65 protein-coding genes (2 of these 65 cut by a window edge) are annotated in these 55,146 nt (G+C 51.9%); 52 read left to right on the forward strand and 13 right to left on the reverse strand.

Features of this window, described 5'->3' with window-relative positions; genetic code table 11:
* Nucleotides 1–541, reverse strand: partial view of a spore photoproduct lyase gene (gene splB / locus L1N82_RS02240; RefSeq protein WP_235285705.1) — the 5' portion only. The gene continues 521 nt to the left of window position 1, outside the view; only the first 541 of its 1,062 coding nucleotides appear in the window; its start codon is at nucleotides 539–541; its stop codon lies beyond the left edge, outside the window.
* A 197-nt stretch (nucleotides 542–738) separates the two neighbouring features.
* Between splB and mntR the strand changes: the two genes are divergently transcribed.
* Together mntR and L1N82_RS02250 are read left to right on the forward strand one after the other, a co-directional pair.
* A complete protein-coding gene (mntR, locus tag L1N82_RS02245; RefSeq protein ID WP_235285706.1) occupies nucleotides 739–1,161 on the forward strand; it encodes a transcriptional regulator MntR in 423 nt (140 codons plus the stop codon).
* Between the two features lie 136 nt (nucleotides 1,162–1,297).
* Complete coding sequence (locus tag L1N82_RS02250) at nucleotides 1,298–2,242, forward strand: patatin-like phospholipase family protein (RefSeq protein WP_235285707.1); 945 nt, start codon at nucleotides 1,298–1,300, stop codon at nucleotides 2,240–2,242.
* Here the strand turns inward: L1N82_RS02250 and L1N82_RS02255 are convergent.
* Both L1N82_RS02255 and L1N82_RS02260 read right to left on the reverse strand, forming a co-directional pair.
* A complete protein-coding gene (locus L1N82_RS02255; protein WP_235285708.1) occupies nucleotides 2,239–2,529 on the reverse strand; it encodes a hypothetical protein in 291 nt (96 codons plus the stop codon). The two genes, L1N82_RS02250 and L1N82_RS02255, sit on opposite strands and share 4 nt — an antisense overlap.
* A gap of 59 nt (nucleotides 2,530–2,588) precedes the next feature.
* Complete coding sequence (locus tag L1N82_RS02260) at nucleotides 2,589–3,500, reverse strand: DUF1385 domain-containing protein (RefSeq protein WP_407946678.1); 912 nt, start codon at nucleotides 3,498–3,500, stop codon at nucleotides 2,589–2,591.
* Between the two features lie 243 nt (nucleotides 3,501–3,743).
* Between L1N82_RS02260 and L1N82_RS02265 the strand changes: the two genes are divergently transcribed.
* The 5 genes from L1N82_RS02265 (at nucleotide 3,744) to L1N82_RS02285 (ending at nucleotide 7,877) form a co-directional block, all read left to right on the forward strand.
* Nucleotides 3,744–4,250, forward strand: a complete 507-nt coding sequence (locus tag L1N82_RS02265) for a YqhR family membrane protein (RefSeq protein WP_235285710.1) — start codon at nucleotides 3,744–3,746, stop codon at nucleotides 4,248–4,250.
* Between the two features lie 89 nt (nucleotides 4,251–4,339).
* Complete coding sequence (aroQ, locus tag L1N82_RS02270; RefSeq protein WP_235285711.1) at nucleotides 4,340–4,777, forward strand: type II 3-dehydroquinate dehydratase; 438 nt, start codon at nucleotides 4,340–4,342, stop codon at nucleotides 4,775–4,777.
* A 47-nt stretch (nucleotides 4,778–4,824) separates the two neighbouring features.
* Entirely contained in the window at nucleotides 4,825–5,895 is a 1,071-nt protein-coding gene (locus tag L1N82_RS02275; RefSeq protein WP_235285712.1) for a M24 family metallopeptidase, read from the forward strand.
* Between the two features lie 36 nt (nucleotides 5,896–5,931).
* Nucleotides 5,932–6,489, forward strand: coding sequence for an elongation factor P (efp, locus tag L1N82_RS02280; protein WP_111149093.1), 558 nt, complete (start codon nucleotides 5,932–5,934; stop codon nucleotides 6,487–6,489).
* Between the two features lie 134 nt (nucleotides 6,490–6,623).
* Nucleotides 6,624–7,877 carry an aspartate kinase gene (locus L1N82_RS02285; protein WP_235285713.1) on the forward strand — a complete coding sequence of 418 codons (1,254 nt, stop codon included), beginning with the start codon at nucleotides 6,624–6,626 and terminating at the stop codon, nucleotides 7,875–7,877.
* Between the two features lie 86 nt (nucleotides 7,878–7,963).
* Here L1N82_RS02285 and L1N82_RS02290 read toward each other — a convergent pair whose 3' ends face one another.
* The 3 genes from L1N82_RS02290 to comA form a co-directional block, all read right to left on the reverse strand.
* A complete protein-coding gene (locus tag L1N82_RS02290) occupies nucleotides 7,964–8,428 on the reverse strand; it encodes a DUF441 domain-containing protein (protein ID WP_235285714.1) in 465 nt (154 codons plus the stop codon).
* A 117-nt stretch (nucleotides 8,429–8,545) separates the two neighbouring features.
* The gene (locus tag L1N82_RS02295) at nucleotides 8,546–9,259 is read right to left on the reverse strand and encodes a 2-phosphosulfolactate phosphatase (protein ID WP_328284414.1); all 714 of its coding nucleotides are present in this window, start codon (nucleotides 9,257–9,259) and stop codon (nucleotides 8,546–8,548) included.
* A 27-nt stretch (nucleotides 9,260–9,286) separates the two neighbouring features.
* Nucleotides 9,287–10,135: a phosphosulfolactate synthase gene (comA, locus tag L1N82_RS02300; RefSeq protein ID WP_235285715.1), complete on the reverse strand. Its 849-nt coding sequence runs from the start codon at nucleotides 10,133–10,135 to the stop codon at nucleotides 9,287–9,289.
* A gap of 148 nt (nucleotides 10,136–10,283) precedes the next feature.
* On the opposite strand from comA, the gene L1N82_RS02305 reads away from it, so the two are divergent.
* The 26 genes from L1N82_RS02305 (at nucleotide 10,284) to spo0A (ending at nucleotide 32,043) form a co-directional block, all read left to right on the forward strand.
* On the forward strand, nucleotides 10,284–10,550 hold the full coding sequence (locus tag L1N82_RS02305; RefSeq protein ID WP_235285716.1) for a YqhV family protein: 267 nt from the start codon (nucleotides 10,284–10,286) through the stop codon (nucleotides 10,548–10,550).
* A gap of 101 nt (nucleotides 10,551–10,651) precedes the next feature.
* Nucleotides 10,652–11,710 carry a stage III sporulation protein AA gene (gene spoIIIAA / locus L1N82_RS02310; RefSeq protein WP_235285717.1) on the forward strand — a complete coding sequence of 353 codons (1,059 nt, stop codon included), beginning with the start codon at nucleotides 10,652–10,654 and terminating at the stop codon, nucleotides 11,708–11,710.
* A complete protein-coding gene (gene spoIIIAB, locus L1N82_RS02315; RefSeq protein WP_235285718.1) occupies nucleotides 11,707–12,225 on the forward strand; it encodes a stage III sporulation protein SpoIIIAB in 519 nt (172 codons plus the stop codon). The genes spoIIIAA and spoIIIAB overlap by 4 nt, the downstream gene beginning before the upstream one ends.
* Before the next feature lie 14 nt (nucleotides 12,226–12,239).
* A complete protein-coding gene (gene spoIIIAC, locus L1N82_RS02320) occupies nucleotides 12,240–12,443 on the forward strand; it encodes a stage III sporulation protein AC (protein WP_111149099.1) in 204 nt (67 codons plus the stop codon).
* A gap of 23 nt (nucleotides 12,444–12,466) precedes the next feature.
* The gene (gene spoIIIAD / locus L1N82_RS02325; RefSeq protein WP_235286143.1) at nucleotides 12,467–12,862 is read left to right on the forward strand and encodes a stage III sporulation protein AD; all 396 of its coding nucleotides are present in this window, start codon (nucleotides 12,467–12,469) and stop codon (nucleotides 12,860–12,862) included.
* A gap of 2 nt (nucleotides 12,863–12,864) precedes the next feature.
* Nucleotides 12,865–14,112 (forward strand): stage III sporulation protein AE, encoded by a 1,248-nt coding sequence (gene spoIIIAE / locus L1N82_RS02330; protein WP_235285719.1) that lies wholly within the window; start codon nucleotides 12,865–12,867, stop codon nucleotides 14,110–14,112.
* A gap of 17 nt (nucleotides 14,113–14,129) precedes the next feature.
* Entirely contained in the window at nucleotides 14,130–14,900 is a 771-nt protein-coding gene (spoIIIAF, locus tag L1N82_RS02335) for a stage III sporulation protein AF (RefSeq protein ID WP_235285720.1), read from the forward strand.
* Between the two features lie 37 nt (nucleotides 14,901–14,937).
* The gene (gene spoIIIAG, locus L1N82_RS02340) at nucleotides 14,938–15,573 is read left to right on the forward strand and encodes a stage III sporulation protein AG (RefSeq protein WP_235285721.1); all 636 of its coding nucleotides are present in this window, start codon (nucleotides 14,938–14,940) and stop codon (nucleotides 15,571–15,573) included.
* A 70-nt stretch (nucleotides 15,574–15,643) separates the two neighbouring features.
* A complete protein-coding gene (locus L1N82_RS02345; RefSeq protein WP_235285722.1) occupies nucleotides 15,644–16,270 on the forward strand; it encodes a SpoIIIAH-like family protein in 627 nt (208 codons plus the stop codon).
* Nucleotides 16,271–16,439: 169 nt separating this feature from the next.
* Nucleotides 16,440–16,916 carry an acetyl-CoA carboxylase biotin carboxyl carrier protein gene (accB, locus tag L1N82_RS02350; protein ID WP_235285723.1) on the forward strand — a complete coding sequence of 159 codons (477 nt, stop codon included), beginning with the start codon at nucleotides 16,440–16,442 and terminating at the stop codon, nucleotides 16,914–16,916.
* Nucleotides 16,917–16,954: 38 nt separating this feature from the next.
* Nucleotides 16,955–18,307 (forward strand): acetyl-CoA carboxylase biotin carboxylase subunit, encoded by a 1,353-nt coding sequence (accC, locus tag L1N82_RS02355; RefSeq protein ID WP_235285724.1) that lies wholly within the window; start codon nucleotides 16,955–16,957, stop codon nucleotides 18,305–18,307.
* Nucleotides 18,308–18,459: 152 nt separating this feature from the next.
* The gene (locus tag L1N82_RS02360; RefSeq protein WP_235286144.1) at nucleotides 18,460–18,867 is read left to right on the forward strand and encodes an Asp23/Gls24 family envelope stress response protein; all 408 of its coding nucleotides are present in this window, start codon (nucleotides 18,460–18,462) and stop codon (nucleotides 18,865–18,867) included.
* A 118-nt stretch (nucleotides 18,868–18,985) separates the two neighbouring features.
* The gene (gene amaP, locus L1N82_RS02365; RefSeq protein ID WP_235285725.1) at nucleotides 18,986–19,546 is read left to right on the forward strand and encodes an alkaline shock response membrane anchor protein AmaP; all 561 of its coding nucleotides are present in this window, start codon (nucleotides 18,986–18,988) and stop codon (nucleotides 19,544–19,546) included.
* 15 nt (nucleotides 19,547–19,561) lie between these two features.
* Nucleotides 19,562–19,792: a DUF2273 domain-containing protein gene (locus tag L1N82_RS02370; protein WP_235285726.1), complete on the forward strand. Its 231-nt coding sequence runs from the start codon at nucleotides 19,562–19,564 to the stop codon at nucleotides 19,790–19,792.
* A 112-nt stretch (nucleotides 19,793–19,904) separates the two neighbouring features.
* Nucleotides 19,905–20,363 carry a transcription antitermination factor NusB gene (gene nusB, locus L1N82_RS02375; RefSeq protein ID WP_235285727.1) on the forward strand — a complete coding sequence of 153 codons (459 nt, stop codon included), beginning with the start codon at nucleotides 19,905–19,907 and terminating at the stop codon, nucleotides 20,361–20,363.
* A 30-nt stretch (nucleotides 20,364–20,393) separates the two neighbouring features.
* Nucleotides 20,394–21,254, forward strand: coding sequence for a bifunctional methylenetetrahydrofolate dehydrogenase/methenyltetrahydrofolate cyclohydrolase FolD (gene folD / locus L1N82_RS02380; RefSeq protein ID WP_235285728.1), 861 nt, complete (start codon nucleotides 20,394–20,396; stop codon nucleotides 21,252–21,254).
* A gap of 8 nt (nucleotides 21,255–21,262) precedes the next feature.
* Nucleotides 21,263–22,651, forward strand: coding sequence for an exodeoxyribonuclease VII large subunit (xseA, locus tag L1N82_RS02385; protein WP_235285729.1), 1,389 nt, complete (start codon nucleotides 21,263–21,265; stop codon nucleotides 22,649–22,651).
* 7 nt (nucleotides 22,652–22,658) lie between these two features.
* On the forward strand, nucleotides 22,659–22,871 hold the full coding sequence (gene xseB, locus L1N82_RS02390; protein WP_235286145.1) for an exodeoxyribonuclease VII small subunit: 213 nt from the start codon (nucleotides 22,659–22,661) through the stop codon (nucleotides 22,869–22,871).
* A 4-nt stretch (nucleotides 22,872–22,875) separates the two neighbouring features.
* Nucleotides 22,876–23,784, forward strand: a complete 909-nt coding sequence (locus L1N82_RS02395; RefSeq protein WP_235285730.1) for a polyprenyl synthetase family protein — start codon at nucleotides 22,876–22,878, stop codon at nucleotides 23,782–23,784.
* 117 nt (nucleotides 23,785–23,901) lie between these two features.
* Nucleotides 23,902–25,797: a 1-deoxy-D-xylulose-5-phosphate synthase gene (gene dxs / locus L1N82_RS02400; RefSeq protein ID WP_235285731.1), complete on the forward strand. Its 1,896-nt coding sequence runs from the start codon at nucleotides 23,902–23,904 to the stop codon at nucleotides 25,795–25,797.
* Between the two features lie 27 nt (nucleotides 25,798–25,824).
* Nucleotides 25,825–26,643, forward strand: coding sequence for a TlyA family RNA methyltransferase (locus tag L1N82_RS02405; protein ID WP_235285732.1), 819 nt, complete (start codon nucleotides 25,825–25,827; stop codon nucleotides 26,641–26,643).
* 195 nt (nucleotides 26,644–26,838) lie between these two features.
* A complete protein-coding gene (locus L1N82_RS02410; protein WP_235285733.1) occupies nucleotides 26,839–27,309 on the forward strand; it encodes a hypothetical protein in 471 nt (156 codons plus the stop codon).
* A 13-nt stretch (nucleotides 27,310–27,322) separates the two neighbouring features.
* Nucleotides 27,323–27,772 carry a transcriptional regulator AhrC/ArgR gene (gene ahrC, locus L1N82_RS02415; RefSeq protein WP_235285734.1) on the forward strand — a complete coding sequence of 150 codons (450 nt, stop codon included), beginning with the start codon at nucleotides 27,323–27,325 and terminating at the stop codon, nucleotides 27,770–27,772.
* A gap of 87 nt (nucleotides 27,773–27,859) precedes the next feature.
* Nucleotides 27,860–29,563, forward strand: coding sequence for a DNA repair protein RecN (gene recN, locus L1N82_RS02420; protein ID WP_235285735.1), 1,704 nt, complete (start codon nucleotides 27,860–27,862; stop codon nucleotides 29,561–29,563).
* A gap of 122 nt (nucleotides 29,564–29,685) precedes the next feature.
* Nucleotides 29,686–31,017: a SpoIVB peptidase gene (gene spoIVB, locus L1N82_RS02425; RefSeq protein ID WP_235285736.1), complete on the forward strand. Its 1,332-nt coding sequence runs from the start codon at nucleotides 29,686–29,688 to the stop codon at nucleotides 31,015–31,017.
* 219 nt (nucleotides 31,018–31,236) lie between these two features.
* A complete protein-coding gene (gene spo0A, locus L1N82_RS02430) occupies nucleotides 31,237–32,043 on the forward strand; it encodes a sporulation transcription factor Spo0A (RefSeq protein WP_235285737.1) in 807 nt (268 codons plus the stop codon).
* A gap of 152 nt (nucleotides 32,044–32,195) precedes the next feature.
* Here the strand turns inward: spo0A and L1N82_RS02435 are convergent, their stop codons facing one another.
* Nucleotides 32,196–32,492: a DUF2627 domain-containing protein gene (locus L1N82_RS02435; protein ID WP_235285738.1), complete on the reverse strand. Its 297-nt coding sequence runs from the start codon at nucleotides 32,490–32,492 to the stop codon at nucleotides 32,196–32,198.
* Between the two features lie 162 nt (nucleotides 32,493–32,654).
* Between L1N82_RS02435 and lpdA the strand changes: the two genes are divergently transcribed.
* From lpdA to lipB, 5 genes are all read left to right on the forward strand, one after another.
* Complete coding sequence (gene lpdA / locus L1N82_RS02440) at nucleotides 32,655–34,079, forward strand: dihydrolipoyl dehydrogenase (protein WP_235285739.1); 1,425 nt, start codon at nucleotides 32,655–32,657, stop codon at nucleotides 34,077–34,079.
* Between the two features lie 156 nt (nucleotides 34,080–34,235).
* Nucleotides 34,236–35,258, forward strand: coding sequence for a thiamine pyrophosphate-dependent dehydrogenase E1 component subunit alpha (locus L1N82_RS02445; protein ID WP_235285740.1), 1,023 nt, complete (start codon nucleotides 34,236–34,238; stop codon nucleotides 35,256–35,258).
* 2 nt (nucleotides 35,259–35,260) lie between these two features.
* A complete protein-coding gene (locus tag L1N82_RS02450; protein ID WP_235285741.1) occupies nucleotides 35,261–36,244 on the forward strand; it encodes an alpha-ketoacid dehydrogenase subunit beta in 984 nt (327 codons plus the stop codon).
* Between the two features lie 22 nt (nucleotides 36,245–36,266).
* Nucleotides 36,267–37,601: a dihydrolipoamide acetyltransferase family protein gene (locus L1N82_RS02455; RefSeq protein ID WP_407946679.1), complete on the forward strand. Its 1,335-nt coding sequence runs from the start codon at nucleotides 36,267–36,269 to the stop codon at nucleotides 37,599–37,601.
* A gap of 24 nt (nucleotides 37,602–37,625) precedes the next feature.
* A complete protein-coding gene (lipB, locus tag L1N82_RS02460; protein WP_235285743.1) occupies nucleotides 37,626–38,348 on the forward strand; it encodes a lipoyl(octanoyl) transferase LipB in 723 nt (240 codons plus the stop codon).
* On the opposite strand, the gene prli42 is transcribed toward lipB, so the two are convergent.
* Nucleotides 38,304–38,402 (reverse strand): stressosome-associated protein Prli42, encoded by a 99-nt coding sequence (prli42, locus tag L1N82_RS23530; protein WP_181438830.1) that lies wholly within the window; start codon nucleotides 38,400–38,402, stop codon nucleotides 38,304–38,306. The genes lipB and prli42 overlap by 45 nt on opposite strands.
* 72 nt (nucleotides 38,403–38,474) lie before the next feature.
* Between prli42 and L1N82_RS02465 the strand changes: the two genes are divergently transcribed.
* Nucleotides 38,475–39,605, forward strand: coding sequence for a M20/M25/M40 family metallo-hydrolase (locus L1N82_RS02465; RefSeq protein WP_235285744.1), 1,131 nt, complete (start codon nucleotides 38,475–38,477; stop codon nucleotides 39,603–39,605).
* A 148-nt stretch (nucleotides 39,606–39,753) separates the two neighbouring features.
* Here the strand turns inward: L1N82_RS02465 and L1N82_RS02470 are convergent, their stop codons facing one another.
* Genes L1N82_RS02470 through L1N82_RS02480 form a run of 3 tightly spaced genes read right to left on the reverse strand, consistent with a single transcriptional unit; the run spans nucleotide 39,754 to nucleotide 42,982 of the window.
* Nucleotides 39,754–40,749 carry an ABC transporter permease gene (locus tag L1N82_RS02470; RefSeq protein WP_407946680.1) on the reverse strand — a complete coding sequence of 332 codons (996 nt, stop codon included), beginning with the start codon at nucleotides 40,747–40,749 and terminating at the stop codon, nucleotides 39,754–39,756.
* 52 nt (nucleotides 40,750–40,801) lie between these two features.
* Nucleotides 40,802–41,809: an ABC transporter ATP-binding protein gene (locus L1N82_RS02475; RefSeq protein ID WP_235285746.1), complete on the reverse strand. Its 1,008-nt coding sequence runs from the start codon at nucleotides 41,807–41,809 to the stop codon at nucleotides 40,802–40,804.
* Nucleotides 41,810–41,812: 3 nt separating this feature from the next.
* Nucleotides 41,813–42,982, reverse strand: coding sequence for a COG1470 family protein (locus tag L1N82_RS02480; RefSeq protein WP_235285747.1), 1,170 nt, complete (start codon nucleotides 42,980–42,982; stop codon nucleotides 41,813–41,815).
* Between the two features lie 177 nt (nucleotides 42,983–43,159).
* Between L1N82_RS02480 and L1N82_RS02485 the strand changes: the two genes are divergently transcribed.
* Nucleotides 43,160–43,783, forward strand: a complete 624-nt coding sequence (locus L1N82_RS02485) for an RNA polymerase sigma factor (RefSeq protein WP_235285748.1) — start codon at nucleotides 43,160–43,162, stop codon at nucleotides 43,781–43,783.
* A 20-nt stretch (nucleotides 43,784–43,803) separates the two neighbouring features.
* The gene (locus L1N82_RS02490) at nucleotides 43,804–44,535 is read left to right on the forward strand and encodes an anti-sigma factor (protein WP_235285749.1); all 732 of its coding nucleotides are present in this window, start codon (nucleotides 43,804–43,806) and stop codon (nucleotides 44,533–44,535) included.
* Here L1N82_RS02490 and mciZ read toward each other — a convergent pair.
* Complete coding sequence (gene mciZ, locus L1N82_RS02495; RefSeq protein ID WP_235285750.1) at nucleotides 44,532–44,684, reverse strand: Z-ring formation inhibitor MciZ; 153 nt, start codon at nucleotides 44,682–44,684, stop codon at nucleotides 44,532–44,534. The genes L1N82_RS02490 and mciZ overlap by 4 nt on opposite strands.
* Before the next feature lie 168 nt (nucleotides 44,685–44,852).
* Here mciZ and L1N82_RS02500 point away from each other — a divergent pair, with 168 nt between their 5' ends.
* The 4 genes from L1N82_RS02500 (at nucleotide 44,853) to fur (ending at nucleotide 47,937) form a co-directional block, all read left to right on the forward strand.
* Nucleotides 44,853–45,422 (forward strand): NUDIX domain-containing protein, encoded by a 570-nt coding sequence (locus L1N82_RS02500; RefSeq protein WP_235285751.1) that lies wholly within the window; start codon nucleotides 44,853–44,855, stop codon nucleotides 45,420–45,422.
* 1 nt (nucleotide 45,423) lies between these two features.
* Entirely contained in the window at nucleotides 45,424–46,638 is a 1,215-nt protein-coding gene (locus L1N82_RS02505; protein WP_235285752.1) for an endonuclease Q family protein, read from the forward strand.
* A gap of 102 nt (nucleotides 46,639–46,740) precedes the next feature.
* Nucleotides 46,741–47,367: a stage II sporulation protein M gene (spoIIM, locus tag L1N82_RS02510; RefSeq protein WP_235285753.1), complete on the forward strand. Its 627-nt coding sequence runs from the start codon at nucleotides 46,741–46,743 to the stop codon at nucleotides 47,365–47,367.
* A 111-nt stretch (nucleotides 47,368–47,478) separates the two neighbouring features.
* Nucleotides 47,479–47,937, forward strand: a complete 459-nt coding sequence (gene fur / locus L1N82_RS02515) for a ferric iron uptake transcriptional regulator (RefSeq protein ID WP_235285754.1) — start codon at nucleotides 47,479–47,481, stop codon at nucleotides 47,935–47,937.
* Between the two features lie 100 nt (nucleotides 47,938–48,037).
* Here the strand turns inward: fur and L1N82_RS02520 are convergent, their stop codons facing one another.
* Entirely contained in the window at nucleotides 48,038–49,303 is a 1,266-nt protein-coding gene (locus tag L1N82_RS02520; RefSeq protein ID WP_235285755.1) for a S8 family peptidase, read from the reverse strand.
* Nucleotides 49,304–49,460: 157 nt separating this feature from the next.
* On the opposite strand from L1N82_RS02520, the gene ald reads away from it, so the two are divergent.
* From ald to L1N82_RS02555, 7 genes are all read left to right on the forward strand, one after another.
* Complete coding sequence (gene ald / locus L1N82_RS02525) at nucleotides 49,461–50,594, forward strand: alanine dehydrogenase (protein WP_235285756.1); 1,134 nt, start codon at nucleotides 49,461–49,463, stop codon at nucleotides 50,592–50,594.
* A 136-nt stretch (nucleotides 50,595–50,730) separates the two neighbouring features.
* Nucleotides 50,731–50,964, forward strand: a complete 234-nt coding sequence (locus L1N82_RS02530) for a DUF4227 family protein (protein ID WP_235285757.1) — start codon at nucleotides 50,731–50,733, stop codon at nucleotides 50,962–50,964.
* 101 nt (nucleotides 50,965–51,065) lie between these two features.
* Nucleotides 51,066–51,959 carry a site-specific tyrosine recombinase XerD gene (xerD, locus tag L1N82_RS02535; protein ID WP_235285758.1) on the forward strand — a complete coding sequence of 298 codons (894 nt, stop codon included), beginning with the start codon at nucleotides 51,066–51,068 and terminating at the stop codon, nucleotides 51,957–51,959.
* Nucleotides 51,960–51,991: 32 nt separating this feature from the next.
* Complete coding sequence (locus L1N82_RS02540; protein WP_235285759.1) at nucleotides 51,992–53,161, forward strand: phosphopentomutase; 1,170 nt, start codon at nucleotides 51,992–51,994, stop codon at nucleotides 53,159–53,161.
* Nucleotides 53,162–53,280: 119 nt separating this feature from the next.
* A complete protein-coding gene (locus L1N82_RS02545) occupies nucleotides 53,281–54,108 on the forward strand; it encodes a purine-nucleoside phosphorylase (RefSeq protein WP_235285760.1) in 828 nt (275 codons plus the stop codon).
* Nucleotides 54,109–54,248: 140 nt separating this feature from the next.
* On the forward strand, nucleotides 54,249–54,404 hold the full coding sequence (locus L1N82_RS02550; RefSeq protein ID WP_235285761.1) for an aspartyl-phosphate phosphatase Spo0E family protein: 156 nt from the start codon (nucleotides 54,249–54,251) through the stop codon (nucleotides 54,402–54,404).
* Between the two features lie 13 nt (nucleotides 54,405–54,417).
* Nucleotides 54,418–55,146, forward strand: the 5' portion of a protein-coding gene (locus L1N82_RS02555) for a pyrimidine-nucleoside phosphorylase (protein WP_235285762.1). The gene runs 618 nt beyond the window's last position; the window shows 729 of its 1,347 coding nt (coding positions 1–729); the start codon lies at nucleotides 54,418–54,420; the stop codon falls past the right edge of the window.

The raw sequence follows: 55,146 nt of genomic DNA on the forward strand, positions 1-55,146 counted from the left end.
GCCGGCCCAACGGCTGCTCAGCCATAAATTCAATCAGCTCAGCGAGACTGCCGGTGATTGGTTCAAGTCCTACGGGATCTGATGTACATGCGGCTTCGAACCGGGTGATCTCGGGAGCCCGTTCCTCGATATACCCCTTGGCTGCTTCCATGATATCGTCCGTATTTACGTATACGCGGATATACGGCTTGGCACCGAGAGTTGTCTGCAGGTAGCAGTAGTGGCAGTGTCCCATACAGCCTGTTGCGATTGGAATGGCGTACTCGGCCGATGGCTTGGAGGTATCGAACTTCAGGGTTTTGCGAATACCGACAACCAGCGTCCTTTTGGCAATTTTGTATTGTTCAAGCTCTGACTCGCCAGGCAGGTTGGTAATCCGGTTATGGGAGGTCGTCATACGATACGGAATACCGGTTTCCTTGACCCAGTCAAATATTCGCTGTCCTTTGGGGTAATCAAGGGCATTAGGTTCAAAATAAACGAGCTCCGGCACAAAGGATCCCTTCGTGCGGGCAGGGCGTTCCATGGTTGTTGTGCTCATTGGCGGCACCTCCGGGTGGTGTGAATTTGTGAGTGGTCCAGCTTATTCGATAAAGGTTAGTCTATGGAATCAGACGCCTGTTCATCACAGGTAAGATCATGCTCGTCTGAGTTAATGGTGGCGATTCAGGACAGGGTATGGTACAATGAATACTTGTTCAACGAGAGCCGTATCGGTTAATCAAGGGGGATCTTTCAATGCCGACACCGAGCATGGAAGACTATCTGGAGCGAATATATAAGCTGATCGACGAGAAGGGCTATGCGCGTGTGTCCGATATCGCCGAAGGCTTGGAGGTTCACCCGTCTTCGGTTACGAAGATGATCCAGAAGCTCGACAAGGATAACTACCTGATTTACGAAAAATATAGAGGACTTGTACTAACCAGTAAAGGGAAGAAGATGGGCAAACGCCTCGTAGACCGCCATCAGCTGCTGGAGTCCTTTCTCGAAATGATTGGTGTTCCTGAGGAGACGATCTACAAGGATGTAGAAGGTATTGAACATCACCTGAGCTGGGATTCGATTACCTGCATTGAAACACTAGTGGAGTATTTTAACCGTGACAAGACAAGGCTGGAGGTATTGGCAGCCATCCGCAAGGAGCTTGAAAGTGAATAAAGACCGGGTACGCAAACGAGCGTGCCCGGTTTTCTTTATTATAAATTCTTACATATCGTCCTGGCTTCTCTGCATATCGTGAACCGATGCCTAATCTCTTAATACAGGTTCAGCGGATCGGAGAGACATAGCTGACATGAAAATTAATGCAGTATTTGAGGGCGGGGGAGTCAAGGGCATCGCCTTGGCCGGGGCCGTGTATGCTGCTGAGCAGAGAGGGATTGCCTTCAACAGGATGGCGGGCACCTCGTCGGGCTCCATTGTGGCTTCGTTACTGGCTGCCGGGTATAATGCGGTCGAACTTAAGACAATCATCGGACAGACGCCTTACCGCCAATTTCTGAAGCGGAGCCGACTGAGCAGCGTCAAATATATCGGGCCGGCAATGAGGCTGCTGGTAAGGAAAGGGCTCTACTCGGGTGAGGCGCTGGAATCCTGGATGAGGAGGCTGCTTCTTGAACGGGGAGTTAGGACCTTTGAGGACCTGCCTAAGGGCAAGCTGACCATTGTCGCCTCGGATATATCCAATGGGCGAATTCTTGTCCTGCCGGATGACATGGTGATGTACGGGGGAAATCCCATGAAGATGGAGATTGCGCGTGCGGTAAGGATGAGTACGAGCATACCCTTTTTCTTTGATCCGGTCATCCTTCGGTTGAAGCTGCCGTTACAGAAGCCGGTAAGAGGAGAGCTGTCCTTCAAGCACCGATTCGCTTACATTGTTGACGGAGGCCTGCTCAGCAACTTTCCGCTGTGGCTGTTCGAGGGGACGGAGGATGGCAAGCTTGCAGCAGGCGGAGGGGTAGTTACGATCGGATTTCAACTGGTTGGCAAAAATGAAAACGAACCGCGGGAAATCCGCGGTCCGATATCCATGTTCCAAGCGATATTCGAGACAATGATGCAGGCGCATGACGAGCGCTACATCGAGAAGCAGTACCGAAGCCGAACGGTGAAGATACCTACTCTTGGCGTTCGGTCCACCCAATTTGATCTTAACAAGGAGTTAAGCGAGAAGCTGTTTAACGCGGGTTTCAGTCAAGCAGATACCTTCTTTGACCGATATTTCCCGCTTAACTAATGGTATTTCGGCAAATTGTCGTCGTCCTTGCCGCCTTCAATAACGCGGAAGGGGACTGGCTTGCGGCTGCGGGTGCTGCTCTTGGACCGGCTGCTGGCAGATGTTTTGCGTACAGCCGGTTTCCCGCGCCGGGCGCCTCCTGGCGGGAATTTGTAGAGCAGGAAGACGGTGCCGAAGATGAGCAGCGGGATCAACAGCTGAATCGGATTATAAGTTAAATCTTCAATTAGCCCGATGATGATTAACGCAAGCAGTACAATCATCAACGGATTCCATTTTCTACGCAAGGCGATCCATCCTTTCCAAATGGAACTTCAGCTGCTCTAAAATCTGCAAGAAACGAAAGTTAAACCACCTTGACGGCAGCAGACTGTCCGTCCAGCTCGCGCATGCGGTTGAAGGAGGCGATCGATACAGCGACCTGATCGTCTGTCGGCTCCTTAGTGGTTAGCAGCTGGAGCCAGAGCCCCGGATAGCCCAGATAACGCAGCACGGGTGTATCGCGAAGGGCATTGGTGAAACGAAGCACTTCATACGAAAGCCCAAGCACGAGAGGCAGGAGCAGCAGCCGGATGTACACTCTTTCCCATAAACTGTCCCAAGTAAAGAAGGAGTATACGATGACCCCGACAATGACCGATAAAATGATGAAGCTGCTGCCGCAGCGGTAATGAAGACGCGTGAACTTTTGCACGTTGCTGACCGTCAATTCTACACCGGCCTCATACGCGCTGATGACCTTATGTTCAGCTCCATGATACTGAAACAGCCGCTTGATCAGCGGGGTCATAGAAATAACATACAGATAGGTGAGCAGGAACAATATTTTTATTGCGCCTTCAATAAAGTTATGCACAATGACATTTTCAAATGCTTTGCCGAACAGCAGCTCCTCCACGATGGCCGGGACTGCCGTGAATACGACCTTGCCGACTACGAAGGAAATGATGCCTGCGATGGCAACCCCGAAGAGCATCGATAAGCTCCAGCCGGATTTAGGTTCACCGCTCGCCGCCTGCTTGCTATCCTTTGCCGCTCCTTCCTCTCCCGCTTCATCCTCCGCATAAGCCTCTATGGAAAAATTAAGATGCTGCGACCCTTTGGCACTCGACTCGGCGATGCCCACAACCCCGCGAATCAGCGGGATCTTCTTGAGTGAGCGGACCCAGTTGGCAGAAGTCTTGGGCACCTCATAAAAAACAATTTCGTCGTTCTTCCGCCTTACGGCGGTTACGTTAACGTTCTTGCCTGCGAACATGACGCCTTCGATTACTGCTTGTCCGCCATAGATGTTTCTTGCTTCTTGAGACAACTCGTGCTCCACCTTCCTTGTTCGGTCTGATTGTCCTGCGCCAGGAAACGGCGCCTATCATTATTTTACTTGATTTAGCAGTGGATTGCTACCGCCAGCCGAGCCGCTTTAGCCGCTGTTTGAAGGAAAGACCTCCTGCATATACTAAAGCCCGTAAACTTACCCTTAAGCTGGAGGATGATGTGACGGATGTCCAAGTTATTGATGCAGGTTCGCAAGAAAAAACAGGCGGAGCGTACCAACCCTTGGCTGTATTGTCTTGAGATAGGCTTTTTTGCCGGTCTGATTTGGGGATTGCTGCACTGGCTGCTATACTCGTTGTCATTTACCAAAGTGATACCGGGTTATCTCGCCGAGCCGTTTTTCCGCAGAACCTTTCTGGTCACGTACTGGGGTCATGCGATGGGAATTATGATGTATATCGGATTCTCCGTTGCTGCTGCCCTGCTGTATTACCTGCTGCTGGGACGGTTTAAGGGTCCTTGGCCGGGTCTTATCTACGGAGGCGCCTGGTATGGCGGGGTCATTATTATCGGCGCTCCGGCTCTTAAGATTATTGGGCCGCCAAATGTAATCGGATGGAACACATTGTTCACGATGCTCAGCATTTACCTGCTGTGGGGACTGTTCATTGGTTTTTCTATCGCATTTGAATATCATAGCGAAGCCGGCCGGGAACCGATGACCATTCATTAAGAGCTCTTCTCAAGGTGCAGCAGATTATGGTAAAATGTCATGTAATCTTTTTACGTAATCGCTATTAATCGCCGACCGGAGGTGGCCTTATGGCCAGGGTGCTCGTTATAAACGGACCGAACTTGAATATGCTTGGCGTTCGCGAGCCAGGTGTATATGGCAGCCGGACGCTGTCAGACATTGAGAACATGCTGAGGGAACAGGCGGCCGGGTTGAAGCTGGAGCTGGAGTTTTGCCAATCCAACCATGAGGGTGTGCTAATTGACCGGATTCATGCCGCCTATGGAACGATGGACGGAATCCTGATTAACCCGGGCGCTTTGACACACTACAGCTATGCGCTTAGAGATGCACTCAGCTCGGTGGGGCTGCCGGTTGTAGAAGTTCATATGTCCAATATACATAAGCGGGAGCCTTTTCGGCACGTGTCCGTCATTGCTCCGGTTGCGGCTGGACAGATTGCAGGCTTTGGGGCAAACAGCTACACGCTTGGTCTCCAGGCGCTGGTTGACGTAATCAGGCAGTAACGCGGCAATAGCCAGCATAACCTGCATATTTAGAGGAGGGAAGAGCAATGAAACAACGGATCGACAAGCTGAGAGCCAAGCTGGAAAATCTCGGACTTGACGCGATACTGGTTGCATCGGATGTCAACCGAGCCTACTTGAGCGGATTTACCGGATCAGCAGGCATGCTGCTCATAACCGGGACGAGCAGCTACCTGCTGACCGATTTCCGGTATATGACGCAAGCGCCCGAACAGGCGAAGGATTATAAGGTTGTGGAGCATGCGCAGAACTGGCTGGATACGGTTAAGGAGCTGGCTGGGAATGAGCAGATCACTAAGCTCGGTTTTGAAGAAAATCATGTCGTGCATGCGGATTACCTGGCTTGGTCTGAAGCGCTTGCACCGGTTACACTCCATCCGACAGGCGGGGTAGTTGAAGATCTGCGTATAATCAAGGAGCCGGGTGAGATTGTGATTATGCAGGAAGCCTGCGAACTGGCAGACGCAGCATTCAAGCATATCCTTGGTTTTATTGAAACCGGGCGTACCGAGCTTGAGCTTTCCCTGGAGCTGGAGTGGTTTATGAGGCGCAACGGCGCTTCCGCCGTATCGTTCACAACAATCGTCGCCTCGGGTGAGCGTTCCGCATTGCCTCATGGGGTAGCGAGCAGCCGGAAAATCGGGCGAGATGAGTTTATCAAGTTTGATTTCGGCGCGTTGTACAAGGGATATTGTTCGGATATTACCCGCACAGTAGTTTACGGGACGCCATCAGACAAGCATAAGGAAATTTATAATATCGTCCTGGAGGCCCAGCTGTATGCGCTGGAGCATATTAAGCCGGGAATGACAGGCAGGGAAGCGGATGCCTTGACGAGGGATATCATAACACGGTATGGTTATGGAGAGTTTTTTGGACACGGCACAGGCCATGGTCTAGGCATGGAGATTCATGAAGCTCCGCGGCTATCCCTGAAGAGCGATACGATTTTAACACCCGGCATGACGGTTACGGTCGAACCAGGCATCTACATACCGCAGTTCGGCGGCGTCAGGATCGAGGACGACATTGTCATTACCGATACCGGGATTAAAATATTAACCTCATCCCCGAAAGAGCTGACCGTTCTGGGTTAAGGTCCATGATGCAGATTTATTAGGAGGGAATTTTCAGTGATTTCAGTTAACGATTTCAAAACAGGCCTGACCGTTGAGGTGGACGGCGACATTTTTACGGTTGTTGATTTTCAGCACGTTAAGCCGGGTAAAGGTGCGGCATTTGTGCGCTCCAAGCTCAAGAACCTCCGCAACGGCAACCTGGTTGAGAAAACATTCCGTGCAGGTGAAAATATCGGACGCGCCATTATCGAGAACCGCGAAGTGCAATACTTGTACAATTCCGGCAATGAATATACATTCATGGATAATGAAACGTACGACCAATTCAATCTGGACAAGAGCCAGCTTGAATGGGAGCTTAACTTCCTGAAAGAAAATATGAATGTTAACATCGCAAGCTATAAAGGTGAAATTATCGGTATCACGATGCAGAACAGTGTAGAGCTTAAGGTTATTGAGACAGAGCCAGGCATCAAGGGCAATACGGCGACTGGCGCAACGAAAAATGCGAAAGTTGAAACCGGCCTTAATGTTCAGGTTCCTCTGTTCATTAACGAAGGCGATGTTCTGCTCATCGATACGCGGGAAGGCAAATATATTTCCCGTGCCTAGCAGTTCTACCCGTCCGGCGAAATCCGGACGGGTTCTTTTATATATTATATATATTTTAAGTCCTATTCGCGCTTTTATCTTTTTGCTATAATAATTACTTGTATGCGAATGACATGGTGAGGAGTTGAACGACATTGTCATTGATAGTGATGAAATTCGGCGGCAGTTCCGTAGGTTCGCCTGAGCGAATGCAGCGGGTTGCAAGCCGGATTATCGAGAGACAGCAAGAGGGTAACAAGATCGTTGTTGTCGTATCGGCTATGGGGGACACAACGGATGATCTGATTGATCAATCGAAGCTGCTGAATCCGAATCCTCCAGCACGCGAGATGGATATGCTGCTCACAACCGGCGAGCAAATTTCGATTGCGCTGTTGTCGATGACCATTCAGGCACAAGGCGGCAAGGCCGTATCGTTTACAGGCTGGCAGGCCGGTATCCGTACGGAGTCCGTTCATGCGAAAGCCAAGATCACCGATATCAGACCGGAACGGATTTTCAAAGAGCTGGATCAGGATCAAGTTGTTATCGTAGCAGGCTTCCAAGGAATGTCGGAAGAGGGCGATATCACGACACTTGGACGCGGCGGTTCCGATACAACGGCCGTTGCGCTGGCAGCTGCCATTAAAGCTGACTTATGTGAAATTTATACGGATGTGGACGGTGTTTACTCAACAGACCCGCGTGTCGTCAAGAATGCCCGTAAGCTGGATGAGATCTCGTATGACGAGATGCTTGAGCTTGCACACCTTGGTGCAGCTGTGCTGCATCCGCGCGCTGTTGAATATGCGAAGCATTACAATGTATGTCTTGTAGTACGGTCAAGCTTCACGAAGAACGAGGGCACGTATGTAAAGGAGGAAGCGGTTATGGAGCAGGGGATAGCCGTCCGCGGTATCGCCTTTGACAAGAATGTCGCAAGGATTACAATTCTGGGCGTTGAAGACGAGCCGGGCGTACTGGCCCATGTATTCGGGGCATTGGCGGAAGTCGGTATTGATGTAGATATTATCGTACAGAGCGGTGTACTGGATGGCAAGGCTGATTTCTCCTTCACCGTATCGGGTGAAGATAAAGCTAAAGCGATTGAAGTCATAGAGAGCATCAGAACGCGGGTTCCGTATCGTGAGACATCTTCCGAGGACGGGCTGGTTAAGGTCTCTATCGTTGGTGCTGGCATGGTCAGCAACCCTGGTGTTGCCGCCACAATGTTTGAAGCAATCTCAAGCCTGGGCGTCAGCATCAAGATGGTCAGCACATCAGAAATCAAGTGTTCCTGTGTAATCTCAGGTGATCAATTGAACGAAGTGGTAAGATCGCTTCATACCGCTTTTGGTCTTGATACGGCAGAGCATGCCTTTGTTGGCGGGCCTCAGGAGCGACGGTAGTCGTAGGTAATTATAGCATGAAGAAGGACTGAGCTTTCCCTGACAGGGGAACTCAGTCCTTTCTTTGTATTGCAATGCAGCGTTCGTCATGAAATTCTGTCGGAGAGCAGGGAAAGCAGCTTATAGAGGATAGCTGTAATACCGGCTGCCATCAAGGGGCCGACTGGAATGCCGCGGAAGAATACAATACCGAGTATGGAACCTATGACCAGACCGACAATGAGCTGCGGATCGAACTTCAGCATCTCAAGACCTTTTCCGTTGACATAAGTGGCAATTGCGCCGCCAATCAATGCTATCCAGCCGGGCCAGGATGTGAGTGCGCCGATAATTTCCTTGGTTTGAATCCGTCCGGATGCAAAGGGAACAAGAACACTAAAGGTAAGACACAGCAGCCCGATTTCCAGTCCCCTGCGCTCAATAGCGGGCAGAAACCGATCGAGTGATATCAGTTTGACGATCAGCAAAATGCATGCAGCCGTCGATATGATGGGCGATCTGCCGATAAGTCCGATAATGATCAAAACGACAAGTATAACTTCACCGCTCATGCCGATTCTCCCAGCCTGACAGATTAACCTAAAGATCAGGTTTCAATCCATTGTATGTCCAAGCCGGGGAATTATGACAAGCTGTGAAATGGATTCAAACGTCATCGCTGTACTCAGCTATACGATTGTCATGGTGTCGCCAGAGAGTCTTGGAACAGCATCAAACAGATTGACCTGGGAACAGAAGGTAACATCCTGGGCATAACCCAGCTTTGTCAGTCTCTTACCAGAAGCCGAGCGAAGCAGTGCTTCCGCGATGCTGTCCTCGTTGCTGCGGTAGAAGCCGAGCATAGCAAGACCGAGATCATCCGTCTCGGTCTCTTCGCCGGCTATCTTAAGCAGCCGGTCAATTAATAGACCGGCACAGAGACCGTCTTCAAAAGCAAACTCGTCATGCGTACCGGCACAGAACATGACAATATCCCTGCGAAGCAGGGCGGCTGCGGATGCGCAGGCCTCGGCGTTGAGCAGAGAGCCCGCTAGCACATGATCGCTTCGGCCGGCTTTGTGAATAGCTCTGGTGCCGTTCGTTGTAGTGAGCAGTATCCTCCGGCCGTAAATGGCACCGGATTGATAATCGGACGGTGAATTACCCAGATCAAATCCGGCAATTTTGCGGCAGAACCGCTCTCCTCCGAGTAAATCTCCCTGCCTGTGCAGGGTTTTGGCTTCCATAACCGTTTCAACTGGCAGAACACCGCTGGCTCCTTCCGCAAGCGCGGTGACGATCGTGCTGGTTGCACGGAGCACGTCGATAACGATCGTCGTCTTGTGCAGGAACTGATCCGTCCTTGCTTCGCCAGTATTGGGGATGACCTGAATTCTCATCATAGTAGGATACCTCCGGCCTTACCCTTATTAAATCATATACGCGGACGGCTTATTGGATACCGCAAACGTATCATTACGCAGGCCGCGCCTCATAGCCTCCAGCGCCATCACATCAGCAGGTGGAATATTCCCCAGATGCACATCTGCCCCGATTGCCTTGATAAGGAATACCTGCTGCTCCTTGAGAGGAGCTTCCCACAATAGGCTCTCAGGCTTCTGCACAGTATTCAGGATCTTAGAGAAAGTATCCTGACGGCAGCTCCCTTCCTTATCGAACAGCCCAACATCCATTCCGGATTCCCTGGCTTCTATTGTGACCAGATCCGCTCCTGCCTGCCAGTCAGTTTCTGCTGTACGTGCAAGCTCCTCCGGGTCAATAACAGATCCGGCTTCCTTCTTTCCATACTCTGTACAGACTGTCAAACCTCTTGAGACACCTTCGCGGATTAATGCAGTCCGATGCTCACGCGTGAGCTCGATTGTGCCATCCGAAACCTCAATCCCGTCAAAGCCAAGCCGGCACACGGAATTGAAGAACGAATCCTCCACTCCCATGTGAACAGCTGCTTCGAGCAGTGTTCCTCCCGGCATGATGACAATGCCGTGCAGCTTGGCATAGCTGATTTTACGCAGAAGCAGCTCGGTCGGATATAGAGGAGCAGTTCCGAATCCAAGCTTTATGAAGTCAATGTAAGTCCCTGCTGTGTCAATCAGGTCGGTAAAGCTGTTCAAGCCCAGCCCTTTATCAAGCACCATGGTTCTGCCGCCGCTTAGAGCCTTGCGCCCGGCACCGCTGCCAGTCAGACGGCTCGCGTCACGCTGGCCGCCCGGATTGCACAGAAGGGGGTGCCATACCTTTCTCGGGGTTACCTCCATAGTCGAATGTCTCCTTACTTCACAGTTTCGGTTGCTTGTAACAACCATGCAGCAATATATGCAGCGGCAAGAGGGCAGGTGCCCGGCATGAGGAATGACAAGCCCGCATAGGTTGTACTAAAGGCATGTCAAAAGGAGGCAATCAAAGGTGATTAATAAAGTCGTTCTGGCCATGGGGATGCTGCGGATTCTATCAGGAAGTATTGAAATATTGGCCGCGCTTCTCATTCTGCGGCTCAACTCGATTGAGAAGGGGCTTGTTGTCAATTCATCCTTGGCGCTTGTCGGTCCTCTTATTCTCATAACGACAACGACAATCGGACTAATCGGTATTTCCGACAAGCTGTCGCTTGGGAAATTTGCCTGGGTGCTTGCAGGAATTACCTGCCTGCTCATAGGCATTCTCAAAAAATAGCAGACTTCTCTCGTAAAACATTAAACTGCCTGTCATAATTCGCGAGCAGCCAAGCATAGGCTAGGAACGAACAAGCAATCCACACCGGGAGGCGGTACAGGATGTTGAACCAGGTAAAGCATCTTCTGCCGGCGGAAATATACCAGATGCTGGGCAAGCTGCCTGCAGAGGTACTGGAGAGTCTGGAAGAGATTCGAATCAGGGAAGGCAGGCCTCTAGAGATCGGATTCGCGGGCGGATACGGCTTTACGGGGGAGAGCGGATGGATGGGTACCAACCCTCGAGAAGCGTACAAGCCATCGGCAGAGGCCTGCAGGAAGCTGCTTGAACGAATTACGAATCATTCCTTATACGCAATGGAGGAGGAGCTTCGCAGAGGATATATTACGGTTGCTGGAGGGCATCGCATTGGTCTTGCAGGCAGAACGGTACTGGAAGACGGGTTGGTTAGAGGGCTGCGGGATGTCAGCGGGTTTAATATACGGATAGCGAGAGATCTGAAAGGGGTCGCCGACCAATTAATGCCAAAGCTGCTGGACCCGATTAAGGGCAATCTGCTGTCAGCTCTTATAATCGCGCCTCCGATGCAGGGCAAGACAACCATGATCCGTGATATTGCCCGGTCAGTCAGCTACGGCAGGTGGGGGCGGAGCGCTGGACGAGAATGGCCGGCCCGCAAGGTTGGTATCGTGGACGAGCGTTCGGAGATCGCAGCCTGTGTCAGAGGTGTACCGACCTTTGATGTCGGCCCGCGAACCGATGTCATAGACGCGTGCCCGAAGGCGGAAGGAATGATGATGATGCTGCGTTCCCTGTCGCCCGAGCTGCTAATCGCTGATGAGATCGGCCGAATGGAGGATGGGGCTGCGATTCGTGAAGCTGCCCATGCAGGGGTCGCCGTAATGGCTACTGCCCATGCGGCAAATTTTGAAGATGCGGCGAGGAGACCGGTGCTGTACAGTCTGCTGGAAGACAGTGCTTTTGATTTATTAATTGAGCTGAGGCGCACAGCGGCAGGGACGGCCCACAGGGTGATTCCGGTCAAGGGCGGAAGGGGCCAACCAGGAGCGAGATCACCAACACTGCCGGCAGATTGGAGCTCAGCTGCTGCACAAATCCCCGCGGCGGCTGTGAAGATCGGAAGGGGGGCAAGCCCATGATCAGTACCCTCGGTATGGTGCTGATTATGTTTGCTGGTACGATGTTCGGGTTTCAGCAGGCGGCCAGGTATACAGACAGGACTGCACAGCTTCGTCAGCTGATTCACGCATTGCAGCGGCTGGAGACGGAAATCGGGTACGGACAAACTCCGCTTCCCGAAGCGCTCGAGCGCTCGGCAGGACATATACCGGGCCCTGTGCCGGAGCTCTTTCGCAATGCTGCTAGCCGCCTTGTATCTGAGAATGGCTTATCGTTTCGTGAATGCTGGGAAGGAACGCTCGAAGCAGGATGGGGAAGAACGGCTATGCGGCAGTCGGAAAAGTCATCGCTCAGCAGGCTGGGCGCCGCTCTTGGCATCAGCGACAGGGAAGATCAGTTGAAACATCTGCGGCTCGCGATGCTGCAGATTCAGACGGAGGAAGAGACGGCTCGCGAGGAGCAGGCCCGCTATAGCAAGATGTGGAAGAGCCTTGGTGTTCTGGCTGCCGCTTTAGTCGTCATTCTTATCGTGTAGCGGGGGGCCGGAAGATGAATATTGACGTCAGCGCCATTTTCCAGATTGCGGGCATCGGCATCATCATCGCGATGATCCATACCGTACTGAAGCAGATGGGCAAAGAGGATATGGCACATTGGGTGACCGTTATCGGATTCGTAGTTGTGTTGTTTATGGTTGTCAGGCTGCTGAATGACCTGTTTCAGGAAATCAAGACGATCTTTCTGTTCCAGTAAACACGGACAAGTAGGTGACTGCAGTGGAAATTATTCAGATCGTCGGTCTTGGACTGATTGCAACGGTGCTGATTCTAGTCATCAAGGAGCACAAGCCGATGTTCGCCTTTTTGCTGGCAGCATTTACGGGGATTTACGTGTTTCTGTTTCTGATCGGGAAGATCGACGCGGTCATACAGGTACTGAAGGAGCTGGCGGAACGATCCGGTATACCCAGTGTTTACCTGCAGACCATACTGAAAATTATCGGAATCGCTTATATTGCCGAGTTCGGTGCGCAGATTGTCAGGGATGCGGGACAGGAGAGCATTGCCACGAAGATTGAATTTGCGGGGAAGGTGCTCATCCTGGTGATGGGCGTGCCCATTATCGGAGTCATCATCGAGACTGTCCTCGGCCTTATGCCGGGAGGTGGATAAGAATGATCGGTGCTGCAGGGCGAATCGCGTATACCAGAAAGCTCATTGCAGCGGCTCTGCTCTGCCAGCTGCTGCTGCTTATCTACACGCCCATGCTCTCAGCTTCCGCCCCTTCTCCGGCAGAAGGAGGCAGTCAGACGGCCGAAGCTGGAGCGGTAACCGGGGCAGTTACGGAACAAGGGCTCGAGGGTCTCGATACCCAGCCGATTGAGCGCTACTGGGATAAGCTGATGAAAGATTACGGCGGGTTGTTTCCGGACCGGCATATGCCGAGCTTTATGGAGATGATTATTCCGGGGGGCGAAGGGCTGGACTTCAAGACCGTCCTGCAGGGGTTGCTCCGATTCGTTCTCTTCGAGGTCTTATACAGCGGGAAACTGCTTGTTACGATCGTTCTGCTGGCCGTTTTTTGTATGATATTGGAAACCTTGCAGAATGCCTTCGAGCGCAATGCGGTAAGCAAGGTGGGATACGCAATTGCCTACATGGTGCTGCTGGTGCTCGCTGTCAACAGCTTTAACTCGGCAATCGGCTACGCCAAAGACGCGATTGCCGGCATGATACAGTTCATGATGGCGATGATTCCGCTGCTGCTTACGCTGCTTGCATCAATGGGCAGTGTCGTGACGGTTACCGTCGTCCATCCCCTTATCGTCTTTATGATTCATACGGTAGGAACCCTGGTATATGCGCTTGTGTTTCCGCTGCTTTTCTTCTCGGCGGTACTGCACATTGCTAGCGCCCTCTCGGACAGGTTCAAGGTGACACAACTGGCAAACCTTCTGCGGACGATCGGGGTCGGTCTTCTGGGGCTTCTTCTGACCATATTCCTAGGTGTTATTTCGGTACAGGGGGCAACGGGCTCAGTTGCGGATGGGGTAACGATCCGGACAGCGAAATTCGTAACCGGAAATTTTGTTCCGGTCGTAGGCCGGATGTTCTCGGATGCTGCGGATACAGTCGTATCTGCTTCACTGCTGGTCAAAAATGCTATCGGTATTGCAGGCGTAGTCATCCTACTGTTCCTGTGCGCGTTTCCTGCCATCAAAATTCTGGTCCTTGCCTTTATTTACCGGATGTCCGCAGCGATTATGCAGCCGCTTGGTAACAGTCCGATTGCAGTTTGCCTGGAAACAATCGGCAAGACGATGATCTTTGTCTTCGCATCGCTCGCGGCAGTCGGAATGATGTTTTTTCTGGCAGTGACCATTATTATTACAGCCGGAAACGCTGCGATTATGATCAGGTAAGCAGGAGGGGGATCCGTATGATGGTATGGCTGAGCGAATGGCTGAGACAGATATTGGGGATAGTTCTGCTGGCCGCCGTCATTGATTTGCTTATTCCCGGCAAGGCATACCACCGGTATGTCAGACTCGTGCTCGGACTTCTTATTCTGCTTGCCATGCTGTCACCGATTTTGTCCCTGGTAAAGGGAAACGCGGACGAGCTGCTTGAGGCAGGGCTAAGAAGCTGGGAGCAAGCATCAGACAGGGAGATACCCAGGATGCCGAGCCTGGAGGACATCGAGCAGCGTGCGGAAGAGCTCCGTGATAAACGCAATAAGCGGGCGGCTGAAATCGCGGCGAGGACGCTAGGGGGGGAAATTAGGGTGGTGGCCGAGGAAGCGGTTGGCGGTGAAATAACAGATGTCTCAGTAGAATTACAGGTTGATGAGGCAAGCGGACCCATCCTGAGGTCTGTCACGATTACAATGGCCGATCCTCTTGATAACAAGGCACCAGTAAATAGTACCGGGCGTGCAGAGCAAGCCTCAGAGCCTCCTGCGTCTGCAGGATCTGGCGATGCGTCTGATCAAGAGGGGGAAGATCTCCCGATTACAATAGAACTCGAGGCCGTAAGACCGGTTCAGGTTGAACCCGAGTCTTCTGGTTCTCAGGAGGACCTTCATATATGGGCCAGTAGTGAGCAGAAGTGGGTTGAGGCCGATACGGAGGCTGCCCGCATGGTCAGGGCACTTGTATACCAGCGCTGGGGGGTGAAGCCGGAACAGGTAGTCATCAGGATGCCGGCCTAGGAGCCGGTCTAGGAGTTGATGGAGGGAGAGAGGGAAGTTGGCAAAGTGGCTGGATGGTCTGGAGTCTGCGGTCGGAGGCGGGCCTGGGGGGCCTAAGCGGGTCCGGTCCCTAAGATGGCTGCTGCTAATCGGCTGCCTGGGAATCGGTCTGGTTATTGTGAATTCGTTTTTGACCATGCAGGAAGTTGAGCCGGCTGCGGACACGGAAAAACAGCCGCCAGCCGACCAGGAAGCTTTTGCGGGACGGCAGTCTGGTGAAGGCTCCGCTTTTGAAGGAATCGAAGGCCCGCTGGAGACTCGCCTTAAAGATATACTGGAGAAAATCGTGGGGGTCGGCACAGTTGATGTTCTTGTGACGGTGGATGCTACAGAAGAGATCGTTTATGAGAAGAACGGGAAGACAGCCGAGCAGGTCACAGAGGAGACGGACGGAAAGGGCGGCAGACGCCATATTACATCCGAAACCGAGGAAGGCCAGGTAGTGGTCTACGAGGTTTCCGGAGACGGTGTTCCCGTCGTAATCAAAAGGATTCAGCCGCGTGTGAGGGGAATTCTGGTGGTGGCCAAAGGGGCCGAGAATGCAACGGTTAGAAAACTGATTGAGGACGCAGTACAGCGAGGCGTGAATATCGCGTCCCACCGCATCTCCGTTGTGCCGAGGAAGCAGGGGTAAGCAGCCCGATGTTCTTCGGCAAAAGACAGATTATCTTTAATAGCCTATATCCAGGAAGGAAGAGGAGAATATGAATACGAAGAGACAAACGGTTTGGTTGGTTTCCATGCTGAGCTTGATGGTCATACTGTCAGCGTATTACCTGTTTACAGAAGACTTGGACAGCGGATCGGGAAGTCTGACGGCGGATACAGTCCAGCAAAGCGGAACGCAGGATACTGTCGAGGTCAGTGAAGGCCCTGCGGGGGCTGAGTGGCTTGCCGAGTCCGAAGTGCAGACCGGAACAGGAACCGGTGCACTGACAGACGAAGAGGTACTGAAGGGACTTGAGACGATGGGGGCGGAAACAGGCGGGGATGAGTTCGAGAAGTACCTGTACGCTCGGAATGAAGAGTTCCAGAAGGAAATGGACCGGCTGATGGGAATTGTCTCGGATACCAAGCATGACGATACGGAAGCGACGGCTGCTCTGGAAGAGCTTGATAAGCTAGAACAGATGGAGGAGAAGCTCACATCCATCGAAATGGAGCTACAAAACACATTCAGCAAGGTGGCGATTGCTGAAGAGAATGGGACGTACAGGGTGCTGGTGGAGAGTGAGCAGCTCGAACGCTCGCAGGCTGCGGATATCATTAACATGGTGACCGAAACCATGGAAGTTCCGGCCAGCAGCGTATCCGTTCAGTATATTCCTTGAACAGCCAAAGACCATCCGTACCCCGCCGCGACTTAAGCGAGCGGGGTACAGTTTATTTGCCGGCAAAAAAATGGGTTCGTGTTCCGATCTGTTTATGCTATAATACAAACGTTATGTGAAAGCTTGGTTTAAATAGCCAGTGTTACAAAGTCTAAGGAGTGAAGCGTCCATGTTCAAGCTCAGCGAGATCAAAGAGTTGGTCAAGCTCATCGACTCAACCTCGGTGCAAGAACTCGAAATCGAGAATGAAGGCAGCCGCCTGCTTATCCGCAAACCGGGAAAGACAGAAGTGATCCAGTCGGCACCTGTCACGCATACATATACACCGGTTACGGAACCGGTACAAGCCGCACAGGAAGCACAAGCACCAGCGGCACAGAAGCCTGAAGCTGCTGCACAGAGCAATCTGCACCCGATCACCTCTCCAATGGTCGGCACATTTTATCGCTCGCCGTCTCCAGAGGCGGGACCGTTCGTTAATGTTGGCGACCGGGTAACCGAGAAGACGGTCGTCTGCATACTGGAAGCCATGAAGCTGATGAACGAGCTTGAGGCAGAAGTACGCGGAGAGATTGTAGAAGTGCTTGTAGAGAATGGACAGCTTGTTGAATTTGGTCAACCGCTCTTCCTGGTGAAGCCGGAGTAAATGCGGGATGTACCTCAAAGCTGAAAGGGGTTTAAGCATTGAAATTTCATAAAATCCTGATCGCCAACCGCGGTGAGATCGCTGTGCGGATTATCCGCGCGTGCCGCGAGCTCGGCATTCAGTCGGTTGCCGTCTATTCAGAGGCAGACCGCAATTCACTGCATGTCCGGCTTGCGGATGAAGCGTACTGCATTGGCCCGACATTATCGAAAGACAGTTATTTACACCTGACTAATATTATGAGCGTTGCCACACTAACCGGCTGTGACGCGATTCACCCCGGATATGGTTTTCTTGCCGAGAATGCTGACTTTGCTGAAATTGTGGAGTCCTGCAATATGACATTTATCGGCCCGTCACCGCAGGCTATCTCCCGTATGGGCGATAAGGCAGTCGCCAAGCAGACTATGAAGGAAGCGAATGTTCCGGTTATCCCCGGCTCGGACGGTCTTGTGGAAGATCTCGATCAGGCGATAATAATCGCGAGGGAGATCGGTTATCCCGTGATCATTAAAGCGACTGCCGGCGGCGGAGGGAAGGGCATCCGCATCGCGGACAATGAAGAGTCTCTGATCCAGCAGATCACGACTGCCCAGCAGGAAGCTCAGAAGGCATTTGGTAATGCCGGCGTATACCTTGAGAAATATCTGACCGGCATGAAGCATGTTGAGATTCAGATTATGGCAGACAAGCACGGTAACGCGGTGCACCTGTTTGAGCGGGACTGCTCCGTTCAGCGCCGCAGGCAGAAGCTTGTTGAGGAAGCTCCATGTCCGGTAATGACGCCTGAGCTCCGTGACCGTATGGGACAGGCAGCTGTACGGGCCGCGCTTGCGGTGGAGTATGCCGGCGCCGGCACGCTAGAGTTCCTGCTCGGACCTGACGGTAATTTCTATTTTATGGAGATGAACACCCGGATTCAGGTCGAGCATCCCGTAACTGAGATGATAACTGGTATCGATTTGATTAAAGAAATGATCTCGGTAGCTGAAGGGAATCCACTGTCTTTCCGCCAGGATGAGCTGGTCATTGACGGCTGGGCTATTGAATGCCGGATCAATGCCGAGGACCCGGACCGGAATTTCATGCCAGCTGCAGGCCAGATTGAGTTCTACCTGCCTCCGGGCGGATTCGGTGTCCGTGTGGACAGCGCGGCATACCCTGGCTACGTTATTTCGCCGCATTATGATTCCATGATAGCTAAGCTGATTGTCTGGGGTAAGACCAGAGAAGAAGCGGTCAGCAGGATGAAGAGGGCTCTTTCCGAATTTGCCGTTGAAGGCATCCGGACAACGATTCCGTTCCATCTGAAGCTGCTCAATCATCCGAAGTTTGCAGAGGGAGATTTTGATATTAAGTTCCTTGAGGAATACGATATTAACACACCTTAAATGCAAGCGTGGCGCGGCTTTGTGACATTTCCACAGGTTTGTCATAAATCACGTCAAATGTTATAGTATAGTAATAAGATTGCGGGATAAGCTGTTCAGCATGAGTGCTAGAGTCAGATGTTCCGCAACTTTTCGGGAGGTGTAACATGGAGATCAATACGATAGCCGCCGATTACGAGAAAACCGAAATGGGCAGCATCCAGATTGCGCCTGAAGTCATCGAGGTCATAGCAGGTCTTGCAACCGTTGAGGTTGAAGGCGTGGCGGGAATGAGCGGCGGGTTTGCAGGCGGTATTGCTGAGCTTCTCGGACGCAAGAATTTATCTAAGGGCGTTAAGGTTGAAGTCGGACAGCGAGAGGCTGCAGTGGATGTGTCCATCATTATCGAATACGGCAACCGCATTCCCGAGATTGCAGCAGAAATTCAGCGTAACGTTAAGCGCTCAATCGAAATGATGACAGGCCTTACCGTTGTCGAAGTGAACGTTCATATTCATGACGTCCACTTCAAGAACGCTGATAAACCGGCAGAGGAAGATGCGGTTTACAGAGTAAAGTAATTGGAACGATCGCTTGGGTTATCTCCCCCTCGTGGACGGCATGCCGCTCGCCTGTAGGGGGATTATTTTCTTATATGCCCAATTCAAGCGGTCATTTCTACATAAGGGGGTAAGAACGTTGGCCAAAATTATGGACCGGCTGCTGCTGCTTGTATACAGTATCATCGGCTTTGCCGTCAGTGTTGTGGCACTTCTTCTGGTCAGCAGGATCATTCCCGAGAGGGAAGCGTTAGACTGGGTGGAATCCTTATATGGAACGGACCGGCTGCTGCAAGGAATAGTTATTACCGTTTCTGTGGTTATTTTGTTAATCAGCCTGCGTTTTCTGTATGTGGCTTTGCGCCGAGGAAACGCATCTTCTCCTTCCATCGACCAGCGCACTGAGTTTGGGGATATCCGCATTTCTGTGGAAACGGTTGAAAATCTGGCACTTAAAGCCGCTGCCAAACAGCGCGGAGTGAAGGATTTACGCGCACGCATCCGGATTGTAGAATCAGGCCTGGATATTATGCTGCGTACGGTTGTAGACGGGGAAAGCTCCCTTCCGCTTGTTACAGAGGAAATCCAGCGTGCCGTTAAGGAACATGTGGAGGAAATAACGGGAATACCGGTATCAAGCGTTTCAGTATTTGTAGCCAACATCGTACAAACGCAGACGTTCAAGAGCCGCGTCGAATAAAGGAGGTCATCGGCGATGTGGAGGGAGATCCTGTCAACGTACGGAGGCCGGATCGCCGGCGTGGCGGCCGGTGTGTTCTTCGGGTGCATTTACTTGATTGCCGGCTTCTGGGACATGCTCTTTTTTGCTTTACTAACGTTTATCGGCTATTATGTTGGAAGACTGAAGGACGAGCGAACCGGACCGGTCTTTCCATGGGAGCGTTTAACCGGTTGGTTAAACGAGCGGTGGAGATGGTTCAAATAGCCCTGTGATTTCCTCCGTACGCCGGACGTCGGCTTACAGTCCGTTCGGGGCAGGGAGGAGATCATAGGTTTTTTTCGTTGTTCCCATAACAATTATGCTGCCAGGAGGACATATGAAGCGGAGATTAGCGCGTGAGATTGCGGTACAGAGCTTGTACCAGATGGAAATGAATGAAGTATCGGCCGAGGAAGCAGTGGCCATGATTGTCGAAGAAGCGGGACAGGAGGACAGTGAAGTGGAAGCTGGCGGGAGCGGGCTGCAGGCGCTTAGCCGGTTCGCATACGAGATGGTTGCAGGTGTAAAGGATCATCTGGCTGAAATCGATGATATGCTCCAGCAGTATTTAACAGGCTGGCAGGTGGACAGGCTTTCACGGGTTGACCGACAAATTCTTAGGCTTGCTTACTATGAGCTGGTCTATCGTGAGGATGTGCCGCCGAAGGCCGCAGTGAATGAAGCCATAGAACTCGCTAAGCACTTCGGAACGGATGAATCCGGTAAATTTGTTAACGGCGTGCTGGGCAGATTGCTAAAGGCTGTAGAAGAGTTAAAGGCAAAGGACAAGCAGTAAGCGAACAAACGAACGGAGAGTGGGGATATCATGTCAGCACAGCGAATTGAAGGTAAGGCGATTTCAGATCAAATCCGTGAAGAACTAAAGAGGGAGACAGCGGAACTGGCAGCCGAGGGCATTAAACCGGGCTTGGCAGTTGTGCTTGTGGGTGAAGACGACGCTTCGCAGGTTTATGTCGGCAACAAGGAGAAGGCCTGTCAGCAGATGGGGTTTCATTCCGAGGTACACCGTCTTCCGGCCTCGACAACGCAGCAGGAGCTGCTTGATCTCGTCGCTTCTCTTAACGCGTCTTCGGCGGTCCATGGAATACTAGTACAGCTGCCGCTGCCTTCTCATATCGACGAAAAGGCGGTTATTGATGCCATTAACGCTGAGAAGGATGTGGACGGCTTTCATCCAGTCAATACCGGCAATCTGGTCATCGGTGATGATAGCCTGCTGCCTTGTACGCCAGCCGGATGTATCGAGCTGATCAAACGTTCGGGTGTATCTATAGCAGGTAAACATGCTGTTGTGATTGGCCGCAGCAATATTGTAGGAAAACCGGTTGCCATGCTGCTTCTGCGCGAACACGCAACCGTGACAATCTGTCACTCCCGTACCGAAGGAATGGCCGAGATCGCTAAGCAGGCGGATATACTAGTCGTAGCAATCGGTAAAGCCAAGGCGATTGACTCGCGTTACATCAAGCCGGGCGCAGTTGTGATTGACGTAGGCATCAACCGTCTGGAAGATGGCAAGCTTGCAGGTGATGTGGACTATGCGGACGCAGTTCAGACAGCCGGATACATTACACCTGTACCAGGTGGAGTAGGCCCTATGACAATTACTATGCTGCTCAAGAATACATTGAAAGCGGCTAAACGGATACACGGCATCGGGGAGTGATGATGTCTATGGCTAAACAGCCCCGCATTTATTCCATAAAGGAAATTACACGTTATATACGGATGAAGCTCGAGTCGGACAATCTCCTTGGAGATGTTTGGCTCCGCGGCGAAATCTCTAATTTCACGCATCATTCAAGCGGGCATATGTATTTTACGCTGAAGGACAGCGACAGCCGCTTGAAATGCATCATGTTTGCCTCTCATAACCAGCGTCTTCCTTTCATGCCAAGAGAGGGCGCCAAGGTAATGGCAAGGGGCAATTTCTCTGTTTACGAGCGCGACGGCAACTATCAGTTTTACGTGACCCAGATGCAGCCTGACGGTATTGGCAGCCTGTATCTCGCTTTTGAGCAGCTTAAGAAGAAACTGGAGGCTGAAGGGCTGTTTGATCCGGCCCGAAAAAGGCCCATACCGAGGCTTCCCAAAGCGATTGGTGTGGTCACCTCTCCGACGGGAGCGGCTGTGCGGGATGTGCTTATCACGCTTGAACGCCGGTTTCCGAATGTTCATGTGAGTCTTGTTCCCGTGCTTGTCCAAGGCCCGCAGGCGGCTCCTGCTATTGTAAAGGCTATTGAGCTTCTTAATCGGGAACGGCAGGTAGACGTGCTGATTGTGGGGCGGGGCGGCGGTTCGCTTGAGGAGCTATGGGCATTCAATGAGGAATCAGTAGCAAGAGCGATCGCGGGCTCGCTCATCCCGGTCATATCAGCTGTAGGCCATGAGACGGATTACACGATTGCCGATTTTGCTGCGGATTTGCGTGCTGCTACGCCTACCGCTGCTGCAGAGCTAGCAGTTCCTAACATGCTGGAGCTAAGGCAGCAGGTTGACCAGGCCTCACGGAGGCTCGCAAAGGCTCTTAGACATACGGTACAGGTAAGGAAGGAACGTCTGGCACGTGTGAAGCGTTCACCGTTATTCATGCATCCGCGCAGATACCTGCTTGAGCCTGCACAACGTCTTGATCGCTTAAAGGAGCAAATGCGTACTCGTTTTGTGCGCCGTGCGGAGCGCAGCAGAGAGCGTCTGATCCGTCTTCAGGGAACACTTCAGCGGTCTCATCCCGGGACGCGGGCGGAAGCTGCTGCGGTGAAGCTTACCGATCTGCAGAAGCAGCTTGAAAGCGTTATGCGCCTTAAAATAAGAGAGAGGCGATCGTTGCTTGGCTCTGCGGTAAGGCAACTCGATGCCCTTAGTCCGCTTAAGGTAATGGCCAGAGGATACGGCCTTGTATATGACGAGAAGGAAGAACGATTGGTGAAATCGATCCAAGATGTCCAGCCTGGTGATCTGGTTCACGTCCGTCTGGCGGACGGAAGTTTAGACTGCCATGTTTGGGGAATGAAAGGAGAGGGTAAAAGCGGTGGAACAGAAGGAAAAGACACAGACATTTGAAGAAGCGATGGAGCAGCTTGAGGAAATCGTGACAAAGCTTGAAAACGGCGATGTACCGCTCGAAACAGCCATTGAGCTGTTTCAAGAGGGAATGAGGCTGTCCCAGCTCTGCGGCAGCAAACTCGAGCATGTGGAACGCAAGATCGAAATGCTGATTGAAACGGAAGACGGAGTCCAGCGCAAACCGTTTGCTCCAGGCCAAGAGGATCGAGGGGAATAACTAGATGCAGATTAGCACAGCTGACTATATAGCAGAGAAAGCCGCAGCCGTACAGGATGCTCTCCACCAGGCGCTACCGCAGGAATGGGATGTGCCTGAGCGCCTCCGTGAGGCGATGATGTACTCTTTAAACGCAGGAGGCAAGCGTCTTCGCCCCGTGCTTGTGTTTGCGGCTGCCGAGGCAGTACATGGTGAGGCGGAGGCGGCAGATGCGGCAATGCCGATTGCTTGTGCGATTGAGATGGTACATACGTATTCGCTTATTCATGACGACCTGCCTGCTATGGATGATGATGATTTCCGCCGCGGTAAGCCTACCAATCACAAGGTTTTCGGGGAGGCGGTTGCAATCCTGGCTGGTGACGCCCTGCTGACACATGCTTTTTATTGCGTTGCTCAGGCAGCAAAGACGGGCCGTGTATCTGCGGAGGCGACATTGGCTATTGTAGAGGAGCTCGCTCGTCTTGCCGGTGCCCCGGGCATGGTTGGAGGACAGACAGCCGATTTGCTTGGTGAACAGGGGATTACCACGATCGAGGAGCTCAATTACATACATCTTCACAAGACCAGTGACTTGATTGCGTTCTCAGTGCAGGCAGGGGGACGGGCAGCAGGGGCTAGCCCCCGACAGCTTGAGGCGCTTGGTGTATTCGGCAGAAAGCTGGGTCTGGCGTTCCAAATTCAAGATGATATTCTGGATTTGGTTGGTGATGAGGTCAAACTCGGCAAAAAAACGAACAGTGATGTGGAGCAAAGCAAGGTTACCTATCCTTACCTGCTCGGTATGGATAAGAGCCGTGCAGAAGTCGAAAGGCTCACTGCAGAAGCGAAGCAGGCTGTGGAAGAAGCCGGTTTTGCTATTACAGACAGGCTGCTGGGTATAGCGGATTACCTGATGAAGAGAGATCATTAACGCCAAGCCGGAATGCGCAGGCATTGGGATGAAATGGCGACATGTGATATAATAGACGACAACGTTGGACATTCTTTGGACAACAGTGTTTTCAGTCCAAGAAAGCGAGGAAAACACATGCTGCTCGAACATATCCAGTGCCCTGAAGACCTCAAGCGTCTATCAGCGGAGCAGCTGGAGCAGTTGGCGGTAGAAATCCGCCAATTCCTTATTGAAAAGCTGTCGGTTACAGGCGGGCATCTTGCCCCTAACCTGGGCATTGTCGAGCTTACGATTGTGATGCATTACTTATTTGACAGCCCGCGAGATAAATTTATCTATGATGTTGGACATCAGGCTTATGTACACAAGATGCTGACAGGGCGAATGGGGCGCTTCGACACGCTGCGCAAGTACAAAGGATTGTGCGGTTTTGTCAAACGTGCGGAAAGTGAGCATGATGTATGGGAAGCGGGTCACAGCAGTACTTCGCTGTCTGCAGCTATGGGCATGGCTCTTGCAAGAGATCTTCAGGGCGGTAACAACAAGGTGGTGGCCGTCATTGGAGACGGAGCCCTGACAGGCGGCATGGCTCTGGAGGCGCTGAATCATATCGGCCATGAGAAGAAGAACCTGATCGTTGTACTCAATGACAACGAGATGTCGATCGCTCCGAATGTTGGGGCCCTCCACAACTACCTGGGCAAAATCCGATCCGACAAGCATTATATTAAAGCCAAGGATGATCTGCAGCATTTTCTTGGCCGAATACCGGCAATTGGCGGGAAGCTGGCCAAGACGGCGGAACGGCTCAAGGACAGTGTAAAATATATGATGGTGCCCGGCATGTGGTTCGAAGAGCTGGGGTACACATACTTAGGGCCGGTCGACGGGCATGATATCGATAAACTGCTGGAAACCTTCCAACAGGCTGCTAATGTTGAAGGTCCTGTGCTTATTCATGCATTAACGCTAAAAGGCAAAGGATACTCGCCTGCCGAAGCGGATTCGCATAAGTGGCATGGTATTACGCCATATAAGATTGAATCGGGCCAGGTGTTAAAGGCAGTCGGGCCACCCATGTACACAGAGGTATTCAGCCAGATGCTGATCGAGCTGGCGGAGCAGGACGACAGAATAGTGGCTGTTACTCCTGCTATGCCGGGCGGATCGGGTCTTCTGAAGTTTGCGGAACGGTTCCCGAACCGGATGATTGATGTGGGGATCGCTGAGCAGCATGCCGCGACCATGTGCGCCTCGCTTGCCATGGAAGGTCTGAAACCAGTGTACGCTGTTTATTCGACATTCCTGCAGCGTGCATATGACCAGGTGGTTCATGATATCTGCCGCCAAAACGCAAATGTGATATTTGCTATTGACCGGGCAGGCTTTGTAGGTCCTGACGGTGAAACGCATCATGGTGTATACGATATGGCTTATTTGCGCCATATCCCTAATATGGTGCTTATGATGCCCAAGGATGAGAATGAGCTGCGCCGTATGATGCGAACGGCAGTGGACTATGATGATGGACCAATCGCTGTCCGCTACCCTCGTGTAGCCGGCCGGGGGGTTGAAATTGATCCTGAACCGCTGCCGATACCGATTGGCCAGTGGGAAACCGTTCGCGAAGGTGATTCCGCCGTTGTGTTAGCTGCCGGTCCTATGATCCAGGTAGCCGAAGAGGCGGCAGAGCTGCTGAAGCGCGAGGGGCTGTCCCTGCGAATCGTTAATGCCCGTTTTATAAAGCCTCTAGATGCCGAGATGCTGCAGCTTCTGGCAGAAGATCGGCTGCCGATGATCGTTCTGGAGGAAGGAACACAGCATGGGGGACTGGGAAGTGCCGTGCTGGAGCATTATTCGCTGCGCGGCGAATATGGCTTGCCCATTCGCATTGTCGGAGTTCCGGACGCCTTTATCGAGCACGGCTCGATCAAGGAACAGCGGGAAGAGGTTGGATTAACGGCGGAGCGGGTTGCTGCAGAGGTAAGCGGCATGATGCCGCGTCAGCGGCAGCGGGCGACAGGCCAATAATGCAAGATGACAGGTGATGGTGAGTGAATGGCCGACAAGGAACGGATCGATATTTTGCTAGTAGAGCATGGGCATTATGAGAGTCGGGAGAAGGCAAAGGCTGCCTTGATGGCCGGCCTTGTTCTCGTGAATGGCGAACGGATTGATAAGAGCGGTACAAAAGTGTCCCGTACAGCAGAGATTACGGTTAAGGGCGCTGTTCATCCCTATGTCAGCCGCGGCGGACTAAAGCTGGAGAAAGCCATCCGGCATTTTGGGTTGAATCTCGAGGGCTGCGTCATGCTCGATATTGGGGCATCTACTGGCGGGTTCACAGATTGCGCTCTGCAGAATGGCGCTTCGTATGTATATGCTGTTGATGTGGGGTATAACCAGCTGGACTGGTCGCTTAGACAGGACAGCCGGGTACTGGTTATGGAGCGGACTAATTTTCGCTATACACAGCCAGGGGATTTGACAGGACCACCGCCTACCTTTGCCACAATCGACGTTTCATTTATTTCATTAAAACTGATTCTTCCCCCGCTATCCGGAGTTATTGAACCCGGATCGGGCGTTGTAGCCCTTATCAAGCCACAGTTCGAAGCCGGGCGAGACAAGGTGGGGAAATCAGGGGTTGTACGCGACGCTGCCGTACATGCTGAAGTTCTCAGCAGTATTCTTGGTTTTGCTGGTGAGCTGGGATTTGGCTTGCATGGTCTTACGTTCTCTCCGATTACTGGAGGGGAAGGGAACATTGAGTTTCTCGCATACTGGAAGTGGCGCGATGGGGAAGCGAACGTACCGGATTCCGCTGCGATTGATGCTCTTGTAGCTGAAGCCAGAGGAACCTTCACTGCTGGTTGAGCGGATAATGATAGGATTTAGGAGTGAAGAGATAAGGCTGCGACTGCGGCTTTATCTCTTTTTCTATGAAGTACTGGAAATCTGATTTATGATCTGGTAAACTGAAAGCAAACAAGTGTTCGCAGTTGATACTGACAAGGAATTGCAACCCCTAGGCGCGAATCTTTAAGGTAATGTTACCTAAAGAAACGAGGGATGAATTTGGGGAATGCGGCTGATTGGGTCATCATGGTGGTGGCGGGTTCCTTTCTTGCCGTTTGGCTGTTCCGCTCTTTCTACGCATGGCTTCATGAGCCTTCAGGATCCCGGGTGGTTCTGCTCGGAGATGGTGAAGAGCTCGCGCCTGACGACGAGAATGTGAAATTTCTCGAGCGATCAGGCTTTGAAGTAGTTTCCGGCAAACACCGGATTCCTGTCACAATCAGTCTGGACGGTGAGAAGTTAAAGACAAGGTTATATGTGGATTACGTGGCCGAGAGGGATGGACTTACTTATCTCGTGAAGACGGCCCGTGACCGAATGCCCTACGAGTGGACAGGCAGCGGGCTGCGGGACAGGCTGTTTATGTACGCACTGCTTGTGCCTGGTACGGAGGGGATTATTATTATGGATGCACGCGACAAATGGATACGGACCCTGACGTTTCGCATAACGGAACAGGGCTAGGAGGAACAGTTGAATGAAGGCAATACGTCACTTGAAGATTAGGGAAATTATTAATAGCGAACCCATTGAGACACAGGATGACCTGGTCGATGCGCTTAAGCGCGGGGGAATGATTGTAACCCAGGCTACAGTGTCCAGGGATATTAAGGAACTGCAGCTGATCAAGGTGCCGACCGAAGACGGAAGGTACCGTTACTCGCTCCCCCAGGAGCAGAAGTTTAATCCGGTTCACAAGCTGCGAAGAGCGATGCTGGATAATTTTGTCCACGTTGATTACACAGACAATCTTGTTGTCATGAAGTGCCTGCCGGGCACGGCGAATTCTATCGCCGCCTTGATTGATAATATGGAATGGTCTGAAGTGATGGGAACCATATCAGGAGATGATACGATTCTAATCATCTGCAGGACAAAAGAACATAGTGATGAAATTGTGCAGTCTTTGCTGGATATGCTGAACTGAGTCACGTTCTCGTTTGGGACTTAATTTTTTAATGAATGGCGGATACGCCAATTACACATGGTAATGAGAGAAGGAGAGGGAGAGAACATGCTTCGGGAATTGTCCATTCGAAATTTAGCGGTCATAGAACAAGTGTCTGTAAGCTACCATCACGGTTTTCATGTATTGACAGGTGAGACAGGAGCAGGCAAATCGATACTTATCGATGCGCTCAGCCTTATAATCGGCGGACGCGGTGCTTCCGATATGGTTCGCTACGGGTGTGACAAGGCCGAAATCGAAGCTGTGTTCGATCTTCATCCGGGTCACCGGGTATGGCGCGTGCTCAGCGAGCTGGGCATAGGCGCCTCAAGTGAAGAGATGCTGGTTATTAGGCGTGAGCTGTCCGCTCACGGGAAGAGTGTGAGCCGCATTAATGGGCAGGTGGTTAATCTGACGATGCTAAAGGAAGTTGGCGATTGTCTGGTAAACATTCACGGTCAGCATGAACATCAATCCTTGCTGCGTATTGACCGTCATCTGGAGTGGCTTGACCTGTACGCCGGCGACACGCTTGCGGAGAAGAAACGCAGTTATCAGGCGGCTTACCACAAGCTGCAGCAGACGCGTACGAAGCTTCGGGAGCTTGAAGAATCCTCCCGTCACAATATGCAGATGCTTGATTTGTACAAGTTTCAAATCGAGGAGATATCTTCTGCCGGTTTGATACCGGGAGAAGATGAATCGCTCCAGGAGGAGAAACGAAAGCTGATGCATGCCGAACGGCTTATGGAGCATGCAACGGAAGCTTATTCATTACTATACGGCACCCAGGGCTTAGAAGCCCTAAGCAAGGCGCTCAGCCATCTAGAGGATATACGGTCGTATGATCCGGTCGTGCTGGAGCCACTGGTGGAGCAGCTTCAGTCCGCATATTACCAGGCTGAGGATGTTTCCTTCCAGCTTCGTGATTACCGCGATCAGGTGGAATTTAACCCTGAACGCCTGGCCGAAATTGAAGACAGGCTGGATCTTATCAACGGGTTGAAACGTAAGTACGGCGAGCAGATTCCTGACATTTTGGCGTATTATAACAAGATTTCATCCGATGTGGACAAGCTTGAAAACCGTGATGAGCATCTGCAGCGGCTGCGCGAAGAGGAAGGACGTTTGTACGATCGCGCAATGTCGCTCGCCTTATCCCTGTCTGGTCTGCGTCACCATGCGGCTGACAAGCTGGCTTCAGAGATCGAGAGAGAGCTTAAGCAGCTGCAGATGGAACGTACTACTTTTAAAGTGAAGCTGGACAAACTGCAAGAAGGAGCAGAGAGCTTCCGGTTAACGCCGCATGGGGTCGACGAAGCAGTCTTTATGTTGTCTGCGAATCCCGGAGAGCCGCTTAAGCCTTTGAGCAAAATCGCCTCTGGCGGCGAAATGTCCAGAATTATGCTGGCTTTAAAGGCGATATTCGCAGCTATTGATGAAGTCCCTGTGCTTGTGTTCGATGAAGTGGATACGGGAGTTAGCGGCCGGGCAGCACAAGCGATCGCAGAGAAGATGTCTGTCTTGTCGGGTAGATGCCAGATATTCTCGATTACTCATCTTCCGCAGGTGGCCTGTATGGCTGATCACCATTACGAAATCCGTAAGAGCATCCGTAATGAACGGACATCTACCTCCGTTACGGAGCTGCTTGGCGTCAAACGGATAGAAGAGCTTGCGCGGATGCTGGGCGGAGTTGAGGTCACGGACAAAACCAGGCTCCATGCTCAGGAAATGCTCGATTTAGCCGGCAGACAGAAGGGCGCGTAATGTAAGGTATTACGGGAAGGTTTTATCGGTCATAAAACCCTGGGGCCAAGGTTACCTTATAGGTACGCCATTGGCGAATGACGTTTCGTCAAGAGACGGAAACCTAGGGAGCGTGAAAATCATTGAACGCAAGTAACCGGAAACGCTGGTTTGGATTAATTCTCGTGTTCTTCGTTTGCATGATCGGCTACTCCGCCCCGTTGCAGCATTTCGCGGCTTTTCCAAGTGAACTGAGGCTTTTTTCCGGCCAATTGAAGCAGTTGGACTACTTAATGCCGGTTCACGCCAAGGTTACCGTTGATCCGGGTGTCGTGAAGGTAAATGGATCGGCTAATGCCTCTACACAGGTCGATCTTAGCGAGCCTTTATCATTGGTACCGTCCCACAGCGGTACAACAGAGATGAAGATGAAATTATTTGGTCGTATACCCTTTAAGACAGTCAAACTTCATGTTGTTCCTGATCTTCGAGTTGTTCCCGGAGGCCAGACGATCGGTGTTAAAGTGAAGTCAGATGGTATTATGGTTGTTGGCCATCATCAAGTGGAGACCCAATCAGGAGTGAAGGTATCGCCTGGTCAAGACAGTGATATCCGTTTGGGCGACCTGATCGTCAAGGTCAACGGTATGTACCTGAATGAAGTGGCCAAGATGAGCAAGATTGTGGATAAGGCTGGCCGCTCGGGTAAACCTCTGCATTTTGAGATCAAGCGCGGAACACAGATCGTTACCAAAGAATTAATGCCTGCTTATGATCCGGAGGATAAGGCTTGGCGACTCGGTTTATATATCCGGGACTCTGCAGCAGGCGTCGGTACATTAACCTTCTATGCACCGGACCAAGGTGTTTATGGTGCACTTGGGCATGTGATTACGGACATGGACACACAAACTCCTATCAAAGTAGGAGAAGGACAGATTGTGCAGTCAAGTGTCACCTCAATTAACAAGAGCTCCAGCGGCGAACCAGGGGAGAAGAGAGCCCACTTCGTAAAGGAAGGTAAAGTGCTTGGTAATGTGGAGCACAACACTCAGTTTGGAATATTTGGCAAAATGAAGGAGCTTCCAAAGCCGACTTATACAAGCGGCACTCTGCCTGTCGCGTTTGCCGAGGAAGTAAAGGAAGGACCGGCTCAAATTTATACGGTTGTAGGCGGGCAGCGGGTTGAGAAGTTCAATATTGAAATTACACATGTCTCAAAGCAAGTCACACCTGCAACTAAGGGAATGGTCATTAAGATCACAGATCCTAAGCTCCTGGAACAGACAGGCGGTATTGTTCAGGGCATGTCAGGCAGTCCCATCATTCAGAACGGTAAGATTGTAGGGGCTGTAACCCATGTGTTCGTAAATGATCCTTCCTCAGGTTACGGTTGTTATATTGAATGGATGCTGCGGGATGCAGGAATTTTACTGGAGGGCAGCAATTCAGAGCAAAATCTTAAGGCGGGTTAAAGCGCCTTAAGATTTTTTCTTTAAGCTCCTTAAGATTGTCGAATGGAAACGGAAATGTTCGAACCGGGAGAGTTTGTGTAATAAAATTTTAATTATATAGAAGCTGAGAAAAAAAATAAAGAAAAATAATTTTCGACAGAAGGAATTTTATGGGCGGTGTCGAAAATGTTATAATAGCAAAAACAGATTCATCTAAATCGGTCAAGGGAGGACTCAGACTTGCAAAGAATTGAGGTTTTACTCGCGGACGACAACCGAGAATTTACTAACTTATTATCGGAGTATATAGCAGAACAGACTGACATGACGGTTAGCGGCGTAGCTTATAATGGTGAAGAAGTGCTCAGGCTGCTCGAAGAATCTAGGAAGACGCCTGACATTCTTATTCTGGATATTATCATGCCTCATTTGGATGGTTTGGGTGTACTGGAACGCTTGCGTGACATGAATCTGAACCCAATGCCCAAAATTATAATGCTGACGGCATTTGGTCAAGAGAATATTACGCAAAAAGCTGTCCAGCTCGGCGCTTCATATTACATACTGAAGCCGTTCGATATGGAAATTCTGGCTAACCGGATTCGTCAGCTGGTTGGTAACCCGGCCGTTGTATCTGGTTCAAACTATACATCTACACTGCCGAAATCCAATGTTGTTCCAATAGCCAAGGGCAAAAATCTCGACGCTAATATCACAAGTATTATTCATGAAATCGGCGTTCCGGCTCATATTAAAGGCTATCAATACCTGCGTGAAGCGATTACAATGGTATACAATAACATTGAAATTCTTGGTGCCATTACCAAAACCCTGTACCCGGCTATCGCAGAGAAATTTAAGACAACGCCTTCACGTGTCGAGCGAGCCATCCGTCATGCTATTGAAGTTGCATGGACACGTGGCAACATAGACTCCATCAGTCATTTGTTCGGATATACGATTAACATCAGCAAGTCTAAGCCTACCAACAGCGAATTTATCGCGATGGTTGCTGACAAGCTGCGCATTGAGCATAAGGTGTCCTGAAAGCGTGAGGATTAATTCTTAATCTTGTTTTCGCAGCAGGTCATACAACGAACAACACCGCCCCCGCTTCGGACAGCTCCGAGCGTGTGACGGTGTTGTTTTTACTATAGTTGATGCCGCTTCTAGTGCCCGAATATTATCATCTGGATCGCTCAGGCATCCGGTCTAGGCGGGCGGGGTCTCTTCGGCTTGAAGCGCGGGGCAACGTAATTGCGTTTGCGGTCCCTAAAGAAAATCCAGCCACCAATAAAACCTACACCTGCCATAAACATTAGCATTCCGGCGATAAACTTTCCCCACTGAAATGCTGGAGCCACTGCTAGATTGTTGCCGTATTCCGCAAAGAACACAAACAACGATTCCTTGAGCAGCAAGAAGCCGTAGGTGGCCATAAAGCCGGGAATGACGAGCAGTAGAATGGCGATAAAACGGGCAATAACTTGTCTCACGCCGGTACCCTCCTACAACGACAGTTGCTAGTTACATTGCTCCTATCATAACCTTTTCGATCCAACCTGTCCATTTTGCTAATTTGGACATGTATTTATGTCAAAAAACAGGTACAATAGAGAACGGAAATTGTACTGTACTTTAGAAAGAGGCGAATTAACATGACCATCCAAGTGGATGTTGCAGTGCTCGGCGGTGGACCGGGCGGATATACGGCTGCCATTCGGGCGGCACAGCTCGGTAAGACGGTGGCGATCGTCGAAATGGATAAAATAGGTGGCACCTGTCTGCATAGGGGATGTATCCCAAGTAAATCCCTGCTTAGAAGTGCGGAAGTTTATCATACGGTAAAAGAAGCTGAGCAGTTCGGCGTCGTAACAGGAGGAGAAACTGCTATCAGGTATGACCTGGTATCCAAGCGAAAGTCGGATACGGTAGGTAAGCTGTATAAAGGGCTGCAATACTTAATGAACAAACACAAAATCGAAATTATCAAGGGCAAGGGGCGAATTATTGGCCCGTCGATTTTTTCGCCGCGCAGTGGGGCTCTAGCGGTTGAACTGGCTGATGGGGAGATGGAGACGGTTATCTCTACCAATCTGATTATTGCGACCGGGACAAGACCTCGCAAGCTGCCTCATTTGAATTATGATGGTGTACATATCATGACGAGTGACGATGTGCTGGAAATGGAAGCTCTGCCTAAAGACATGATTATAATCGGCGGTGGTGTTATCGGTGTGGAGTGGGCTTCTATGCTGCATGATTTTGGCGTCGGAGTTACCGTGGTAGAAACGGCGGACCGCCTGCTTCCAAGTGAAGATGAAGATGTATCGACAGAGCTGATGAAGCTGTTTCGAACAAGAGGAATACGGGTTTTGACTAATGTTAATCTTAATTTGGAGTCATGTATATCAGGAGACGGCAAAGTGAGCATTGAAGGAGATTCCGGTGAAGGCTCCTTGCAGCTGGAAGCATCTGCTATTCTGGTCTCGGTGGGTCGCGAGGCCAACATTGAGGAAATTGGGCTGGAAGCGACTGATATCCAGGTTCACAACGGCTTTATAAAGACTAATGCCTCCCTACAGACGCGAGAGCCGCATATTTATGCCATCGGCGACGTAACAGGCGGTGTTCAGCTTGCCCATGCTGCTGCGCATGAAGGTGTTTTTGCAGTTGAGCATCTGGCCGGTTTCAAGCCTGAATTAGTACAGGCACACCGTATCCCGAGAGCCGTGTACTCGAGACCCGAGATCGCTTCATTAGGCTGGACGGAGAAGCAGGCCCGCAGTCAGGGTTTTAATGTGAAGACAGGAAAAATTCCCTTTGCCGCCATTGGCAAAGCAGTGGTTAAAGGCGAGACGGACGGATTTGTGAAGGTTGTGGCTGACGAAGCGTCGGGTGATGTGCTGGGCGTTCACATGATCGGGCCGCATGTAACGGATCTGATTACCGAGGCAGCACTAGCTGATTTGCTGAATGCTTCCGTATGGGAAGTCGGACAGCTAATACATCCGCATCCGACGCTGTCTGAGGCCCTTGGCGAAGCCATGCTGGCTGTGGACGGCAATTCGCTAGCTTTCTGATGAGGCCTGGTATTCATAACGATGCATTTTCTTTTTTTGCCCGCTCGCGTTATAATAGCTATAGCAACAATTAGTACCTGGTGTTAAGACTAACGATTAATACTTGGAACTACAGACTTAAACTAGTGAACTTTACCAGGAAGAGGAGGCTGCATAATGGCTAAGACCGATTCAGTCACCCAATCATTTCGCCACCGTGAAATCGGTTTGACAGATGAGCAGGCCGTACAGATGTATGCCACAATGCTGACGGCGCGGAAATTTGATGAACGGATGCTGCTTCTGCAGCGTGCAGGCAAAATTAATTTTCACGTTTCCGGTATCGGTCAGGAAGCTGCCCAGGTAGCGGCTGCTTTTGCGCTCGATCGTGAGCAGGACTATTTTCTCCCATACTATCGCGATTACGGCTTTGTACTGTCGGTTGGGATGACGCTCAGAGATCTGCTGCTGTCCGTCTTTGCAAAAGCCGAAGACCCGAACAGCGGCGGCCGCCAGATGCCTGGCCATTTTGGCAGCAAGAAGCTGCGCATTGTAACCGGATCAAGTCCGGTAACGACGCAAGTTCCACATGCAGTGGGCTTTGCGCTGGCCGCGAAGATGAAGGGCAAGAAGTTTGTTTCATTCGTCACCTTTGGTGACGGCTCGAGTAATCAGGGCGATTTTCATGAAGGCTGCAACTTTGCCGGGGTACATAAGCTGCCGGTTATTTTAATGTGTGAAAATAATCAGTACGCAATATCGGTCCCTATTGACCGGCAGGTGAGCGGGAAAATCAGCGACAGGGCTCTTGGATATGGCTTCCCTGGCATTCGTGTAGACGGCAATGACCCGCTCGAGGTATACCGTGTTGTGAAGGAAGCCAGAGAACGTGCGGTAGCGGGTGAAGGGCCTACACTGATTGAAGCAATGATGTACCGGTTGTCTCCTCATTCGACGTCGGATAATGATTTGGCTTATCGCACCAAGGAAGAGGTTGAGGAGAACAAGTTGAAGGACGGACTTCCTAGATTTAAACAATACTTGATGGATTGCGGATTATGGTCAGAGGAGCAGGAGCAGGAGCTGGCAGCCGCTATCAAGGGTGAGCTGGATGATGCGACTGCTTATGCGGACAAAGCTCCATTCCCTGCACCAGAGGACATTTTGCTGCATGTGTACGCGGATGAAGGGGGCTACTAACCATGCCAGTCATTGAATATATAGATGCGATCCGGCTAGCCATGAAGGAAGAGATGGCCCGCGATGAGGATGTTTTCGTTCTGGGTGAGGATGTCGGACTTAAGGGTGGTGTCTTCACTACGACCAAGGGACTGCTTGATGAATTCGGCGAGATGCGCGCGCTCGATACGCCGCTGGCTGAGTCGGCTATCGCCGGTGTTGCCATTGGTGCAGCGATGTACGGGATGAGGCCGATCGCGGAGATGCAATACTCTGACTTTATGTTTCCGGCAACTAACCAGATCATTAGTGAAGCGGCCAAAATCCGCTACCGGTCCAACAACGACTGGGAGTGTCCGGTTGTCATCCGGGCGCCGATTGGCGGAGGAATATTCGGAGGGTTGTACCATTCGCAGTGCCCGGAGTCCGTGTTTTTCGGTACACCAGGCTTAAAGATCGTTGCTCCTTATACCCCTTATGATGCAAAAGGGCTTCTGAAAGCTGCGGTGCGAGATCCAGATCCGGTATTATATTTTGAGAATAAGAAGTGCTATAAGCTTGTGAGCGGGGAAGTACCTGACACGGATTACACGGTGCCGATCGGTAAAGCGAATGTGCTGCGCGAGGGCGAGGACATTACGGTAATTGGCTACAGCCTGCCGCTGCATTTCATTATGCAGGCTGCCGAGGAACTGAGCGAGGAAGGCATTGAAGCGCATGTGCTGGACCTGCGTACGATTCAGCCGCTTGATAAGGAAGCGATCCTGGAGGCAGTTCGCAAGACAGGTAAGGTTCTAATCGTTCATGAGGACAACAAGACAGGCGGGGTAGGTGCAGAGGTTGCAGCCATAATAGCGGAAGAGCTGCTGTATGAGCTGGATGCGCCTATTATGCGTTTGTGCGGGCCGGATGTGCCTGCTATGCCGATCAACGCTCCGGGTGAGAAGTTCTTCATGTTAAATCGTGACAAAGTGTATGAAGCCATGCGCAAATTGGCTCTTTATTAGAAGGTTTAGGGGATGAGCAATGATGAAATCGGTAAAGGAAATCGTCATGCCGCAGCTGGCAGAGTCGCTTGTTTCGGCAACAATTGATAAGTGGTTAAAGCAGCCGGGCGATGAGATCGAGATGTATGAGCCGATTTGTGAGATCATTACAGATAAAGTGAATGCCGAACTGCCGTCTACAGTTGCAGGCAAGCTTGTTAAAATTCTGGCTGGCGCTGGAGAGACAATTCCTGTAGGCGAGCCAATCTGTCTCGTAGAGAGCATTACAGCTGATGAGACGGAGCCAGCCGAAGTATCCGCAGCCCAGTCTGCCGGAACCGCACGAGCTGGTGAGGAGGATCAAAGTATGCGAGGCAGATATTCGCCTGCTGTTCAGCGGCTTGCTGCTGAGCATAACCTTGATTTGACGATTATTAGCGGGTCAGGCATTGGCGGTCGTATTACACGGAAGGATGTACTCGCCTATGTAGCATCGGGTAAGCAGGGGGTGGCTGCCGTTCCTAATAACGCAGAGCAGCAGATGACCCGCACGGCTGCATCACCAGCTGCTTCGGCTCAGAATGAGACTAAGCTTCCCAATGTGCGATCTTCCGGTCTGCATTTGTCTGAGCCTCCGCGTATCCCTGACATTCAGGTTGAGCAGCGGTCCGTACCCGGCAAAGGTGAATATTTCATAGATGTGACTCCAATCCGTAATACGATTGCTACGCGGATGCGCCAGAGTGTAACGGAAATTCCGCATGCATGGACGATGATTGAGGTGGATGTCACAAACCTGGTCGTGCTGCGTAACAAGCTGAAGGATGAATTCCGGCAGCGCGAGGGTATTAATCTGACCTACCTGGCGTTCTTAATTAAGGCTGTTGTTAACGCGATTAAGGATTACCCGATCATGAATTCAATCTGGGCAGTTGATAAAATCATCGTCAAGCGTGATATTAACATTTCGCTTGTGGTGGGTACCGAGGAATCCGTTCTGACACCGGTAATTCATAATGCAGACCAGAAGAACATCGCCGGTCTTGCCCATGAGATTGACGAGCTTGCCCGCAAGACCAGGGAAGGCAAGCTGACTGTCGCCGACATGCAGGGCGGTACCTTTACGGTCAATAATACAGGTTCATTTGGTTCCATTCTGTCCTATCCGATTATTAATTATCCGCAGGCTGTTAATCTGACGTTCGAATCGATTGTAAAGCGGCCGGTCGTCATCAATGATATGATTGCGGTCCGTTCAATGGCCAACCTCTGTCTGTCGCTTGACCACAGGATATTGGACGGTGTTATTTGCGGACGTTTCCTGCAGCGTGTGAAGGACAATCTGGAAGGCTATAATTTGGAGACGAAGCTGTACTAAACACTGACAAAAGAGGGTAGTACTATGAGCGAATTAAACCGGTTGGACAGCATCTACATACCTATGATAGGCTATGGCGAGGCTTGGGACCTGCAGAAGTCGCTCGTCCGTCAAATTGATTTGGAGGAAGTGCCTGAGAAGCTTCTGCTGCTCCAGCACCCGCCAACGTATACCATCGGCTCGCAGAAGCATCCGGAGCATCTGCTGCTTAGCGAGGAAGAGCTGGCAGCACGCGGGATTACCGTACATCAGATTGACCGGGGCGGAGATATTACCTATCATGGACCCGGACAGCTGGTTGGTTATCCGCTCTTGTACCTGGATGCCGCGGGACTGGATCTGCACGCTTACCTGCGTAATTTGGAACAGGTGATCATTGACTGGCTTGCCGGCTATGGTATTGAAGGCGGCAGAAAGCCGGAATACACAGGCGTATGGGTTGGCGATGTGAAAATAGCGGCTATAGGCGTCAAGTTTAACAAGAGCCGCAGGCGCAAGGGATTTATTACAAGCCACGGCTTCGCCTTAAACTTGAAGGCTGGTATTGCTGAGGATGGATTTCAGGGTATTATACCATGCGGAATTCAATCCTACGGGGTAACATCCTTCGAGGATCTGACGGGTCGGACTATGCCGGTCAGACAGGCGGCAGAAGAGATTCTGCCGCTCTTCTGCCGCATATTCAACAAGCAATCGAACGGTTTAATAGAAGAACCAGGACATGCTCATCATGACGGTGGAAATTAACATAACACCGACGAGAATGATAGCTGTAATGCGCAGCCATTTGCGATTGTGCATGATGCCGCACTCCTTTCGGGGAAGGGTAGACAACTATTATTGTAAACGATATTACATAGCGGAGGAAAGCCGATGATCTCTGAGAAACGTCTTGTGGACGAATTTATGGAACTTGTCCAAGTGGACAGTGAAACCATGCATGAACAGGCTATAAGTAAAGTATTGAAACAAAAATTTGCAGAGCTTGGCCTGCAGGTCGAAGAGGATGATGCTGCCGAGAAGACCGGACATGGAGCGGGCAATCTCTTCATTATGCTTGAGGCTAATGGCACAGATGGTGCTCCAACAATATTCTTTACTTCCCATATGGACACCGTAACGCCAGGTGCCGGCATTAAGCCGCAGCTGGATGATGACGGCTATATCCGCAGTGACGGCACTACCATTCTTGGCGCGGACGATAAGGCAGGCATCGCAGCGATGCTTGAAGCAATCAAGGTATTGAAGGAACAGAATATTGCCCATGGTCCTGTTCAATTCGTTATTACGGTTGGCGAGGAAGCGGGCTTGCATGGCGCGCGGGTAATGGATGCCTCACGCCTAAAAGCAGACTATGGCTATGCTCTTGACTCCAATGGACAAATCGGCGATATCGCTGTTGCGGCTCCTACGCAGGCGAAGATCGATATGAAGATCATTGGCAAGTCGGCCCATGCCGGTGTAAATCCGGAGGACGGAATAAGTGCAATTCAGGTGGCCGCAAAGGCCATCTCCCGTATGAAGCTGGGCCGGATCGACAAAGAAACGACCGCTAATATCGGTCGTTTCGAGGGCGGCGGTGCAACGAACATCGTCTGTGATTATGTGAAGCTTGATGCAGAGGCAAGAAGCATTGTGCAGGATAAGCTGGATGCTCAGATCGAATCCATGCGGACAGCACTTGAAAGTGCAGCCTCTGATTACGGCGCGACAGCCGAGTTTGAGAGCGAGATTATCTACCCGGCTTATTCTTATACGGACGGTGATCCGGTGGTCGAGCTGGCGAAGAAGGCAATTGAGCAGATTGGGCGTACGCCAAGGACCTTCCATTCGGGCGGGGGCAGTGATGCCAATATCTTCAACGGACTGGGCGTGCCGACGGTCAACCTTGCAGTGGGCTATGAGCACATTCACACAACCAAAGAGCAGATCAAGGTAGCGGATTTGGTAAAGACAACCGAACTGGTTGTGCAGCTGATCAAGCTCGCGGCTGAAGGCAAGTAGGATAACGGTTCATAGAGTCATAGTAAGAGTAGCAAGACTCAAGGAGCCTCAAAGATAATAAAGGGTTGATGGAAGAAGGGCTTCCCCTGTAGAACGGCTGCAGCTGTTTCTATAGGGAAAGCCTTTCTTATTGTTGTCTGCCTGATTGTTATGATCTCGAACGAATCTCCTGCCGCATGAAGAGAGCGTAAGTAAGTGCAAAGGCAAGGGAAGCAGCAGCAATTAGCCCCGTCAAATGAGGCCAGATTAACAGCAGGCTTTGGCCTAAAGGCAGCGGGCTTGGTATGGCGCCGATTACCTGCTCCATTGTTAGTGGTCCAAGAGAGCGGACTTCAGGCACAAGCAGTGTGGTTGTCGCTTCGGTAAATAATTCGGCTGGCGACAGGCGGTTAATGAAGAGCAGCGTCTGCTGATAGGAGAGAATCTGGCTCGTACCCGCCTGTTCGCCAGGCTCAAAAGATTTGGCAAGCAGGTTAACAATTAAGCTGTAGAAGACAGTGAAAAACAGCCACAGTGCTATTCCTGAAAGGGCCGAAGTGGCGGCCTGGCGGAAGCGCACGGAGAAATATAAAGACAAGTTCAGCCAGAATCCAACGTATATAACAGCTGTTAATAGAAATATCACCACCCTGCCGAATTCTTCAGGCGTTGGCGGATAGCCAATTGTGAAGAGCCCGAGTCCCATGACCGAGAAGCCCAGGGAGAAGATCACTAAGGCAACAAGCAATAGGGCGGCTGTAAATTTGGCGGTAATAAAGTCATCACGGTACAGAGGCTGTGACAGCATACGGCTCAGTGTCCCTTTGGTACGCTCGGTATTAACCGCATCGAAGCCAAGCGCAATACCAATTAGAGGCCCGAGAAACGATACAAAGGTGATGAAGTTAGGCAATGTACCATCTGAAGCGGTAAACATTTTTAGAAACAAGTAGTTCTCGCTGTCGCTGTTACCGGTGCCCTGTTGAAGGGCAATTACCGCCGAGTAAATCGAACCTATGCAAGCCAATACGACAATTCCGACCAATATGCCGAACCGCCAGCTGTGAATGTGATCGCCGAGCTCCTTATGCACAATGACCCAAAATGGCGAAGGAGTATGCCGTGCTTGCCGTTCTACTTTCTTACGATCCGGTTCGTTTATCATGTTAGTCCGGTTCCGTATTTGAAGCCTCAGCCTCTTCAAGAGCGGCAGACTGCTATCCGGTATGTTCATCTCTTCCACTCCCCTCGAAGTAATTGTGGTAAATGTCATCCAGCCCGTAAGTTCTGCGATTAATTGCGGTTAGCTCGGCGCCACTTTGAACAGCGGCACGTGCGAGAGAGGATGTCACATCCGCTTGACAAATGACTTGAATATTCATGCTGCCGTCACTCTTTCCAGAGTCCAGCCCGTCTGCCAAGACCTTGCTGACGCCCGGAATGCTGAAGAGATCCTCTGTGAGATGGTCAGGTGCGTTCCTGACCGTCATTTCCACAGTGATCGTTCCGCTAGAATTCAAGGATTCCGCCAGTTCATCTATATTACCGCATGCGAGAAGTCTTCCCTGGACAAATAATCCCACACGGTCACAGATCTGCTGAACCTGATAAAGATGATGTGAGGAAAGCAGTACGGTAATTCCGTCTTCCCGGCTAAGGGAACGGATCAATGCCAGCAGCTCACGGACCCCTTCGGGGTCAATTCCGAGCGTCGGCTCATCCAATATGATAACTTCGGGCTTCTTAATCAAAACATCCGCTAGCCCCAAACGCTGCCGCATGCCGCGCGAGAATGCTCCAACCTTCTTGCGGGCTGACTCTGCAAGTCCTACCGTTTCCAAGAGACGTTCGGCCCTCTCCCGCGCTTCGCCGGCAGGAATCTGGTTTAACCCTGCCGTAAACAGCAGATTATCAAGGGCTGTTCTATCCTCGTAGAAGCCTACATCGTCGGGCATATAACCGACTTTGCGTTTAACCTGGAGCGGGCTGCGCACTGGATCAAGACCACACACAACGGCACTGCCGGATGTAGGCTCGGACAGTCCAAGCATCATAAGGATTGTCGTCGTTTTGCCTGCCCCGTTAGGACCTAGAAGGCCGAATACTTCTCCTTTTCTTACGGTAAGGTAGAGATCATCGACAGCCCGCTGGTTGCCATAATATTTAGTTAAACCAGACAATTCGATAACCGGCTCTTGATTCGTTGGTGTCTGCTCGCAAATCACTTCTTAACGCCTCCCGTATCTGCGGATCAGGTATGCGATGAATCCGGCAACGGCAATAACGATCAGAATACCGACCCAGCCCCACAGAACCGAGGATTTAACCGCCACTCTTATGGATGCCTGGGACGTTTTTTCAGGTGAAGCGGCACTCAGCGAGACAGCGTAGTCTCCGGGCATGGCCTTGCTGTCTGCTTTGATAATAGCTTGAACCGTTTTCGTTTGGCCTGGTTCGATCATCCGTATGGATGATGGCTCAAAGCTGACTTCCCAGCCGCTGGGAGATTGAGCCGACATATTTACTTCAGATAGCGCGGATGTACCGGTATTAGTTACAACCAGATCGAGTCGGCGTGTTGAACCCGCGGTTACATCCGTGTTCAGTCGTTCGTCAGCGGTAGTCAGCTGCAAGTCAAACGTTCCCGTAATTACGACCTCAAGCTCAGCGCTGGCTGAGGTGCTGTTATTTGATGCGCTTACAGGGATTACGAATGTGCCGGCGGACGCATTTTCAGGCGGAACCGCTTCTATGGTGATGGTTTCGGAAGCGTTTGGCTCGGCGGTAACGGATGTCACATTGTTACCACCGCTTTTGAAACGGATGTCCCAGCCGGGATCAGCGGCGGCTGTTAACGAATAGGTCTGTTCTTCAGCTGTGCGGTTCTGCAGATTTGCGGTAAAAGTAAAGGTAGAGTCGGCATGACCCTCCATATTGCTCTGCTCTATCGTGAAAGCAGAGGAATAGGTTCCTTTTTCAGTCACATCTACATGAAGGTCAAGCGGATTTGCTCCAGTAGCATTAACTGTAAAGGTATAGGAGCCCTTCTCCACTTTCAGGGGCACCTGAAGCCTTAGCTCTGCTGACTGGCTCTCGCCCGGCTTGACGGCAATCTGTTTAACCTGCCGCCCATCGGCCGTCAATTCCTGTACCCATCCATCTTTACCTTTAACTGACAATGCTGTCTTCAAAGTCGTACTGCTATGGTTAATTAATTCGATTGGATACGTGATGGATTCCCCGGGGGAAGCGGATATGTCCAAATATGGGGTGTACAGCTCGAGAACTGCGGCTGCGCGGGCTTCCCGTGTTCCTCCTAGCATGAAGGATGTAAATAAAATTGCAGTGAGTAAGTAGATGACCGTGTTTCTCTTGCTTCCGATACATGCATGCAGCATGCATAATCCCTCCTGTAACTGAATGTTAAGGCTCTATGGCCTTCTAAAATGGAATACGTACAAGGACAGCCGGCCGGATTTATCGGAGCCCCAAAAAAGTTGCATTTATTTAGCCTGATCTGCTAAAAAAAAAGTAAAGTGACTGCTGCCGTGTTTATCGGAGAGGAGGCTGGGCTCATGAGCGCCCAACAAGAACCCAATCCATCCGAGCTGCTGCATGCGATGTGCAGGGGATCTGTCGAAGCTTTTGAGCTGTTCTATAGACGGTATGCTCCCCTTGTGCTTCAAATAGCAGGTCGAATGCTCGATGACCGGATGGAGGCGGAAGACTTATGCCATGACATCTTCATGGAAGTGCTCCGTAAGGGAGACAGGTATTCGTGTGATAAAGGCTCTATAGAGGCTTGGCTAGCTGTCATGACTCGCAGCCGGGCTCTGGATCGGATTAGAAGGGGGAGGAAGGTGGTTCTCGAGAAGGAGGATGGCAGTAAGCTCACTTTAACCTCTGAAGCCTCATCTGGGGTAATGGACGCCCTTGAGGAACAAGTGGTAATCAAGCTGGAGCAGGAAGCGGTCCGGGAAGCGATGAGAGAGCTTCCGGTAACACAGCAGAAGGCATTGACAGCCATCTATTACGGCAATAAAACACATAGAGAGACTTCAGAGGAGTGGAATGTTCCGCTTGGCACGGTGAAATCGTGGGTGCGATACGGGCTGAATAATTTGCGGAAGAGGCTGAGTATGCATAGCCACGAAGAGAAGGTTACCCTTGACGTACCGGAAGGGAGGGGTCTTACTTGAAGGAGAGGCCGGAACACCGAGTGTTCAGGTGCTTGCGCTACACGGAAGAGCAGTGGGTGGACAGGATTAGAGGATCAATCAGCGCAGAGGAGAGGTTCTTAATGGACACTCATGCGGAGACATGTGAAGAGTGTCATGGTATTAGAGACGAATGGCACCGGCTGCTTGCACCCGGAGAGATCGAGCCACTCGATGACAATGAAGTTCTCCCTCTTCTTCCGTCATCTTATGAGCGGTCTCTTTTTAGAACCGTTAGAGGGATGCGGCCTAACCGGTCAGCAGTTAGAGGAGGCTGGCTGGCAGCGGCCGCGTGCATATTGGTCATGTTGCTGATTGGCGGGCTTAGCAAGCTGGAAGGGGAGGCAGAACCTCTGGGGGCTTATGTAAGCCGGCAGGTACCGGAAGCTGAGGCAGTCATGCTTGCTCCCGATTCTTCCCGGTACCGCGCCCTGACCATTGGCAGCGGCGAGGGGGAAGGCTATGTCTGGGTAAGCCGGGACAGTCAGGAAGTTCTGCTCATGCTTGACGGTTTGCCGGCACATGGACAGATAGACTACCAGGCTTGGGCAGTCAGCGGGGATCGGCACGATAGTCTTGGTGTGCTAAGCTGGAGCGGGAGCCGGGCACATTTGCATGTCCGTTCGCCGCTGCTTCAAAAGTCGGATAATATATCGATCAGCGTTGAGCCGCTGGGAGGCAGTGTACAGCCGACCGGCAGGGAGACGTTCCTTGTGCTGCTGCAGAAGGACTAACGCGCTGCCTTCCTGGCCGGTTTTCCGAGCATATCCTGGAGCTTGCGGCTGTCGGCTGCCGCCGTACCGCCCAGCTTGCGGAGCTGATAACGGATTTCCCATGCCTTGCCGACTAGACGGAGACCTTTTTCGTTGATATACTGCTTCATTTTTTCCAACCCCTGTCGTGATTTGGTATAATGATCAATATGCAGAGAATGGACAAGATATCCCTCGATGTGCTGTCGGGCGTCTGGGCGGCTTCCTGCTGATCAGAACGGGCAGCAAATTCCAGGGAAAATCAGGACCGGCATAGTCCGGCAAGGAGTGGAGACACGATGACGATATTAGGCAAATCGGAGCAGTGGCAGGAGAAAACAGTCAAGACGGATCATATCTTCAATGGGCGGATGATTACGCTGCAGGTGGACACGGTTCAGCTGCCAAATGGTGAAACGGCGACACGCGAAATTGTCAAGCACCCTGGTGCTGCCGCGGTTATGGCTTTAATAGATGACAAGCTGCTCGTTGTTGAGCAGTACCGCAAGCCGCTCGAGAAATTTCAGGTTGAGCTTCCGGCGGGCAAGCTCGACCCTGGTGAGGATCCGATTCAGGCGGCTTACCGCGAGCTGGAAGAAGAGACGGGGTATAAGGCCAAGGAAGGTTCAATGAAGCTGGTCAGCGCTTTCTTCACCTCGCCGGGATTTGCCGATGAGAAGCTGTACCTGTACTTTACGGATCAGCTGGAGAAAGGCTCACTGCAGCTGGATGAGGATGAGTTCCTGGCTGTGGAAGCGATCAGCTTCGAGCAGGCTCAGCAGTATATCCGTGAAGACCGGATTAGTGATGCCAAAACAATGATGGCTGTGCAGGCATGGCAGCTGTACCGGCTGACGGGAACAATCTGATATGACTGGCCAGCAGGGCGGTCAGCAGCTTCAAACGGTCTATGCCGACATGCATATTCACATAGGAAGTACCGACCATGGTGAACCGGTTAAGATCAGTGCCAGCCGCAGCCTCACGTTCCGCAACATTGCGCACGAGGCGGCAGTCCGCAAAGGGATACGGCTGCTCGGCGTCATAGATACCCACTCGCCTGGTGTCCAGCGGGATATCGCCGGGCTGCTGGAGACCGGTGAAATGTCGGAGGTCGAAGGCGGAGGCATCGGATATCGCGATACGACCCTGCTGCTTGGCAGTGAGATTGAAGTGAAGGAGCCTGGAAGAGGCCCGGCGCATTATCTGGTGTTCATGCCGGACTTCGACCGTATGCGAGCATGGACGGAATGGATGAGCGCTTATATGCGCAATGTCATGCTCAGCTCCCAGCGCATTTATGTGACGGGCAGGGAGCTGCAGGATCAGGCGCTCGCCAGAGGAGGGCTGTTCATTCCCGCCCATATTTTCACTCCGCACAAGAGCCTCTATGGCAGCTGTACGGATTCAATCGCGGAAGTGCTGGATCCGGCAGCAGTGTCCGCAGTTGAGCTTGGCTTAAGCGCTGACACTGAAATGGCCGGTTACGTAGCGGAGCTGGACGGCTACCCGTTTCTGACGAATTCGGATGCACATTCCCTCTCCAAGATTGGCCGTGAGTATAATGAACTGCTGCTTGGCCAGCCTTCATTTGCGGACTTTCAGATGGCCTTGGAAGGTAAGGAAGGCAGGCGGATTGCCGCTAATTACGGCTTGAATCCGAGGCTTGGCAAGTATCACAAAACCTACTGCCTCAATTGTGAGTCAGCACTAGGTCCAGATGAGCCGGACCGCCAGCCGGAGCGCTGCTCTCTTTGCGGCAGCACTAAGCTTGTCAATGGGGTCATGGACCGGATTCAGGAGCTCGGCAGGCTGATGAACCGGGAGGAGCTTCCTGAGCAGAGCGGACGTCCGCCGTATCGGTACCAAATTCCTCTCGAATTTGTACCGGGTGTAGGACCCAAGCTGCTTGATCGGCTTTTGAAGCGCTTTGGCACTGAGATGGATGTTCTTCACAGCGCCGGTAAAGAGGAGCTGGCTGATGAAGCGGGAGCACAAACAGCAGACCTTATTATTGCGGCCAGAGAAGGACGCCTTAATCTTGAGGCAGGAGGCGGGGGCAAATACGGGAGAGTAAGGAAGTAGTTCCCTTTAGGCCGGAACTGCCAGCCTGCCCGCAGGGGCATACCGCTTGGACGAACGTCATACAATGTACAAGACAGTTCGGACAAGAAGGGGGAACGGCAGATGAACCCTGTACAATGGCTGCGTTCCGGCAGGGAAAGCCTGACCTTGTATGTATTTGTGATTGTGCTCTTTGTTGTCGGCGTTGTCTTCGGCACGCTGATGTATAATGCTTTGACACTGGAGCAGCAGGAGGTGCTGGCAGGGGAGGTCAGCCATTACGCGGAAGTGTTTAAAGCGGGAATCATGCCTGAAGTTGACGGCTCGCTTCGCGACCGGGCAATTTTTTATGGCAAATGGCTGCTGCTGATCTGGCTGCTCGGCATAACAGTTGTGGGGCTGCCTGTCATTCTTGCGCTGGATTTCATGAAGGGTGTTCTGATCGGATTTTCCGTGGGGGCCCTGATCAGCCAGCATGAATGGAAAGGCCTGTTGTTCGCGATGGCCTCCATAGCACCGCCGAATCTCATTGTTATTCCCGCGCTTATAATGGCGAGCGTATCTGGGCTGACCTTCTCTCTCTATGTAATCAGGCAAAGGCTGATCGGTAAAGGAGGCGACCTTGTACAGCCGCTGCTGTCCCACACAGCCGCTTCACTTCTGCTGCTCCTAGTCTTATGGGGAGCAGCGCTTGTGGAAGTCTATTTATCCCCTTATATTATCGCTTGGGCGGCTCCCTATCTGGTCTAGGAGCCGTCCTCCTATTTTCTAGTAAAAGGTTTGACTTTCCCGGCTATTAACCCCTATAATGAAAGCAACTGTCTGGCGCAGGCGGTGCATGGAAGCGCGGAGGGAATAATTATGGAAGCCCGTATCGAGAAAATCAAACAGCAGCTTCAGTCGCAGGGCTACAAGCTAACCCCGCAGCGGGAAGCAACCGTACGTGTGCTGCTCGAGAACGAAGAGGATCATCTGAGTGCAGAGGACGTCTTCATGCTGGTGAAGGAGAAAGCGCCTGAAATCGGCTTGGCGACGGTCTATCGGACCTTGGAGCTGCTAAGCGAGCTTCATGTAGTAGAGAAGCTCAACTTTGGCGATGGTGTGGCCCGCTATGATCTTCGTACCGACAGCAACAAGCATCACCATCATCATTTGATTTGTGTGCAGTGCGGTGCTATGGATGAAATTATGGACGATTGGCTGGGTCCACTGGAAGAACGGCTGGAACTGGAGTATGGTTTTCAAGTCATTGATCATCGGCTTGACTTTCATGGAATCTGCAGCCGCTGCAGAGACAAGAACAATCAACCAGGTAGCTGAATAGTTATAATGGAGAAGTAACAGATGATAGACTCCTGTGAGCAACCGGCATTGTCCGGTATACTCGCAGGAGTTTTTGCATGCTGCCTCCGATTCTTTCTTACTTTATGAATGAATGATTCTGCAAGATAAGGACCTGGTTCGGTCGATTAGAACGGCTGCCAAGGGGCTTCCGAAGCAGCCGCTGCCGGCGGGCGCTGCCGGGATCTGCTGTACGAAAGGCGGTTGGGGAGGCTGCCGCCCGCCTGAGAGCCTTGGCGTTCTGAAGCAGACCGGCGCCTTGGGCTTTGACGCTGAAGCCTAGCTTCCTGGCGCTCGCGGCGAGGAGGTTGCTAATTTGATGCGGTGTCAAGTCTGGCATCCTCAACAGCAAAAGCGCAGTCCCCCCGGCCGCATGCGGTGAAGCCATGCTGGTGCCCGACATTATCTTGTAACCGCCGCGAAGCCATGTAGAGCGAATGTTCAAGCCGGGTGCGGCGCATGTCAACCCGTTTCCCCGGCTGCTGAAACCTGCGATCCTTCTTTTCCTCGTAGAGGCCGCGACGGCAATGACGCCCGCATACCTTGCTGGCGCATCCAGGCTCTTTGCCGCCTTGCCCTCATTCCCTGCTGAAGAGACGATCACAATTCCATGGCGCCTTGCCCTTCTTACAGCTTCCCGAAGCGCCTGGCTGTCTTCCCCGGGCGGCAAACCCAGACTCAGGTTCATCACCTGCATCCGGTTACGAATACACCAGTCAATTCCCTCCACAATATCCGATACATATCCGTTTCCTTCCTGGTCCAATACCTTGACAGCATAAAGGGATATTCGGGGCGCCACTCCCTTTAACTGCTTGAAGCCGGTTCCTGCCGCAATGCCGGCCACATGCGTGCCGTGACCGTTGTCATCCCGGTAGGAATGGCCGCTGATCGTATTGATTCCGCCCGCTATCCTAAGATCGGGATGAGCGGCAATGCCGGTATCAAGAATGGCCAAACGTACCCCGCTGCCTTGTGTAAGCGGCCACACCAGCGGCGCTTGAACCTGCTTGATGTTCCAAGGAGCGTGGCCCTGTTCACAGCTGCTCGAACGTATGGCTCGCAGCGTCTGTGGCAGGCCGTGAGCCCTGGCTTTCACATCTTTTTCAATAAATCTGATGCCGGAATGCCGGGCTATCTTGCTCAAGCTTTTTCGTTTATCGATTGTTAGGCTGAATATTCCTTGCTCGTCAAGCTGTTTGTGAGGACGGAATCCGGCAGCTTTCAGTTCTTTCAGACAGGTGCTGTAGCTGCTTCTATGCTTGAAAGCAAACAGCCTGCGCTCCCCATGCCGGTTCCTGCCGCGGCATGCACAGCTGCTAATGAGTTGACTCAATGATATCATCGTTTTCCCTCCACGTTTCCGGTCTAATGACATAGTATGTAGGCAGATGCGCAGTGTATTGGGCCAATTTCCCACCACGGCACATATTCTCATGTTAATATGGAAAGGGTATCCATATAAGGTCTTCAAAAGGGAGCCGACAAAGGAGGAAATGAACATGCGAGTAGGGGTGCCAAAGGAAATTAAAACAAGTGAATACAGGGTAGCTCTGACGCCGGCTGGTGTAACTGCCTTGCGCCATGCAGGACATGAAGTGATGATCCAGGCAGGGGCTGGGGAAGGAAGCGGGTTTGACGACGAGGCCTATGCAGAAGAAGGGGCAGTGATTGTACCAGAAGCAGCTCAGGTGTGGCGGCAGGCGGATATGATTATGAAGGTTAAGGAGCCTCTTGCAGAAGAGTACGCTTATTTCAAACCTGAACAGCTGCTGTTTACTTATCTGCATCTGGCAGCCGAGCCGGCCTTGACGAAGGCTCTTACTGCAAACCGGGTCACGGCAGTCGCCTACGAGACGATTCAGCTGGATAACGGCGGGCTGCCTCTGCTGACGCCGATGAGTGAGGTTGCGGGCAGGATGGCTGTCCAGGTAGGTGCCAGATTCCTCGAGGCCTTCCACGGGGGGAGGGGGATTTTGCTGGGCGGCGTGCCCGGCGTTCCGCCAGCGGAGGTCATCGTGTTGGGTGGAGGCATCGTTGGCCTCAACGCGGCCCGCATGGCGCTTGGCATGGGAGCCAGTGTTGTTATTTTGGAGCGCAGCCCGGACCGGATGCGTTATATTGATGATGTTTTCGGCGGAACAATTCATACCTTGATGTCCAACAGCTATAATATTGCTAATGCAGTTCGAAAGGCTGATTTGCTTGTCGGCGCTGTTCTGATCCCGGGGGCGCGTGCTCCTCATCTGGTAACCGAGGAGATGGTCAAGACGATGAAGAAGGGAGCGGTTATTGTAGATGTAGCGGTCGACCAGGGCGGTACGATCGAGACGATTGACCGGGTTACCACCCACAAGGATCCTGTGTATGAGAAGCATGGCGTTCTGCATTATGCCGTTGCCAATATGCCGGGGGCCGTTCCGCGAACATCTACGCTGGCATTAACCAATGTTACTCTCCCATATGCAGTTGAACTGGCAACCAAAGGCTTTCATCGGGCGGTTCAAGACAATATCCCGCTGCGCAAGGGCGTCAACACGTATCAAGGCTATATCACACACCCGGGAGTGGCAGAAGCGGCAGGAGCCGGTTATGTACCGCTGGAAAGTCTGCTTGCCGGCGCCGGGCCTGGCTGACAGCTGCCTTCTAGAAGCGAGCATTGATAGAATAGACGTTCAGCCGCCAGCTTAACTGCACCGCATAACCGTCACGGCAGCGACATATGGTGGGATAAGGACGAACTGTCCCATAATTTATGCTGGGGGAATATTGATGGTTGTATCACTGCAAAAGGTTGTCAGGCGGCTGGTCTTTGTATTGTCGCTTATGCTTCTTACCCTGCTCATGTTCTTTACCATCCGGCTTCTGACGCAGTGGGTGCATGCGCCTGATCCGTATGCGGTACCGCAGGGCAGCGCGGTCAAGGTATTCGGAGATCGCACGGGGTCCCTCTCCGAATTCAGCTTCCGCGAGAGACTGTGGTGGTTTTACCGGATTGGCGAATAAGCTGTCATAATTATTGACTTCAATCAGCAGGATATTACAGCATCTGTGTGGAATTATCAGAGGATAAAGGACAGAGAGATTGCAACAGAAAGGATGTCTTCATGAAGGATCAGCTGCAGCCATTTGTCCGTTATCTGTCTGAGGAGCGCGGTTTGTCGCGTTCGACAATTGAATCTTACGAGCGGGATTTGTCGATGTTCTTCGAGTATGCTGCCGGGGATGGCCTTACTTTGCCCGATCATGTGCGCAAGCACCACATTGCGAAGTATCTGCTGCACTTGAAGCAATCGGGCCGTGCGGTGGCAACGCTGTCCAGAACGGTTTCCTCGATCCGGGCATTCTTCAAGTTTCTTGTGCTGACGCAGGTGCTGACGATTGATCCGGCCGTTCACATGGAAACCCCTAAGCAGGAGAAACGACTGCCGGGTGTGATATCGATAGCGGATATCGGGAGGCTGCTGGATGCGCCTGTACCCGATACGGCTGGCGGTGTGCGGGACAAGGCCATGCTGGAGCTCTTGTATGCTACCGGAATCCGGGTCAGTGAGCTGATTGCACTGAACATTGGAGATGTTAACCTCGACATGGGATTTGTCCGCTGCATGGGGGCGTCTGGGAAAGAACGGATCATTCCACTCGGAAGGGTAGCATCCGGCTCGATGAATGAGTATGTCGGCGCTGCACGCAGCAAGTTTGCCAAGCCTGACCGGGAGGAGAACGCCTTGTTCCTCAATCACTTGGGGACGCGAATGACCAGGCAGGGATTCTGGAAGATTATCAAGAAGTACGCCCGTGAAAGCGGAATAGAGCAGCAGATTACACCGCATACACTGCGCCATTCCTTCGCAGCCCACCTGGTTGAGAATGGGGCGGATCTGCGTGTTGTTCAGGAAATGCTCGGACATGCGGATATCTCGACTACGCAGATTTATTCCCAGGTTACACGTTCGCGAATGAAGGATGTGTACGACCAGACGCATCCGCGGGCGAAGTAACGATTGGAGAACACAAGGGTGGAGTGAAAGCAATGCGATTTAAACGTTTAACTGTTATTGTTCTGGATAGTGTGGGTATAGGAGAGCTCCCTGATGCTCCGTCATTCGGGGATGCCGGTTCACACACGCTTGGACACATAGCAGAGCAGGTAAGCGGATTTGACCTGCCGAACCTGCGAAAGCTGGGACTTGGAAATATCGCCCCAATTGGCGATTGGAAGCCTGTGCCGGAGCCGTCTGCAGCTTACGGCAAGATGGCTGAGGTATCCGTCGGCAAGGATACGATGACCGGGCACTGGGAGCTGGCTGGCCTCCGGATCAACGTGCCGTTCCGCACGTTCCCGGACGGGTTCCCTGAAGAGCTGCTCCGCACCTTTGAAGAGCGAACAGGCCGCAAGGTAATCGGGAACAAGCCTGCCAGCGGCACAGAAATTTTGGATGAGCTGGGCAGCCGGCAGATGGAGACAGGAGAATGGATTGTTTACACTTCTGCTGACAGCGTGTTCCAGATCGCCGCTCACGAGGAAATTATTCCGCTTGAGGAGCTCTACCGCGCCTGTGAGATCGCCAGAGAGCTGACGCTTGAAGAGCCATACGCAGTCGGGAGGGTCATCGCTAGACCGTACGTGGGCAATCCCGGATCGTTTAAGCGAACATCCAACCGTCATGATTATGCCGTCTCCCCTCCGTCTCCGACAGTGCTTAACGCGCTGCAAGACGGTGGGTTTGACGTGTGGTCAGTCGGCAAAATTAACGATATATTCAGCGGAGAAGGCATTACGGCCTCTTACCCAACGAAGAGCAATGCCGATGGCATTGAACGGACCATTGAATTAATGGACAAGCCGTTCAGCGGTCTTCTCTTCACTAATCTGGTTGATTTCGACTCGCTGTTCGGGCACCGCCGAGACCCGGAAGGTTATGCGGGGGCCCTCACTGCTTTCGATCAGGCGCTGCCCCGATTGTTGGAGCGGGTGACAGAGGATGATCTGCTCGTTATAACAGCTGATCATGGTAACGATCCGGTGCATGCCGGAACCGATCATACTCGCGAATATGTACCGCTGCTTGTCTATAATCCTAAGATAAAAAATGTCCAGCTTGGCGTGCGTGAGACCTTTTCGGACGTAGCAGCTACTATTGCAGTCAATTTTGGGGTAGCAGGAACCGGTAATGGCCGGAGCTTCCTGTCCGAATTATAGAGTCATAGCTAATGGCATAGCCAGACCGGGCGTTTATCCGCTGGGATTGAGGCTTGCAGTTTGGCGAGACAGGGTAGAATGCTTTACATAGACATACAAGAGAGATGGAGGAACAGAATATGACAGAGATAAAAGCAGCAGTACAAATTAAAGAAGCGGCGGATTTTATCCGCTCACGTGCAGCGGTTAAGCCGGAAATTGGTCTCATTATGGGTTCCGGCCTTGGTGTGCTGGGCGACCATGTTACGGATGCGGTGACTATCGCTTATGAAGAAATTCCACATTTTCCTGTATCGACAGTTGAAGGCCACGCCGGCGAGCTGCTGATTGGTAAACTGGCCGGCCGGAATGTAGTGATGATGCGTGGACGCTTTCATATGTATGAAGGCTATGGTCCGGAGCTTACAGCATTTCCTGTGCGTGTCATGAAGGCGCTGGGCGCGGACAAGTTAATCGTCACCAATGCGGCGGGAGGTATCAATACCGGATTTGAGCCTGGCGATCTGATGCTGATATCGGATCACTTGAATCTTACTGGCCGCAATCCGCTGATCGGCGCGAATGATGACGAGCTGGGTGTAAGATTCCCGGATATGTCGGAGTGCTATAGCCGTAAGTTCCGGGCGATTGCAAGAGAGACAGCGGAAGCTCAGGGCTTTGGTGTTCGAGAAGGTGTCTATGTTGGTCTGCTTGGCCCTTCGTACGAGACTCCTGCGGAAATCCGCATGCTCCGGACGCTTGGAGCCGATGCGGTTGGAATGTCTACTGTATCTGAGGTTATCGCGGCCCGTCACGCTGGCATTGAGGTTCTGGGCATCTCCTGCATCAGCAATATGGCAGCCGGTATACTAGATCAGCCGCTGTCTCATGAAGAGGTTATGGAAACGACGGAGCGCGTAAAATCTCGGTTTTTAGGTCTTGTGCTTGGTGTTATTCCAGCCCTTTAGTCGCAATTTGTAAATAAATTGTTACGTTAGGCTCGACTCATTGTGACATCCTTTGTCCGGTGACCGTCGTATAATGTCCCTTGTGAAATTTTTAAGGGATATTGGAGTGAAATATATTGGATAAGCAGATTTTGTTGCAAATGGAGAGACTTCGCGGAAAAATGAATGCGGCAGCAAACCGTAACCAGGATGTACAGCATCAAGAGGTGCTGCGGCTCAGTCAGTCGCTGGATGGATTGATCGTGCAGTTTATGGTTGAAAAGCGGGCGTCGCAGATGAAAAAATCGTCTGTTTAGGAGGAATAAACGGATGCGGGCTGTTGACATTATTGGACGCAAGCGCAGCGGCGCGGAACTGTCCGCTGAGGAAATTTCGTTCCTAATCGACGGGTATAGTGCGGGAACGGTGCCGGATTATCAGATATCGGCGTGGGCGATGGCTGTTGTATTTCAGGGAATGACAGCTGCGGAGACGGCAGAGCTCACCATGGCTATGGCCCGCTCCGGCGATCAGCTGGATCTGTCGGGGATCGCCGGTATTAAGGTGGACAAGCACAGTACCGGCGGAGTTGGCGATAAGACGACATTAATCCTTGGGCCGCTTGTTGCATCTGTAGGGGTGCCTGTCGCCAAGATGTCCGGCAGAGGGCTCGGCCACACAGGCGGTACTATAGATAAGCTTGAATCGATTCGCGGCTTCCGTACAGAGCTCACGACGGAGGAGTTTATCAAGCAGGTCAATGAGCTCGGGCTCGCAGTTGTAGGGCAGAGCGGCGATATGGCGCCGGCCGATAAGAAGCTGTACGCTCTTCGGGATGTAACCGCGACAGTTGAATCCGTGCCTCTAATCGCCAGTTCGGTTATGAGCAAGAAGATTGCGGCGGGTGCGGATGCTATTGTGCTGGACGTTAAAGCGGGTGGCGGAGCCTTTATGAAGACAGTAGAGGATGCTGAACGTCTGGCACAGGCCATGGTGGCAATTGGCACGGAGACGGGCAGGCATACGGTTGCAGTCATTAGTGATATGAACCAGCCGCTC

Source organism: Paenibacillus tarimensis (genome assembly GCF_021532315.1).
GTDB lineage: Bacteria > Bacillota > Bacilli > Paenibacillales > Paenibacillaceae > Paenibacillus_I > Paenibacillus_I tarimensis.

What these genes read in the sequence shown, in the direction of transcription:
- ahrC (WP_235285734.1), top strand. Translation starts at nt 27,323, where the DNA reads ATGAAGGCAATACGTCACTTGAAGATTAGGGAAATTATTAATAGCGAA.
- lpdA (WP_235285739.1), top strand. Translation starts at nt 32,655, where the DNA reads ATGACCATCCAAGTGGATGTTGCAGTGCTCGGCGGTGGACCGGGCGGA.
- folD (WP_235285728.1), top strand. Translation starts at nt 20,394, where the DNA reads ATGTCAGCACAGCGAATTGAAGGTAAGGCGATTTCAGATCAAATCCGT.
- L1N82_RS02290 (WP_235285714.1), bottom strand. Translation starts at nt 8,428, where the DNA reads ATGAGCGGTGAAGTTATACTTGTCGTTTTGATCATTATCGGACTTATC.
- prli42 (WP_181438830.1), bottom strand. Translation starts at nt 38,402, where the DNA reads ATGCACAATCGCAAATGGCTGCGCATTACAGCTATCATTCTCGTCGGT.
- L1N82_RS02345 (WP_235285722.1), top strand. Translation starts at nt 15,644, where the DNA reads ATGAATACGAAGAGACAAACGGTTTGGTTGGTTTCCATGCTGAGCTTG.
- spoIIIAA (WP_235285717.1), top strand. Translation starts at nt 10,652, where the DNA reads ATGTTGAACCAGGTAAAGCATCTTCTGCCGGCGGAAATATACCAGATG.
- L1N82_RS02455 (WP_407946679.1), top strand. Translation starts at nt 36,267, where the DNA reads ATGAAATCGGTAAAGGAAATCGTCATGCCGCAGCTGGCAGAGTCGCTT.
- xseB (WP_235286145.1), top strand. Translation starts at nt 22,659, where the DNA reads ATGGAGCAGCTTGAGGAAATCGTGACAAAGCTTGAAAACGGCGATGTA.
- spoIIIAF (WP_235285720.1), top strand. Translation starts at nt 14,130, where the DNA reads ATGATGGTATGGCTGAGCGAATGGCTGAGACAGATATTGGGGATAGTT.
- L1N82_RS02370 (WP_235285726.1), top strand. Translation starts at nt 19,562, where the DNA reads ATGTGGAGGGAGATCCTGTCAACGTACGGAGGCCGGATCGCCGGCGTG.
- xseA (WP_235285729.1), top strand. Translation starts at nt 21,263, where the DNA reads ATGGCTAAACAGCCCCGCATTTATTCCATAAAGGAAATTACACGTTAT.
- L1N82_RS02260 (WP_407946678.1), bottom strand. Translation starts at nt 3,500, where the DNA reads ATGTTCGCAGGCAAGAACGTTAACGTAACCGCCGTAAGGCGGAAGAAC.
- L1N82_RS02450 (WP_235285741.1), top strand. Translation starts at nt 35,261, where the DNA reads ATGCCAGTCATTGAATATATAGATGCGATCCGGCTAGCCATGAAGGAA.
- L1N82_RS02545 (WP_235285760.1), top strand. Translation starts at nt 53,281, where the DNA reads ATGACAGAGATAAAAGCAGCAGTACAAATTAAAGAAGCGGCGGATTTT.
- xerD (WP_235285758.1), top strand. Translation starts at nt 51,066, where the DNA reads ATGAAGGATCAGCTGCAGCCATTTGTCCGTTATCTGTCTGAGGAGCGC.
- L1N82_RS02250 (WP_235285707.1), top strand. Translation starts at nt 1,298, where the DNA reads ATGAAAATTAATGCAGTATTTGAGGGCGGGGGAGTCAAGGGCATCGCC.
- L1N82_RS02265 (WP_235285710.1), top strand. Translation starts at nt 3,744, where the DNA reads ATGTCCAAGTTATTGATGCAGGTTCGCAAGAAAAAACAGGCGGAGCGT.
- L1N82_RS02480 (WP_235285747.1), bottom strand. Translation starts at nt 42,982, where the DNA reads ATGCTGCATGCATGTATCGGAAGCAAGAGAAACACGGTCATCTACTTA.
- L1N82_RS02465 (WP_235285744.1), top strand. Translation starts at nt 38,475, where the DNA reads ATGATCTCTGAGAAACGTCTTGTGGACGAATTTATGGAACTTGTCCAA.
- L1N82_RS02550 (WP_235285761.1), top strand. Translation starts at nt 54,249, where the DNA reads ATGGAGAGACTTCGCGGAAAAATGAATGCGGCAGCAAACCGTAACCAG.
- ald (WP_235285756.1), top strand. Translation starts at nt 49,461, where the DNA reads ATGCGAGTAGGGGTGCCAAAGGAAATTAAAACAAGTGAATACAGGGTA.
- nusB (WP_235285727.1), top strand. Translation starts at nt 19,905, where the DNA reads ATGAAGCGGAGATTAGCGCGTGAGATTGCGGTACAGAGCTTGTACCAG.
- recN (WP_235285735.1), top strand. Translation starts at nt 27,860, where the DNA reads ATGCTTCGGGAATTGTCCATTCGAAATTTAGCGGTCATAGAACAAGTG.
- L1N82_RS02275 (WP_235285712.1), top strand. Translation starts at nt 4,825, where the DNA reads ATGAAACAACGGATCGACAAGCTGAGAGCCAAGCTGGAAAATCTCGGA.
- L1N82_RS02395 (WP_235285730.1), top strand. Translation starts at nt 22,876, where the DNA reads ATGCAGATTAGCACAGCTGACTATATAGCAGAGAAAGCCGCAGCCGTA.
- mciZ (WP_235285750.1), bottom strand. Translation starts at nt 44,684, where the DNA reads ATGAAGCAGTATATCAACGAAAAAGGTCTCCGTCTAGTCGGCAAGGCA.
- lipB (WP_235285743.1), top strand. Translation starts at nt 37,626, where the DNA reads ATGAGCGAATTAAACCGGTTGGACAGCATCTACATACCTATGATAGGC.
- L1N82_RS02410 (WP_235285733.1), top strand. Translation starts at nt 26,839, where the DNA reads ATGAATTTGGGGAATGCGGCTGATTGGGTCATCATGGTGGTGGCGGGT.
- comA (WP_235285715.1), bottom strand. Translation starts at nt 10,135, where the DNA reads ATGGAGGTAACCCCGAGAAAGGTATGGCACCCCCTTCTGTGCAATCCG.
- L1N82_RS02500 (WP_235285751.1), top strand. Translation starts at nt 44,853, where the DNA reads ATGACGATATTAGGCAAATCGGAGCAGTGGCAGGAGAAAACAGTCAAG.
- L1N82_RS02530 (WP_235285757.1), top strand. Translation starts at nt 50,731, where the DNA reads ATGGTTGTATCACTGCAAAAGGTTGTCAGGCGGCTGGTCTTTGTATTG.
- L1N82_RS02540 (WP_235285759.1), top strand. Translation starts at nt 51,992, where the DNA reads ATGCGATTTAAACGTTTAACTGTTATTGTTCTGGATAGTGTGGGTATA.
- spoIIM (WP_235285753.1), top strand. Translation starts at nt 46,741, where the DNA reads ATGAACCCTGTACAATGGCTGCGTTCCGGCAGGGAAAGCCTGACCTTG.
- spoIIIAE (WP_235285719.1), top strand. Translation starts at nt 12,865, where the DNA reads ATGATCGGTGCTGCAGGGCGAATCGCGTATACCAGAAAGCTCATTGCA.
- mntR (WP_235285706.1), top strand. Translation starts at nt 739, where the DNA reads ATGCCGACACCGAGCATGGAAGACTATCTGGAGCGAATATATAAGCTG.
- L1N82_RS02470 (WP_407946680.1), bottom strand. Translation starts at nt 40,749, where the DNA reads ATGATAAACGAACCGGATCGTAAGAAAGTAGAACGGCAAGCACGGCAT.
- L1N82_RS02295 (WP_328284414.1), bottom strand. Translation starts at nt 9,259, where the DNA reads ATGATGAGAATTCAGGTCATCCCCAATACTGGCGAAGCAAGGACGGAT.
- spoIIIAB (WP_235285718.1), top strand. Translation starts at nt 11,707, where the DNA reads ATGATCAGTACCCTCGGTATGGTGCTGATTATGTTTGCTGGTACGATG.
- L1N82_RS02445 (WP_235285740.1), top strand. Translation starts at nt 34,236, where the DNA reads ATGGCTAAGACCGATTCAGTCACCCAATCATTTCGCCACCGTGAAATC.
- L1N82_RS02520 (WP_235285755.1), bottom strand. Translation starts at nt 49,303, where the DNA reads ATGATATCATTGAGTCAACTCATTAGCAGCTGTGCATGCCGCGGCAGG.
- fur (WP_235285754.1), top strand. Translation starts at nt 47,479, where the DNA reads ATGGAAGCCCGTATCGAGAAAATCAAACAGCAGCTTCAGTCGCAGGGC.
- accB (WP_235285723.1), top strand. Translation starts at nt 16,440, where the DNA reads ATGTTCAAGCTCAGCGAGATCAAAGAGTTGGTCAAGCTCATCGACTCA.
- dxs (WP_235285731.1), top strand. Translation starts at nt 23,902, where the DNA reads ATGCTGCTCGAACATATCCAGTGCCCTGAAGACCTCAAGCGTCTATCA.
- L1N82_RS02405 (WP_235285732.1), top strand. Translation starts at nt 25,825, where the DNA reads ATGGCCGACAAGGAACGGATCGATATTTTGCTAGTAGAGCATGGGCAT.
- spoIIIAC (WP_111149099.1), top strand. Translation starts at nt 12,240, where the DNA reads ATGAATATTGACGTCAGCGCCATTTTCCAGATTGCGGGCATCGGCATC.
- L1N82_RS02505 (WP_235285752.1), top strand. Translation starts at nt 45,424, where the DNA reads ATGACTGGCCAGCAGGGCGGTCAGCAGCTTCAAACGGTCTATGCCGAC.
- aroQ (WP_235285711.1), top strand. Translation starts at nt 4,340, where the DNA reads ATGGCCAGGGTGCTCGTTATAAACGGACCGAACTTGAATATGCTTGGC.
- L1N82_RS02485 (WP_235285748.1), top strand. Translation starts at nt 43,160, where the DNA reads ATGAGCGCCCAACAAGAACCCAATCCATCCGAGCTGCTGCATGCGATG.